This window comes from Stutzerimonas tianxiuensis (genome assembly GCF_053470365.1).
Genome location: NZ_JBPVWS010000009.1, coordinates 169,705 through 218,990, shown reverse-complemented (window position 1 = coordinate 218,990; position 49,286 = coordinate 169,705). Strand labels below are relative to the sequence as shown.

Below are 49,286 nucleotides of genomic sequence, written 5' to 3'. Positions count from 1 at the left end.
TGAACCGCCGTATACGGAACCGTACGTACGGTGGTGTGAGAGGACGGCGGATGTGAATCCGCCTCCTACTCGATTCTAGCGATTTGTTTTCTAGCGAATCGCGGTGCAGCTCGTCGGCTGCGGTTTCGCTGTACCTAAAGTAACGCGGAGTTTTCCAATCAAAGATACATACAGTGATCGCTAATACTGCCGCTTCGCTTGTTTGTCTATCGCTTCGCTTTAACTCAGTGATGGTGCGGTATTGCGAGAAATGGTGAACAAAGTGCCATCACGCTGCCGTCAGTTAATCCAAGTTGCGTTGAGTTTTTATTGGCTTGAGTAGGGCACTTGCCGCGGCCTTGAAAATATGGAACTCAAAAATCTACCCCCGGTCACCATATATGTGCGCACCGAAAACTACACAGTTCGCGGCCCACCGCTCTTGCTGTGTTCCTACGGACCGTGGTCTTCCGGCCAAGCCATATAAAAGGTGAATCAAATGACTACACCCGACGACGAAATTACTGGTTACGGTGGCCAACCCAAGACCGGCCCCGATTCCACAACCGGCACCACCGGCTCTAGCTCCACCAGCTCGACAAGCTCGGGAATGGGGTCGAGTGGCAGTCATACATCCAGTGCATCCCAAAACACCGGCTCCGGCACGGCCAGTCATGTCACTGATGACGCGAAAGCGACAGCGCGTCAGGCAGCCGACCAGGTGAAGACGCAGGGTAAATCTCAGTTGGAAGGCTATCGGGAAACCGCAGCTGATGAAATTGAGAAAGTGGCCCAGAGCGCTAAAGCTGCTGCTCAAGAGCTTGAGGGTCAGGACCGTCTTGGACTGTCCAATTATGTCTCCGACATGGCGCAAAGCATGGTGCAGTTCTCTGACAGCCTGCGCGGCAAAAATGTCGATGAGCTCTTCCAGGATGTGAATCGCATGGCGCGAAACAATCCAGCGTTGTTCATTACCGGCAGTATCGCACTTGGCTTCGGGCTGACTCGTTTCGCTCGAGCTTCCAGCAAGCGTGCTTCCCAGGGTGATCACGGCTACCAGGGAAGTTCCAGTTCCGTTACCGGTTCCAGCAGCCATCACAGCTCCGACCAACACGAGCTGAATGATCGCCTGAGTACAGGCGAGTCAGGCTCTATTGGCAGCGTCAGCAATGCAGGTGTTTCGTCTGCAACCAGCACCTCCCGATCCACAACCGGCAGCTCTACGGGGCTGGGAACTGGTTGGGCAACCGGCGTAGGCACAGGCCTGGGCGCTGGTTCCAGCGGGACGGGCACCGGTACGGGTGCCAATACCAGTAGTGGGTTGGGCGTAGGGTCAAATGCTGGTTCCAACAGTACAGGCTCCACGACCAGCCGCGACGGCAAGGGTACCGACGGAGGACTTTTCCCATGAGCGAACCACGTAAGACAACGACCACAACCACGACCTCCAATGCGACTTTGGAGCCTGGCCATCGCCCAGAAAACGACACCTCAGTAGGTGGGCTGCTTCGGCAGCTGACTCATGAAGTGCCGTCCTTGATTACCAAGGAACTGGCGCTTGCAAAAGCAGAAATGAGCGAGTCGATCCGAGCAACCAAGGCGGGTGCTGGCAGCGTCGCTACCGGCGGGGCAGTGCTCCTCGGTGGATTCATCGTTTTATTGATGTCGGCTGTCTTCGCACTGAGCAACGTGGTCGAGCCTTGGCTCGCTGCGCTCATCGTCGGGGCTGTTGTGGTGGTTATCGGGATGATCATGGTTTCGTCCGGCAAGAAGAAGTTTCAGGCTTCCTCGTTTAAGCCGGAGCGCACCATTCATTCGGTCAACAAGGATAAAGAAGCTGTGAAGGGGCACACATCATGAGCACACGTAATCAGATTGATGCCGAAGCGCAGAAGGATCCAGACGAGCTTGAGCGCGAGATTGATCAAACGCGTACCGAGATCGGCAACATTGTCCACGCGCTTGAAAACAAACTGTCTCCCGGCGAGTTGATTGACACCGCCCTGGGCTATGTCAAAGGCGGCGGTGGCGAGTTCTTCGGTAACCTGAGCAATACGGTAAAGGCCAATCCGGTTCCTACCGTCCTGACCTCGATCGGACTGATCTGGATGATGGCAGGGCAGAATCGCCAGCCTCATTCCAATGTGACCACGACGGCCTACAGCACGGGTTCGGACGGTCCTTCCATGGGCGACAAGCTTCACGCCAATACTGCTGGTATGAAGCAACAAGGCGCCAACATGAAGGAGAAGGCCAGCCAGATGAGCCATAGCGTATCCGAGTCGCTGGGCAGTGCCCGGACGCGTGCAAGTGACTCAGGGCGCCAGGCATCGGCTCGAATTCGTGGCGGAGCGGACCGTGCACGCGGTGGATTCAACCAGCTGCTGCAGGAGCAACCCTTGGCCCTCGGTGCGATCGGTATCGCACTTGGTGCTCTGATTGCTGCTGCGGTGCCGCCGTCCCGTCGCGAAGATGAAATGCTCGGTGAGGCCAGCGACCGCATGACCGACCAGCTTCGGCATAAGGCGGAAGAGGGTTACCAGAAAGCCTCGGCCAAAGGCGAGGAAGTCGCGAATCGTGTGAAGCACGAGGTTAACAATAGCGACAGTAATCGCTCGACCGGTTCGACTAGTTCAACCAGCTCGACTGGTACAACTGGTAGTACCTCTACAGGTATCTAACGCAGCGCCACGCTGAATCGAAGTCGTTCGATGACAGCGCTAGTTTCGCCGGTGCGGGCTTGAGTCCGCACCGGCGAAATTCGATAATGCGCCGCTCGGCGCCGGTGTAGCTCAGTAGGTAGAGCAGCGCATTCGTAATGCGAAGGTCGGGGGTTCGACTCCTCTCACCGGCACCAATGAAATCAAGGCTCACAGCGATGTGGGCCTTTTTCATTTTCCGAAGGGCGATCGCGCAGCGCGCTACGTTGGGTGGCTGTTTCAGAGGCTGAAAAAGCGGCTGTTCACCGAGCGCCTATTGGGAAAAGGATAAGACTTCTTGTCCGGAAGCCGGATAATAGCGATCAAATGTATCGCTCTGGTAATCCCGCATGGAAATCAAGGTTAATTTTCTCGACAACCTCAGGCTCGAAGCCAAGTTTGATGATTTCACGGTGGTCGCCGATCAACCGATTCGTTACAAGGGCGATGGTTCGGCACCGGGTCCGTTCGATTATTTTCTCGCTTCATCGGCGCTATGCGCAGCGTACTTCGTGAAGTTGTATTGCCAGACCCGCAGTATTCCGACCGAGAACATTCGATTGTCGCAGAACAATATTGTCGATCCGGATAATCGCTATAACCAGATATTCAAAATTCAGGTCGAGTTGCCTGCGGATATTTCCGATAAGGACCGCCAAGGAATCCTGCGTTCAATCGAGCGCTGTACCGTGAAGAAAGTGGTGCAGACGGGGCCGGAATTCGTCATCGAAGAAGTCGAGAGCCTTGACGCCGACGCTCAGGCGCTGCTGCTACCCGGCACGGGATCAGAAACGAGCACCTATATTGCCGGCAAAGACCTGCCGCTTGAGCAAACTATCGCCAATATGTCCGGGCTATTGGCTGATCTGGGCATGAAGATCGAAATCGCTTCGTGGCGCAATATCGTTCCGAATGTGTGGTCGCTGCATATTCGTGATGCCCATTCTCCGATGTGTTTTACCAACGGGAAGGGCGCCACGAAAGAAAGTGCGTTAGCGTCGGCGCTTGGCGAATTTATCGAACGACTTAATTGCAACTTCTTTTACAACGACCAGTTCTGGGGTGAGGACATCTCCAATGCAGAATTTGTCCATTACCCCAACGAGCTTTGGTTCAAGCCTGGCCGTAAGGACGCATTGCCAAAAGAAATACTCGATGCGTACTGCCTGGACATCTATAACGCTGACGGCGATCTGCGCGGCTCGCACCTGTACGACACCAACTCTGGCAACGTGGAGCGAGGCATTTGCGCCTTGCCTTTCGTACGCCAATCGGACGGCGAAAAGGTTTATTTCCCATCCAATCTGATCGAGAACCTGTTTCTCAGCAATGGCATGAGTGCCGGCAACACGCTCGCTGAAGCCCAGGTGCAATGCCTGTCGGAAATCTTCGAGCGCGCTGTGAAACGGGAGATTCTTGAAGGGGAAATGGCGCTGCCGGACGTTCCTCAGGACGTGCTGGCTAAATTCTCTGGCATCGTGGCCGGTATTCAGGGACTTGAAGAGCAAGGCTTCCCGGTGCTGGTAAAGGATGCCTCGCTGGGTGGGCAGTTTCCGGTGATGTGCGTGACCTTGATGAACCCGCGAACCGGCGGTGTATTCGCCTCCTTCGGTGCTCACCCCAGTTTCGAAGTCGCACTGGAGCGCAGCCTTACAGAGTTGTTGCAGGGGCGCAGTTTTGAAGGCTTGAACGACTTGCCTCAACCGACCTTTGAAAGCAACGCAGTGACCGAGCCGAACAACTTCGTCGAACATTTCATCGATTCGAGCGGTGTGGTGTCGTGGCGTTTCTTCAGTTCCAAGGCGGACTTCGATTTCGTTGAATGGGACTTCACGGCCGAGGGCGACGACGCCAACGCCAAGGAGGCCGCGACCCTGTTCGGCATCCTCGAGGAGATGGGGAAAGAAGTGTACATGGCGATCTACGAGGACCTCGGCGCAAAGGCCTGCCGCATCCTCGTCCCTGGGTATTCCGAGATCTACCCGGTGGAAGATCTGATCTGGGATAACACCAACAAAGCGCTGCTGTTCCGGGCGGATATTCTGAATCTCCACAGCCTGGACGATGCCGGCCTGGAAGCACTTGTTGAGCGGCTGGAAGAAAGCGAGCTGGATGACTACACCGACATCACGACGCTGATCGGGATCGAGTTCGATGACAACACGGCCTGGGGGCAACTCACGATTCTCGAGCTGAAACTGTTGATCTGTCTTGCTCTGCAGCGCTTCGAAGACGCCAAAGAGCTGGTGGAAGCCTTCCTTCAATTTAACGACAACACCGTCGAGCGTGGCTTGTTTTACCAGGCGGTGAACGCTGTATTGGAAGTGGAGCTGGATGAGGATCTGCAGCTGGATGATTTCGAAATGAACTTCCGCAGGATGTTTGGCGATATTCGGATGGACGCGGTGATCGGCTCGCTTGACGGCAGCGTGCGCTTTTTTGGCTTGACGCCTACCAGCATCAAGCTTGAAGGGCTCGATCGTCACCTGCGGCTGATCGACAGCTACAAGAAGCTCCATACGGCTCGAGGCGGGTCGCTGACCACGGCCCGCTAGTTGCGCTGTTGATCAAGCTGATGGACACAACAAAGCCCGCACTGCTGCGGGCTTTGTTGTTCAGATAACGCAGCTGATCGATCAGCTTGCAGCTACCGCTTCGGGCTTGCGCTGCTGGTTACCGCTCGTCTCACCCCGGGCGGGCGCTGCGTCATAGAGATTGACCATATGATCGAGGTTAGCCCGCACGCGGCCTTTCATGGCTTCAACGACCGCACGTAGTTCGGCCCGTTGGTTATCGCCGAAGACGTTGATCAGGTTGGTGCCGATCTGGCTGATCTGCGGGACTTCCGCAAAGCCACACGACTGCTTCGGCACCCAGGTTTCCAGAAAGCTCGACAGCTTGATCACGCGCTGCGGCAGCAATGCGATTTGCGGAACAGCATAGGCAAGCGCGGTGATCGCGCCGTGCAGGCTGGTGCCGCAATAGAGCTTGCTGGTGGCAATGCAGTGGATGATGTCATTGATGTTCCCGCTATCGACACGGTACGCGCGCTCGTCGCCGAGCAGGCTGTGCAGCTTGTCGAGAGGATCGTCATCCGAGTGGCCTGGCGCTTTGCCGATGGTCAGCAGTGCGATTTTGAGCCCGGTATTGACGTTGAGTTCGGTCAGTTGCTGAGCGATCGCCTCGATGCGCCGCTTGGCGTGATGATCGGAAATATGGAAGACGATATGGCCGGGCTCGGCCGAGTCGACCTGCTGCGGGTAAATGTCGGATATGAGGATGGCGCTGTCCGGTACCAGGTTGTGCTCGACTCCGAGCTTGTCCAGCTCGGCCGATGTTTCCCGGTCACGCACGGACACATAGGTGCAGTCCTTGAGGTTGCGCTTGATGGCGTCATGGATCAGCGGCTTCTTCCGGCTGATCTCGTTGCCACCCACGCTGTTGTACATCACCTTGTAGCCGGGCAGGTCGCGCTCACCCAGGACCAGTGGAATGTCAGAAGGAATCGAGGTGAACAGACGGCTCAGGCGAATGAACGCCTTGTGGCCCATCAGATAGGGGCTGGCCTTGATCGGGTAGTAGATCGCCTGCGGCGCGAGGTAGCCGATGATGCTTTCCCATTGCGCTGTGAGGCACTCGCCGCCCGCCACGATGAGCATCGTTTTCGGCTGCTGTCGGGTGGCCTCCAGCGCTTTTTTCAGCGGAACGGTGGGCAATGCCCCGTAGCTCGAGAGATTGGATTTCTTGGTCGCGGCAACTATCACCGAAAAGCGACCATCCGCTTCCAGGTAGCGCTTGAGGACGATTGCGAAGAGCAGATCGCCATAGTTGTGCCGGTCATAGGCTCCGTAAGCGATTACGTTTATCCGGTCAGTCATGGCGTCGGACTCCTTTCGATATTCTTGAACTGCACGTAGAGCAGAGTGTTTTTGATCGCCAGCGCCACGGCGGTTGCGAAGCAGGCGCCGTTGACGCCGTAGCGCGGGATGAGGATCAGATTGAGCGCTACGTTGATCACGCAGGCCGCAATGTTGTTGTGAAGGTATCGGCGGTGATTGCCCGTCATGGTCATGAAGATGCCCAGAGGGCCGGCGGCCAGGACAAAGAAGTAGCCGACAGCAAGGACCAACAATGGATAGATACCTTGCTCGCGGTATTCGGGGCCGAACACGGCAAGGATGTATTCGCGTAGCAGGCCGATGGCGAGCAGGATCATCAGTGCCAGCGCCAGCATGAAACGCGAATATTTGCGAACAATGGCGAATGCACCGGCGCGGTCGTCTCGTGCCCAGCGCTTGGAGATGTCCGGGGCGATGGTGCCGTTGATGATGAACAGCAGTGTGGTCGAGAGCGCTGCAATCTTGGCGGCGATGTAATAGATGCTGACTTCGCTGGCCGAGCGCAGCACGCCGAGCAACAACGTGTCGGACAGCTCGATGATGCTGTTCATGACGGCGATCAGCATCAGCGGTATGCAGAGAATGAGCATGGTTCGCCAGCCCAGCGGAGCCTCGGATCCTGACGGGGGCAGGCTGGTGCGGGCGCGCCAGATCGACCCGAGAATGGCCAGCGTGAAACTGAACGCGAAGCAGCCCACGACCGTCGTCAGGTCATTGCCGGTGATCGCCACCAGTAGAAGCGTCAGTGCAGGCTGAAACGCCGTCTGCCAGAACAGGCCTTCGCTGGTTTTGTGCTTGGCCTTCAAGGTTTCGCTGGCGATGCTCAGCAGTGACAGGCCAAGCGCAGTGACTGCGAACAGAACTGCCGCATGAACGAAATAGGCTTGTGTGGTCTCGGAGAAATACACCACTGCCAGGCCTATCAGGAACGCCGGAATGTTCATCAGCGCTGCGAGTATCAGTGCACGGTCGAAATAGCTGCGCTGCTGGCCTTCGTGTAAGGATGAAATGTTCTTCAGGCAAGCGATGTCGAGGCCAAGTCGTGCGAGCAGCGACAGAAAGATGCCCAGGGCCACGCAAAAGAACACGGTACCGGCAAGCTCCGGCACGAGAAACCGCGCCAACAGAATATTCAGGCCGAGCGTAGCGCCGGCGCCGCTGCCTTTGGTCACTATGAGTCGAGCGTATTTGACGAGGTCGGCTTTCATTCCAGGCTGGGCTGCGTCCGTGGCATAGGCCGATTTCATTCAGTGCTCCTGCAGCCGCTGATCGCGACAAAAGCCATGGCTGGCGTCCGGGTTGCTGCTCCTGCCAAGCCAAACGCGCGGATTAAGCGATTTGTACCTGGCAGCTGTGCGTGCGCTTTCAGTCAGCGTTGGACCAAATTGGCGACTCCATCAAGAGCGTTGCGAACGGAGAAAGTTCCTCCGCCACGCCTCAGTCGTGCTTAAGCCGGTGGGGCGCGTCCGGTGCGAGCGGGCACTACATTGCGTCGCCCGTCACGTGGGCCGAACTCTTGCAGGCGGGGGTCGTCCCACGATTAACGGCTTCGGCTTTAATCACAGTGAACGGGGGAATGGCGATGCTGGATTTGCGTGGTATAGGCAGCTTCGAGCTGCTGAAACGCACCTTCAAGGAGTTCAGCAACGACGACATGACTACCTATGCGTCGGCCTTGGCGTACCGTGCCATCTTCTCGTTGTTTCCGTTTCTGCTGTTTCTGATCGCCCTGCTGGGTCTGCTAGATCTGCAAGAGTTTTTCACCTGGCTCCGTCAGCAGGCGTCGCTGGTGTTACCGCCCGACGCCCTTAGCCTCGTCAACCCTGTCATTGACGAGATGCAGGAGGAAAAAGGTGGCTTCCTCTCCTTCGGTATTCTCGTGGCGTTGTGGTCGGCCTCAATCGGGGTGCGCTCGTTGATGAACGCAATGAACAAGGCCTATGACGTCGAGGAAGGGCGGCCAACCTGGAAGCTGATCCTCCTCTCGGTCGTGTACACCATCGGCCTGGCGCTGATTCTGCTGGCTACCGCGGCATTGATGATTGTCGGCCCACAAGTCATCGAGTGGTTGGCCGATCAGGTTGGCCTGAAGGACATCGTGGTCACCCTCTGGACATGGCTGCGCTGGCCCGTTGTGGTGGTGCTGATGATGCTGGTGCTGGCGGTGATCTATTACGTCACGCCCGATGTCGAACAGGAGTTCCGCTTCATCACTCCAGGTTCGGTACTAGCTGTGATTGTCTGGATTGCCGCCTCCATAGCCTTTGGCTTGTATGTACAGAACTTCGGTAACTACGACGCGACCTACGGCAGTATCGGGGCGGTCATCGTGCTGTTGCTGTACTTCTACATATCGGCAGCGGTGCTGCTCTTCGGTGCCGAGATGAATGCCGTAATCGAACATGCCTCCGCAGAGGGTAAATCTGAGGGCGACAAGCGTGTCGACGGCTAGCGGCGGATAACGCCGGTGCGCCGGCGAACAACTGTCAGGGGCGGTGGTCCATTGATTTCATTGCAGAATCTTTCGAGCGGTGGTCTCGCTGTACACCGTCAAGGAGCGGCAGATTACGGCTGACGGGCCCTGCTCCGAAGGTTCTGCATCGAGACCTAATGGAGATGCTCCACCTTGCACATTGCCGACATGACCATGTTCTACGCCCCCGCCAGTGGCGGTGTGCGTACTTATCTCGAGGCCAAGCACCGCCGGCTGCAGCAGTATGCGGGCGTCCGCCACAGCATCCTCGTGCCGGGTGAGCGCTATAGCCACAATGCCGGCATCTATCAGATACCTGCGCCCGCACTGCCTTTTGGCAGGGGCTATCGGTTTCCTGTACGGCGAGCTCCCTGGCGGAATCAATTGCGCTCCCTTCGTCCCGACGTGATCGAAGTCGGGGACCCTTATATGACTGCCTGGGCGGCTCTGGACGCCGGGCGACGCCTGGACGTGCCGGTGATCGGCTTCTACCACTCGGATCTTCCGTTATTAGTGAGTAACCGCATCGGCGGGTGGCTGGGCACCAACATGAATGGCTATGTGTCGCGGCTGTACAGCAGCTTCGACCGGGTGCTGGCGCCAAGCCAGGTAATGGCGCAAAAGCTGACGTCGCTCGGGGTCGAGAACGTCTATGTGCAACCATTGGGCGTGGATCTGGACACCTTTCGGCCAAGCCTGCGCGATCCGCAAGTGCGCCGCGAACTGGGCGTTGCTGACGATACTCGGTTGATGATCTTTGCTGGGCGCGGGTCGCGCGAAAAGAACCTCGACGTTCTGCTGGAGACCGCACGCCGGCTGGGTGACCCCTATCACCTGCTGCTGGTCGGTTCCGGCATGCCCCATCGTGTGCCATCTAACGTGTCGGTGATCGATCGTTTTTGCCCGGCGGCGGACGTGGCGCGCTACATGGCCAGCAGTGACGTGCTGCTGCACGCCGGAAATCAGGAGACTTTCGGTCTGGTGGCGCTCGAAGCCATGGCCAGTGGGATACCGGTGATTGCGGCACGCGCCGGCGCACTACCAGAACTGGTGCCCTTCCATACCGGTCGGTTATGTCGCCCTTTGGACGCTCCAGCGATGGCGCAGACCGTCCGGGAGTTATTCGAGGACGACCCACGTCTGCTGGGGATGCAGGCCCGTCAGCATGTCGAGGCGCATCACGCATGGGATGCGGTGGTAGCCGGATTGCTGGCGCATTATCACGCCGTGTTGGGCACCGCTGAACTGCCGGTTGCCGTGCATGGCTGAGCGCAGCCTGATGCTGGTGCTGCATGACGTGGCGCCCGAGACCTGGCCCGATTACCGGCCCTTCGTCGAAGCGGTCGACGCGCTGGGTCAGATACCGATCTGCTGGCTTGTCGTGCCGGATTTTCACCGTCGCAACCGGCTCGACGATCATGTTGATTTTCGACGCCTGCTGGACGGGCGGCTGGCCCGTGGCGATGAGCTCATCCTGCATGGTTTCTACCACGCAGATGAAGCCCCCTCGCCACGCACGCCACGAGACTGGTTTATGCGCCGCGTCTTAACCCATGAAGGCGAGTTCTACCCGCTCAGTCGCGAGGAGTCCGCCAGGCGTTTGCAGCGCGGTATTGAGCTGTTTCAGCGCCACCAGTGGCCCCTTCATGGTTTCGTGGCACCTGCCTGGTTGTTGGGGCCGGGTGCTCGGCAAGCCTTGGCGGCAACCGGGCTGACCTATACCAGCGACCCAGGTCACTTCTACTTGTTGCCCGACTATCGAACCGTTGACGCGCCGGGGGTGGTCTGGAGCGCTCGAAGCGCTTGGCGCCGCGGCATGTCGCGGCTGATCAGCGAGCAGATGCTCAAGCGGCACCAGCAATCGCCGGTGTTGCGGCTCGGGTTGCATCCGGTGGACATGCGGCATGGGTTCTCGCGGCAATACTGGCTGGACCTGCTGACTCGGCTTTTGGCGGACGGACGCAAGCCGGTGACAAAGATTGACTGGCTTGATCGACACATACTGGCCTCGAGCGCCGCGGCATGAATCGCCGCTGGTGGTTGCTCGCTGGCGCTTTAGTGGTGGCGGCACTGGTGCCAATTCTGCTCGGCGGCAGCGGTTTGCTTGAGCGGTTGCGCAGCTTTCCGCCGGGGTTGCTGTTGCTGATGCTGGGCATGATCGTTGTTGGCTGGTACTTGAACGCGCTACGGCTGCGGCTGCTTGTCGGCCGTCGACGCCTGGGCCAGCACCGAGCGGTGGGCATCGTGATCGCCACGGAATTTGCCATCTGTGCCACGCCCGGCGGCGCGGGTGGCCCGTTGACCATGATGGCGCTGCTGCTGCGCCATGGCGTTCCGCCCGCCAAGGGCACCGCCACCTATGCCGTTGAGCAGCTCACCGACCTGCTGTTTTTTGCCTGTGCGCTGGTGGGTGTGCTCATCTATGCGGTCACCCATTCGCTGAATACCTATATCGCCAGTCTATTGGGCGTCAGTGCGGCGTTGCTGATCGGCCTGATGGTGCTGCTGGCGTTGCTCGGGCGCTTTCACCGGCAGGTGTTCCTGCTCAATGGCTGGTTGATCAGCCGGCTCGGTGTGAAGGGCGCTCGACAGCGCAGCTGGGCCAAAAAGGCGCTGAGTTTTCGCAATGCCGTGCTTGAGTGTTTCAGATTGCCCCTGTCGATCCTGCTAAGCGTATTCGTCCTGACGACTTTGCATTGGTTGCTGCGCTATAGCGTGCTTTATCTCACCTTGCTGGGCCTGGGCAAATCCCTGGCCTGGGCCTGGACGTTTATCGTGCAGATGTTGGCCTTGACGGCTGGGCAGTTGAGCCTGCTACCGGGCGGTGCGGGCAGCGCCGAACTCGCTTCCGCAGCCTTGCTTGCGCCGTTCGTGGGGAAGTCGACGGCCGCGGCGGCGATCCTGATCTGGCGATTTGTGACCTACTACTTCTATCTGATCGCTGGCGCGCCGCTGTTTCTGTATTTATGGCCGACTTTTCGCTGGACCAAAAGCCGGAATTTGTCATGACCTTCCTGAGCCAGTGCGTTAGGGAGGGCTGCCGTCCAGAGCCTGCGCAGCTGAACCTCAGTTGCAGCCAGCGAGAGCTTCGGTTATCAGTTCTGGAGTGTCTTGCGCACCCATGGATTGCGCAGCGGTCAGGGCCGTAACGCCGTTTATGTCTGCGCGTCTCGGGTCTGCGCCGTGCGCCAGCAGCAGCTCGACAATCTCGGCACGATTGAACATGGCGGCCATCATCAGTGCGGTCTTGCCGTCGGGTGTCGCGCTTTCGACGTCGGCGCCGTGGTCTAGCAGCAGGCGGGTCATCTCCAGGTTGCCCTTGAAGGCGGCGCCGGCCAGCGGGCTCTGGCCCTTGTCATTGCGTAGCTGGGGATCGCCACCGTTTTCCAGCAGCACGCGGGAGGCGTCCAGATGGCCGTGGTAGCTGGTGAGCATCAACAGGCTGTCGCCGTTGTGGTTGCGAATGTTGGCCGGCAAGCCGCGACCGAGCAGATCAGCCAGACGCTGAGCGTCGCCGGTACGGGCGCTTTCGAAAACCTGTTCGGCGAACGCCAGTGCGGCCTCGTCCAGTTCGGGCTTGGGGCTCGGTTGTTCCGTCATCTTGATCTCCTCGGCTTTATGGTTTTGGCGCAGCGGCGCGGGACGCGTCATTTCGCAAGCGATTGGCCGGTGCGGGAGGGCTGCGTTTCTATCCGACCGACAGGCTGCGCAAATGTGCGGAACGGGCCGAAAGCTGCACGGCCACAATGGCTATGGCAGTATCTGCGGCCCATCCGCCGGTAGCGCTGCAATGAAACCTGAAGACCTGGAACGCCTGGTGACCCAGACGATGCCGTACGGCAAATACAAGGGACGGCTGATTGCGGATCTGCCGGGCAATTACCTGAACTGGTTCGCCCGGGTCGGTTTTCCGCCCGGGGATCTCGGCCAGCTGTTAGCGCTGATGCAGGAGATCGACCACAACGGCCTGTCCGGCTTGCTCGAGCCGCTGCGCCGGCGCTGAGTCAGTCTTCGCTTTCTGCTTGCAGGGCCGCAAGTGCTGGGGCTGCATAGATGCCCACCTCCACCGCCAGCGCCATGACTCGCTCGATATCGCAGGTGTAGACGAGCACCGCTTGCAGTTCGTCGTCCAGTGGCTCGCTGAAATCCACCAGCACATAGCCGCCTTTTTCCGGGTAGAGACTGCTGAGTTGGGTCTGGATACGGTTGAGTGCCTTGAGCGGCTCGGTTTTCGCCAGCTGCTTTGACTTGAGCACGAAATTCACATCTGGCCCAAATGACCCGACGATCTGTTCGAACAAAGCCTGATAATCGTCGGCCTGGAACAATACGGTGTCCGGCAGGCTGCCGACGATCATCCATTCGCCCAGCGGAATGGGGAAATCATCGTCGTAGATGATGTCCGGGTTCGCCTGCAGAAAGGCCTGGGGATCGGCATAGGCCTGAGCCGCTTCGTCGGCGAGCCGGTTGATCTCGTCTTCGCTCATGCAGCCTGAGCTGGTCAGACGTATCAGTTCGGCGAGTGGCTCTTTCATCGGGGCGCAGTCCTGGAATGAGGGCGTGCAAGGATACCCGAAAGCCTGGAGCCAGCGGGCCACGGTGGACATTGCCGCTGTGTGGCAACCCTCGCTGCACATCGTCAACCTTTGTCTGCTTTTACGCGCTGAGCTGCAGATTCTGTTCGGTTTTCGTGCACAATAGCCGCCATATAAACAGACGCGGCATGAACGATCGCATCGGCGCTGGCCGGCTTCGCTCCTGTTCCGGCGCCCGACTATGATCAGCCAATATTCGAGAGGAACGACTGTGCATAACGTCGTCATCAGCGGTACCGGCCTTTACACCCCTGCCCAGAGCATTTCCAACGACGAGCTGGTTGAGTCTTTCAACACCTACTCGCGCCGTTTCAACGATGAGAACGCCGCGGCAATCGAAGCGGGTGAAGTACAGCCGATGCCGGAATCCAGCTCTGCCTTCATCGAGAAGGCGTCGGGCATCAAGAGCCGCTTCGTCACTGACAAGGCCGGCATCCTCGATGCGGATCGCATGGTTCCGCGCATTCCCGAGCGCAGCAACGACGAGTGGTCCATCCTCTGCGAGATGTCGGTCAAGGCCGCCCAGCAGGCGCTTGAGCGCGCAGGCAAAACCGCAGCCGACATTGATGGTGTGATCGTTGCCTGTTCCAACCTGCAGCGCGCCTATCCGGCCGTGGCCATCGAAGTGCAGGCTGCACTCGGTATCAAGGGGTTCGGCTTCGACATGAACGTGGCCTGTTCTTCGGCAACCTTCGGTATCCAGAATGCCGCCAACTCGGTTCAGCTGGGGCAGGCGCGCGCGGTGCTGATGGTCAACCCGGAGATCTGCACCGGGCACATGAACTTCCGTGACCGGGACAGCCATTTCATCTTCGGCGACGCCTGCACGGCCGTTATCGTCGAGCGCGCCGATCAAGCCACTTCGCAATATCAGTGGGACGTTGTCAGCACCAAGCTGGCGACCGAATACTCCAACAACATCCGCAACAACTTCGGCTTCCTCAACCGCACTGCCGAGGAATACATGACCAACCCGGACAAGCTGTTCGTTCAGGAAGGGCGCAAGGTATTCAAGGAAGTCTGCCCGATGGTGGCTGAGCTGATCGGTGAGCACCTGAAGGAAAATGAAATCGAGGTCGGCGAGGTCAAGCGCTTCTGGCTGCACCAGGCCAACCTCAACATGAACCACCTGATTGTGCGCAAGCTGCTTGGCCGCGACGCCAGCCCGGAAGAGGCGCCCGTCATCCTTGATACCTACGCCAATACCAGTTCGGCGGGTTCGGTAATTGCCTTTCACAAGCATCAGGATGACCTGCCGGCTGGCACCCTTGGCGTGCTCAGCTCGTTTGGTGCGGGCTACTCCATCGGTAGCGTGATCCTGCGCAAGCGCTGATTCACGCTAACCCCTGAAGCAAAAGGCGGACTTCGGTCCGCCTTTTTTGTACCTGCCACTTGATGGAGGGATGAGCAACCGTAGTCTCGATAAGCGGCGATAAGAACGGCGTTTTTAAGTTCCCGTTGTCATAAAACCTTTATGGAACAGCCACCTGGATGACACACGTGCTGGCCAAGATGCCGGCAACACAAAGAGCCACTAGCTGTGTGTTTTCCAACGCTAAACCAAAAGGGGAATTTTCGATGATCCGTAAGCACTTCGCCGGTTTCGCCGCCAGCGCCCTCGCTCTGGCCGTTTCCGCCCAGGCTTTCGCCGGTACCGTTACCACCGATGGCGCCGATATCATGATCAAGACCAAGGGTGGTCTGGAAGTAGGAACGACGGACAAGGAGTTCTCTTTCAAGATCAACGGTCGTCTGCAAGCCGATGCCGACAGCTTCGATGGTTTCTACACCCAAAACGGTGAGCGTGCTGACGAGACCTATTTCCGCCGGGCACGTATCGAGATATCGGGTGTGGCCTTTACCGACTGGGGATATACGTTCAACCGCAACTTCGGCGACAGCTCGAGCAACTGGAATGAACTGGCGATCCACTACAACGGTTGGAAGCCCGTCCAACTATCGATAGGCCGCATCAAGCCGACTTTCGGTCTGGAAGAAGCGGTCAGTTCCAAATGGATCACTGCGATCGAGCGGTCGGCCATGTATGACCTGGCGCCCTGGCTGAATAGCCATGAAGATGGCGAAGGCATCCGACTGCGCGCAACAGCAGGCATGTTCCATGGTGAAGTCGGCGGATACCGCCAGAGCGGAAACGAGGATGAAGATGGCCAGAACAACACCTCTTTCATCGCTCGCGGTGTGGTCGCGCCGATCGTTCAAGATGACCAGGTGCTGCACTTCGGTCTGAATTTCGCTACACGTGAGGTCGAAGCGGGCTTTGAAGAAGAAATCGAATCGCGCCTGTCGATCCGCGGCACCACCGAAGACGGTCCGAATGGTAACCGCGCGTTGTTTGGTGGCGCCGCGCTGGATGGCACTGACCAGGCCTGGGGCCTCGAAGCGGCGTACATGATCGGCCCGTTCTCCGTCCAGGGCGAGTACCTCACCCGCAACGCGGATGGCGACGCTGCCCTGAACGGCAATGACAACGATCTGGAAGCTACCGGCTACAACGTCCAGCTCGCCTACACACTTACCGGTGAGTCACGCAGCTACAAGCTTGATGGCGGCAAGTTCGACAAGATCAAGCCCGAGAACAAGCAACTCGGCGCGTGGGAGGTCTTCTACCGTTACGACAACATCACGGTTGACGAAACGGCCATGTTGCCGGTTGGTGAAGGTGGCGCCGTGCCTGTGGCCGGCTTGACGGTCGACAGTGCCGAGGCCGCCGCGAAGACTCACACCATCGGCGTCAACTGGTATGCCAACGAGGCGGTAAAGATCTCCGCCAACTACCTGAAGACCAGTGTGGATGACGTGGTCAACGCCAATGGCGACGACGACGGCGACGCCATTTCCCTGCGCGCCCAATACGTCTTCTAAGCAACACCGCTACGCTCGCGATGCTCCTTATAAAGCCCCATGTTCTTGGGGCTTTTTTTCGTCCCGGTTACAGGCCAGACTGGCGCGCATGCCTATTCAGACCCTGTCCCGCCTCGCTGATATCGATCCCGCTCGTTGGGATGCATTGCTTGTCGATAACCCTCAGCCGTTTCTAAGGCACGCTTTCCTGTCCGCTTTGGAAGACAGCGGCAGCGTCGGGGGTCGCACCGGTTGGCGTCCGCATCATCAAGTCCTCAGCGATGCGCAGGGTGACGTGATCGCCGCGCTACCGCTGTACGGCAAGACCAACTCCAACGGCGAGTACGTGTTTGATTGGGCCTGGGCCGACGCCTGTCATCGCGCCGGCATCGACTACTACCCCAAGCTGCTCTGCGCGGTGCCGTTCTCGCCAGTGACCGGCGCACGGCTCCTCGGTGATCGCGCGGCGGCGGGGCGGTTGCTTGATCAGCTCATGGCGGAGCTTGACGCGCAGGGACATTCCAGCCTGCACGTGAACTTCACCGAGCCGGACGCCGATGCGGTTTTCCAGAACCGTGATGGCTGGCTTGAGCGCATCGGTTGCCAGTTTCACTGGCACAACCGCGGCTACCGCGACTTTCAGGATTTCCTGGACGGCCTCACTTCGCGCAAGCGCAAGCAGCTGCGCAAGGAGCGCGAGCAGGTGGCGGGGCAGGGGATCGAGTTCGAGTGGCGCGAAGGTCACCAGGTCAGCGAACAGGAGTGGGATTTCGTCTATGCCTGTTACGCCAATACCTATCATGTGCGCGGCCAGGCACCGTATCTGACTCGCAGCTTCTTCAGCCTGCTGGCAGAGCGGATGCCCGAGGCGATCCGCGTGGTGCTTGCCTGCCAGAGCGGCCGGCCGGTGGCCATGGCGTTTAGCCTGATCAGCGCTGGCGAGCTGTATGGTCGCTATTGGGGCAGCCTTGCGGACTTCGACCGCCTGCATTTCGAAACCTGTTTTTACCAGGGGATCGATCAGGCGATTGCCGCCGGTCTGTCACGCTTCGATGCCGGAGCACAGGGCGAGCACAAGCTGATACGCGGCTTCGAGCCGGTGATCACGCGTTCCTGGCACTACCTGGAGCATCCGGGGCTGCGTGCTGCGGTCAGCGAGTTCCTTCAGCAGGAGCGGCTGGGCGTGATGCGCTATGCCGAGACAGCGCGCGATGCGCTGCCGTATCGGCAGGAATAATCTATCTGGTCTTCGACGCGGCGCTGACCCCTTCCAGGGTCGAGAAGGATGTGTCCTTGGCGGTCAAAAGGAAATCGCGCATGAACGGCGAGTCCAGCATGTCTGCGCGGATGCCCGCATAAAGGGTGGCAAATAAGCCTTTTTCACCCAGGCGTTTGGCCGTGACATAGCCGCGCGCGGTGTATTCATGCAATGCCCAGTTCGGCACGCAGCATACGCCGCGACCGGAGGCCACCAGCTGCATCATCATCACGGTGAGTTCGGACGTCCGCACCTGCGCCGGTTCGACATCGGCCGGCTCCAGAAAGCGGGTGAAGATGTCCAGACGATCCCGTTCCACCGGATAGGTGATCAGGGTTTCGCTGGCCAGGTCTTCGGCGCGCACGAACGGGCGGGGCGCGAGCCCGTGCTGATTGGCGACGGCGAGCAGCGCTTCGTAGGTGAACAGCGGCACATAGGTGATGCCCGGCAGGTCTACTGGATCGGACGTCACCACCAGATCCAGATCACCTCGTGCCAACGCCGGAAGCGGCGCGAAGGAAAACCCCGAGGCCAGGTCCAGCTCGACCTCCGGCCAGGCATCGCGGAACTGGTCGATGGTTGGCATCAGCCACTGGAAGCAGCTGTGGCATTCGATTGCCATGTGCAGGCGTCCTGCGGTGCCGCCAGCAAGCCGGGCCAGGTCCCGCTCGGCACTGCGCAGCTGCGGCAGCAAGCTGTCGGCCAGCTGCAACAGACGCAACCCGGCGCTGGTGAAACGCACCGGCCGCGTCTTACGGACAAACAGCTGCAAACCCAACCGTTCCTCCAGTTCCTTGAACTGATGGGACAGGGCCGACTGGGTCAGATGCAGCCGCTCGGCGGCCTCTACCAAACTGTCGGTTTCGCGCAGTGCATGAAGGGTCTTCAGGTGGCGGATTTCCAGCATGCTGGGGTCTTCCTGCTGTTTCGTTGGCGAGCCGGGGTTTTAACTAGGTGCTGAGGACGGGTGACTTGAGCCGTTCTCATCGTGGCGGCGAAGTGTGTCCCAGCGCGCCGACCCTTGTCGAGCCGGCACGTCAATAGTTGGCGTTTGAAGGGTGCGCACGAATGAGTGTGCAAAGCGGCGTCGCTATCAAACCCATCTCAAGTTCCTTTCGTTGATATTCAGGATGCCGCGACGTACCGAATGCCGAGGGCCGGTCTGTACGCCTGAAAAGAGCCGCACTAGCAAGGAACATGAAAATATCTACTGATGATCACGAGATGCGTGAGTTTGTTTCATCGCTGTCCGGACATCACAATCCGCTCATCGAAAACGAACGAACTGGAGATCGTCATGGCTGTTGCGCATTCCCTGGGCTTCCCACGTATTGGTGCCGACCGAGAATTGAAGAAGGCGCTTGAAGCGTATTGGAAGGGTGATCTCAGCGAGGCCGAGCTGCGCCAGGTCGGCAGGGAATTGCGCGCCGCCCATTGGCAGCTGCAGGCCAATGCCGGCATCGAACTGCTACCGGCTGGCGATTTTGCCTGGTACGACCAGGTTCTGACGCACTCACTGATGTTTGGCGTTGTGCCTGAGCGCTTTCGTCCTGCCGATGGCCAGCCTACCTTGGATACCTTGTTCGCCATGGCGCGGGGCGTTACCCACGCATGCTGCGGTGGTGGCCAGGCGCAGGAGATGACCAAATGGTTCGATACCAACTATCACTATCTGGTCCCTGAATTCAGCGTCGATCAGACCTTCCAGTTGTCCTGGGAACAGCTGTTCGAAGAAGTCGAAGAGGCCAAAGCGCTGGGGCATGCGGTCAAGCCGGTGCTGATTGGGCCGCTGACGTATCTCTGGCTGGGCAAGGCCAAGGGTGAGGCGTTCGACAAGCTGGCGCTGCTCGAACGCCTGCTTCCAGTCTATGGAGAAGTGCTGGAGCGACTCGCAGCTCTGGGTGTCGAGTGGGTGCAGATCGACGAACCGATCCTGGTGCTTGACTTGCCTCAGGACTGGAAGAACGCCTTCGAACGAGCCTACAACCAGTTGCAGCGCGCGCCGTTGAAGAAGCTGGTCGCGACCTATTTTGGTGGGCTGGAGGACAACCTCGGCTTGGCCGCAGCGTTGCCGGTTGATGGCCTGCATATCGATCTGGTGCGGGCACCGGACCAGTACCCGGTCATTCTGGATCGACTGCCCGCCTACAAAATCCTGTCTCTCGGCCTGGTCAATGGACGAAACGTATGGCGTTGCGATCTGAATAAAGCCTTGAACGTGCTCCGCCACGCTGCAGAACGGCTGGGTGAGCGGCTCTGGGTCGCGCCGTCCTGCTCGCTGCTGCACGCGCCGGTGGACCTTGCGCGCGAAGACCAACTGGACGCCGAACTGAAGAGCTGGCTGGCATTCGCCGTGCAGAAATGTGCCGAGGTCGCGGTGCTGGCGCGTGCGGTCAATCAGCCTGATGACGCCCTGGTACAGTCAGCGCTGCAGCAAAGCCGCGAGGTGCAGGCGAGCCGCGCACTGTCCAGCCGGATCCATAAACCCGAGGTACAAGCGCGGTTGGCCGCGATCAAGCCCAGACACAGCCAGCGGCAGTCAGGCTTTGAAAGCCGTATCGAAAAGCAGCGCGCCCGGCTGAATCTGCCGGCATTCCCCACGACCACCATTGGCTCGTTCCCGCAAACTCCGGCGATCCGCTTGGCGCGTCAGGCCTTCAAGCAGGGCAAGCTGGCGCTGACCGACTACACCGAGGCGATGCATGCCGAGATTCGCCACGCGGTCGCCGTCCAGGAGCAATTGGGACTGGACGTGCTGGTGCATGGCGAGGCCGAGCGCAACGACATGGTCGAGTACTTCGCCGAGCAACTGGATGGCTATGCCTTCACCCGTTTCGGCTGGGTGCAGAGCTACGGCTCGCGCTGTGTGAAACCAGCCGTGATCTACGGCGACCTGAGCCGCCCGACAGCGATGACGGTGGAATGGATTCGCTACGCTCAGCAGCAGACCAGCAAGGTCATGAAAGGCATGCTGACAGGCCCGGTGACCATGCTGATGTGGTCCTTCACTCGCGAGGATCTCACCCGCGAGCAGCAGGCCCGGCAACTGGCGCTGGCGATCCGTGACGAGGTCTGTGACCTGGAAGCGGCGGGCATCAAGATCGTCCAGATTGACGAAGCGGCTTTTCGCGAAGGCTTGCCGTTGCGCCGTTCCCAATGGGGGCACTACCTGGACTGGGCAGTCGATGCGTTCCGCCTGTGCGCCAGTGGAGTACGTGACGAAACCCAGATTCACACTCACATGTGCTACAGCGAGTTCAACGATGTGATCGAGGCGATCGCCGCCATGGACGCCGACGTCATCACCATCGAGACCTCGCGCTCGCAAATGGAGTTGCTGGAAGCATTTCGCGCCTTCGACTACCCCAACGACATCGGTCCCGGCGTGTACGACATCCACTCGCCACGGGTGCCAGACACAGCAGAGATGGTGCAACTGCTGCAGAAGGCCAGCGAGCGAATCCCGGCAGAGCGGCTCTGGGTCAACCCCGACTGCGGCCTGAAAACCCGCGGATGGGCGGAAACCGAAGCGGCGCTGGTCAACATGGTCGCGGCGGCTCGCCAGTTGCGGACCGCGAACCGGGCCAAGGTGGCCTGACCGGCTGGTTTGAGGGTAGATCCGGTCGGCCTAACGGCCGGTAGGTGCTGCAGTAGCTTCGGCCCGCACGCTGTGCGGGCCGTTGGCTTTTGGCTAATGTAGTGGCCTTTTCTCGACGAATCCTTTCGCCATGGCGCCCGCTATCGATCTGCTGAAAAAGGCCAAGGCCGAGCACCGCATCCACAGTTACGAACATGACCCGAAATCGGCATCCTACGGCCTCGAGGCCGCGGAGAAGCTCGGTCTCGAGGCGGCGAGAGTGTTCAAGACGCTGCTCGCGTGCAGCGAAAAGAACGAGCTTCTTGTCGCTGTCGTGCCGGTTGCCGGCTCGCTTGATCTCAAGGCGCTGGCGCAGGCCGCCAAGGTCAAGAAGGTCGACATGGCCGATCCTATGGCAGCGCAACGTGCGACCGGCTATCTGGTGGGTGGTATCAGCCCGCTGGGCCAGAAGAAGCGGCTACGCACCTTCATCGACGTTTCAGCGCAAGCACAATCGAGCATCTATGTCAGCGCCGGACGGCGAGGGTTAGAGGTGGAGTTGGCGGCTGATGTGTTGGCCGAGCACACCGCAGGCAGCTTCGCACCGGTCGGAAGGGGCTGAGAGGCCGGGCCGCAACGATCAGAGAGGCGGAAGAATCTCACCGAGATCAGTGGAGTTGATGCCCGGAACGTGGATCTCGTTGTTGACCAGTTGCTGGCCTTCCATCTGCGGCTGGGTTACCCAGGTCAGAATGTCGTAGTAGCGGCGGATGTTGGCTACGAAATGCACCGGCTCGCCACCGCGCGCGTATCCATAGCGCGTCTTGGTGTACCACTGTTTCTGCGCCAGCCTAGGCAGCATCTGTTTCACGTCGAGCCACTTGTTAGGGTCCAGACCTTCGCTTTCGGCCAGTTTGCGCGCATCTTCCAGATGACCGCCGCCGACGTTGTAAGCCGCCAGCGCGAACCAGGTGCGGTCCGGCTCCTTGATGCTGTCAGGCAGATTGGCATGAACCCGGGCGATGTATTTGCCACCGCCCTGGATGCTTTGAACCGGGTCGAGCCGATTGTTTACACCCATGGCCTTGGCCGTGTTGAGCGTTAGCATCATCAAGCCGCGTACGCCGGTTTTCGAGGTGGCTTCGGGCTGCCAGTGAGACTCCTGATAACCGATGGCGGCGAGCAGACGCCAGTCAACGCCATGCTCCTTGGCGGTTTCGCGGAATACTTTTTCATAGCGGGGCAGACGTTGTTGCAGGTGCTTGGCAAAGGCATAGGCGCCAACGTAGCCGAGCACGTCGACGTGACCGTAATAGCGTTCACGCAGGCGCTGCAGGGTTCCGTTCTCCTGCGCCTGGGTGAGAAACTGGTTGGCTGCTTCAAGCACGCTGTTGTCTTCGCCCTTGCCAATGATCCAAGCCAGGCTGCTTTGCTCGCCAAGATCGAAAGCCGCTCGGGCATTGGTGAAGTACACCTGATTCAGTGCCAGTTCATTGGACTCGACCAGCGTCAGGTCCACCTGGCCCTCATCGACCATGCGCAGCAGGTCGACCACTTCCACAGCATCCGATTCTTCGTAGCGCAGATCGGGGAGTTCGCTCTGCAAAGCCTTGAGCTTTTCCGCCTGACTGCTGCCCTTGAGCACCAGAATACGTTTGCCAACCAGGTCTTCGGGTTGGGTCGGACGACGCTGCCCTCGGCGATAGACCACCTGAGTGGTGACGTCCAGGTAGGGTTGGGTGAAGCGCGCCAGGTCCTTGCGCCCTTCGCTAGCCACCAGACCGGCGGCGGCCAGTGTCGGGCCGCCAGGGCGGTTCAGGCGAGTGAAGATGTCTTCGATGCTGTCGGCGGTTTCGATCTGCAGTTTGACGCCGAGATGGCTGGCAAAGCGCTTGACCAGCTCATACTCGAAACCGGCTTCGCCGTTGCGATCCTGGAAATAGGTGGACGGGCTGTTGCGGGTGATCACGCGCAGTACACCTTCCTCCTTTATTCGCTCAAGCGCGCTGGGCGGTTCAGCGCAGCTGCTGAGCATCAGGAAGAGTCCGGCCGCCAGCAACCAGGAGGCGCAGCGTTTGCGGAATGCAGTGTGGGCAAACATCGTCGCAGTATACGCAAAGGCGAACCGCCACCATATCTCGACAGGATCGACGGACTTTGCTAGGCGAAGCGACACTTCTCGAAGCTAGCGGCTTGGCTGCTGGTCGCACGCATACGCAAACTGTGTCGGAACATTGCTGCAGCGTTCAAACGCGATGAAGTCGAGACGACAAGCGGTGCGCTTGCGGATGTTCGTTTCGCTAGAGCGGCCTTGTCCTGACGGGTTTTGCGCAGGAGAATCCAACCGTCTTTTCAAGAGCCTGCTGCATGAGCACCGCTGCTATCAAACCCTGGTTCGTCTATCTGGTACGCGCCGCCAACGGCTCGCTCTATTGCGGGATAAGTGACGACGCACAGCGCCGCTTCGCGGCTCATCAGGGTGGGCGAGGAGCGCGGTTCTTTCACTCCAGCCCCGCGGTGGCGCTGGTCTATGTCGAAAGGCTTGGCAGCAAGGGCGATGCACTTCGGCGTGAGCGCGCCATCAAACAAATGAAGAAACCCGCCAAAGAGGCACTGGTCTCTGCTCAGTCCGGTAGCGATCCGGTGAATGTCCAGGCAATCAGCTGAACGGGTAGGCTGCCTCCGTTGGCGCGAGTAAGCTGCCGGTCTACCTAACGACTGGCGGAGCCTGCAATGCACGAAGTGATCCTGCACCACTATCCAACCTCGCCTTTTGCCGAAAAAGCGCGACTGATGCTGGGTTTCAAGCAGCTTTCCTGGCGCTCGGTGCAAATTCCTCCGGTGATGCCAAAACCGGATCTGACCGCGCTGACAGGTGGCTATCGGCGGACGCCGGTGCTGCAGATTGGCGCTGACATCTATTGCGACACCGCATTGATTGCACGTCGTCTGGAAGCCGAGAAAGCTACACCTGCGCTGTTTCCGGAAGGACAGGAGTTCGTCGCGGCTACGCTGGCCCAGTGGGCTGACTCGGTGCTATTTCTGCATGCCGTGAGCCTGGTGTTCCAGCCCGAGTCGATGGCGATGCGTTTCGCTCAAGTGCCCAAGGCGTTCATCGAGGTGTTCAGCAAGGACCGCGCTGCGTTGTTCAGCAGCGGCTCGGCGGCTCGGGTTCCACTGGAGCAGGCGAAGAACCATTGGCCGGTCCTGATGGCGCGCCTGCAACAGCAACTGGCGCGTGGTAACGGAGAGTTTCTGCTTGGCAGCGCACCCTGCGTGGCTGATTTCTCCGTCGCCCATTGCCTCTGGTTCCTCAAGGGCACACCGGTGACGGCGCCGCTGATTGACGCCTATCCGGACGTAGCAGCCTGGCTGGGTAAAGTGCTGGCCGTGGGGCATGGCTCGCTGTCCGAGCTGTCAGCCGAGGACGCCGTCGCTATCGCCCGCGAGGCAACGCCGGCCGATCTTCCGGATGAGCCATTCTCTGAACCCAACGGGTTCGAAGCAGGCCAGGCCGTGACCATCTCCGCAGTGGACTACGGCACCGATCCGGTCGAGGGTGAGCTGGTCTTCGCTGGCGTGGAAGAGTTGATTCTGCGACGTGAGGATGAGCGTGCTGGCGTCGTGCATGTGCACTTCCCGCGTATGGGTTATCGCATCGACGCGCGTTGATGTATCGGGCCCGCGCACATGCGTTGCGCGGGCCTCCATCGACGCTAGTCAGAGGGCGATGAACAGCAGTGTCACGCCCAGCAGCAGGCGATAGATCACGAAAGGCAGCATGCCCAGCGCGTCGAGCGCCTTGAGGAACAGCTTGATGCAAAGGAAAGCGGCTATGAACGACAGCGCTGCACCGATGAAAATGTCATTCCACGGCGCAGCTTCACCTGACTGAGCCAGTTCGACCGCTTTCAGGCCGCCTGCGGCGAGAATCAGCGGTATCGACAGCAGAAAGGAGAAGCGTGCAGCAGTCTGCCGGGTGAAGCCGAGCAACAGGGCCGCAGTCATGGTGATACCCGAGCGCGATGTACCGGGAATCAGCGCCAGCGCCTGGGCAAAGCCGATGATCAGTGCGCTCTTCCAGGTCAGCTGGTCCATTTCGGCGACACGTCGGCCCTTGACGTCGGCGTACCACAGCAGCAGGCCAAAGATGATGGTCGTTGCCGCAATGAACAGCATCGAACGGGTGTACTGCTCGATATAGTCTTCCAGCAGCAAGCCGATGATTCCGGCTGGCAGGGTGCCAATGATAATCGCCCAACCCAGACGGCTTTCGGCACTGACCTGCCGACGGAATACATGCGCCAGCCAGCCGCGGGTGGTCGCGATCACTTCGTGACGGAAGCAGATCAATACTGCGAGCAATGTGCCGACGTGCACCGCAACGTCGAATGCCTGGCCTTGGTCGGGCCATCCAAGCACTTGCGAAGGAAGGATCAGGTGGGCGGAAGAGGAAATCGGGAGAAATTCGGTAATGCCCTGCACCAGGGACAGAATAATCAGGTGAAGCCAATCCATTGTGATTCCTTAGCCGTTACGGATAGAGCGGGGGGTTGCGGCAGCGATAAGCAGCCATCTGACTGGCAGATGGCCGTTTCATTCCAGCGGGAAGGCAGATTTTCGTAGCGAGAGTGCCTTGCGCGGGCTTGGCCCAGAGCTTCAGCAGTCTCCGACCTGAACAGGCGTCGCTGCCCGGCGCCTTATCCCTTGCGGCGCTTGAGTTGATCGGTCAGCTGCGTCGGCAGGTTGCGGATGATCAACATGTCGCGGGCTTCGTCGTACTCGACTTTCGAGCCCAGCAGGTGTGATTCGAAGCTGATCGACAGCCCCTCGGCACGCCCGGTGAACCGCTGAAACTGGTTCAGGGTGCGCTTGTCAGCGGGAATCTCCGGCGAAAGGCCATAGTCCTTGTTGCGGATGTGGTCGTAGAAGGCGCGCGGCCGCTCCTCGTCGATGACTCCGGACAATTCTTCCAGTGACATAGGTTCGCCGATCTTGGCCTGACTGCTGGCGTAACCCACCAGTGCGCTGGTTTTCTCACGTGCCTTTTCGTCGGGCAGGTCTTCGCTCTCGACGTAATCGCTGAAGGCCTTGAGCAGCGTGCGCGTTTCGCCCGGGCCGTCGACGCCTTCCTGGCAACCGATGAAGTCGCGGAAGTACTCGGACACCTTCTTGCCGTTCTTGCCCTTGATGAAGGAGATGTACTGCCTGGACTGCTTGTTGTTCTTCCACTCGGAGATGTTGATGCGTGTCGCCAGATGCAGTTGCCCCAGGTCGAGGTGTCTGGCTTCGGCCACATCCAGTGCGTCGGTCACGGTCACGCCATTGCTGTGATGCAGCAGGGCGATGGCCAGGTAATCGGTCATACCTTGCTGGTAGTGAGCGAACAGCACGTGGCCGCCGGTTGACAGGTTGGACTCCTCCATCAGCTTCTGCAGATGCTCGACCGCCTGGCGGCTGAACGCGGTGAAGTCCTGATTGCCTTCCATGTACTGCGCGAGCCAGCCGCTTAAGGGGTAGGCGCCGGATTCCTCATGGAAGAAGCCCCAGGCCTTGCCCTGCTTGGCGTTGTAGCTCTCGTTGAGATCGGCCAGCAGGTTCTCGATGGCCTGGGAATCACCCAGCTCGGAGTCGCGGGCATGGAGAACGGCTGGCGTGCCGTCCGGCTTTTTTTCGATCAGGTGAACGATGCAGTGGCGAATCGGCATGGGGTACTCGCGTCGGGAAAGGCAGACAGGCGGCAGTTTACCCGAGCAAACCCGCCACTCGTCGTTCACTGAGTAAAAAGGGGAGGTGGATGACGGGGTGGTTGCGAGTAAGATGAATCCCCCTCGATTTTTGCAAAGTGTGTCAGCGATGAATGCGATTTGGCGCAACAGTACCTGGATCCTGCTGGGCGGCTCCTTGATCCTTGCTCTTTCCCTGGGTATCCGGCATGGGTTCGGCCTTTTTCTGCCACCGATGAGCGCCGAATTCGGCTGGGGGCGTGAAACCTTTGCGTTTGCCATTGCCCTGCAGAATCTGATCTGGGGCTTGGCGCAGCCGGTCACCGGCGCGCTGGCGGACCGTTTTGGTGTGGCCCGTGCCGTGCTGCTCGGTGGTGTGCTCTACGCGGTCGGCCTGTTGCTGATGGCGGGCGCGGATTCGCCGGTTTCGCTGTCTCTCAGTGCTGGCCTGCTGATCGGGCTGGGGCTTTCCGGAACCTCCTTTTCCGTGATCCTTGGTGCAGTCGGGCGCGCGGTGCCGGTCGAAAAACGCAGCATGGCGATGGGTATTGCCAGCGCAGCGGGTTCGTTCGGGCAGTTTGCCATGCTGCCTGGCACGCTTGGTCTGATTGGCTGGTTGGGCTGGTCGTCGGCCTTGCTGGCGCTGGGTTTGCTGGTGGCGCTGATCATGCCGCTGGCGCTGATGCTGCGCAGCGGACCAGCAGTGCCGGTGACCGGCCCGCAGCAAACGCTGATGGAGGCGCTGCGTGAAGCGGTCAGCCATTCCGGCTTCCGGCTGCTGGCGCTGGGTTTCTTTGTCTGCGGGTTTCAGGTGGTGTTCATCGGTATTCACTTGCCGGCCTATCTGGTCGACAAGCAGTTGCCTGCGATGGCCGGCACGACCGTTCTGGCACTGGTTGGCCTGTTCAACATTATCGGCACCTACACGGCGGGCTGGTTGGGCGGTTGTTATTCGAAGCCGAAATTGCTGACGGCGCTTTATCTGGCTCGGGCCGTGGTAATCAGCGCGTTTTTCTTTGCACCGCTGACGCTGTGGACCGCCTATGCCTTCGGCATCGCCATGGGGCTGTTGTGGCTCTCTACCGTGCCCTTGACCAACGGCACGGTCGCTACGCTGTTTGGCGTGCGCAATTTGTCGATGTTGGGCGGCATCGTGTTTCTGTTCCACCAGATCGGTTCGTTCTTCGGTGGCTGGCTGGGCGGCTGGGTCTATGACACGACTGGCAGTTACGACCTGGTCTGGGAGATTTCTATCGCGCTGAGCCTGATGGCTGCTGCGCTCAACTGGCCAATTCGTGAGCAACCCGTCGAGCGAGTGCGCTTGGCTGCAGGTATGGCCTGATGCGCCGCGGCTGGTTATGGGCAGGCGGCGCCATGTTGGCTTCGCTGCTTTTGGTCGCGGCCTGGTGGGGCTGGCAGCAGGGTGGCCTGGCACTGTTGCAGCTGGGAGTAGGGATCTGTTGATCAATCGTTCGGGTAGTTTTTGCTTCTGTTAGGGAATCAATTGCGCAACGGATGGCTCCAACAGGCGAGACGAAGGAAGGTTGTCGTTGAATCGTAACCTAAGGCCTGTAAAAAGCTGCGGCATGCAGTTATCTGGAGCTACCGAACCATGTCCACTCTTACCGAACTCGCCCAACAGATTGCCCAGCTCTATCCGCTGCAGGACAAACGCGTCGGCAAGCGCTATCGCGTCGTCGGCGAACTCGCCGGGATGACCGAGCTGGAAGAAATCAACGGGGAGCCGAGGTATATCCAGACGCTGGCCCTTAAAGATCGCCAGCGCTGGGATATTGCCGTCTGAAGTAAGTTGCTTAGCTGATCATTCGGAAAGCGATCAGCCCAACTGGCGACTCACCAGTGATCACTCCGCCACTTCGTGCGCTGTTCATTATCGAGGTAGGTCCAGGCCACGAAGCGGCTGCGCTTTTGCCCCTGGGACATTTCGCATACGCGTACTTGTTGGGCGCCAAGCTTCTTGAGCCGAGCCTGTAGAGGCTGCACGTTGCTCGCTTTCGAAACCAGCGTGCTGAACCAGCAGACTTGTTGGCTCACGCCACGACTTTCTTCCGCCAGCAGCGCAACAAATGCTGCCTCCCCACCTTCACACCAAAGTTCCGCTGCCTGACCGCCGAAGTTAAGCGCGGGCAGTTTGCGCTTGGGGTCGAGCTTGCCAAGGTTGCGCCACTTTCGCTGGCTGCCACTGCTGGCTTCTGCTTGCGAGGCATGGAAGGGTGGATTGCAGAGTGTGACGTCGAAGCGATCGTCGGCCTGCAGCAGAATCTCAAATACGTGGCGAGGGTGCTGCTGCGCGCGCAGTTCAATGCTCTTGCCGAGCTTGTTTGCGGTGACGATGGTACGGGCCGACGCCAGCGCCGTTGCGTCGATATCGGACCCGGTAAAACGCCAGCCGTATTCGCGCAGACCGATCAACGGGTAAATGCAGTTGGCGCCGGTGCCGATGTCCAGTGCGTGAATGCTTGCGCCGCGCGGAATCTCACCAGCGTTTTCGTCCGCCAGCAAGTCGGCCAGACCGTGCAGATAGTCGGCCCGGCCTGGAATCGGCGGGCACAGGTAACCCGGCGGTATATCCCAGTGCACGATTCCGTAGAACTGTTTGAGCAGTGCGCGATTGAAGACGCGGACTGCCTCCGGATCGGCAAAATCGATGCTTTCCTTGCCGTAGGGATTGAGAATGACGAACCTCGCCAACTCGGGGCTGCCCGCTATCAGTGCTGGAAAGTTATAGCGCCCGGTATGGCGGTTACGAGGGTGCAGCACGGCCTTATCAACCGCTGGCTTGGCCTTGCGCGGTGGCGGTGTGGCGGGTCTGGATGTCATGGTCGGCTGCCGCTGGCGGTAAAAGTCCGTATTGTCCCACAGCTTTCACGCCCGACGTGGCACCAGCAGCATCCATATCAGTCCCCATAGCAGTGCGCCGGCGCCGAGCCAGAAAGCGCTGTGCAGGGAACCGCCCATGCTTAGCCAGACGCCAGTAAGCCAGGGGCCGGCCAGTTGGGTCAGGCTGTAGAGTGCAATCAGCGCTGCTGACAGTCGCGGTCCCTGGTGCGGATGAAGGGCGCGTGCCAGGCGCTGGGTCAGCAACACGGTGCCAAGAAAAGTGCCGCCGACCAGGACGGCACACATCAGGATCCCCGGTGCGCCGGGCAGCAACAGCGCAGCCAGCACACCGACCAGTTGCGTGACATAGCTGAAGCGCAGTGCCAGCGTATCGCCGAGCAGAGCGCCGAGGCGGTTCCAGAGCCAGGGTGAGGGCAGGGTAGCCAGTGCGACCACCAACCAGCTGCTCTCCACCAGCATGTCTCCCGGTTCGACCTGCAACCGCGCAACCATCGGCAAGAAGGTCATCGGCAGGATATAACCCATGCCGGCGCCTGCATACGAGAGAAACAGCGGTGTACTGGCGCGGTCCAGCAGGCGCGCGCTCCGGGGCTTTGTGGCAGTGCTTTGGGGTTCTTCGGGAGGCAGGTCGAGGCTCGCCAGTTTGCGCCAGCCCCACCACGAAAGCGGGATAGACAGGATTGCCGCAGGCCACCAACGGTCAGCACCCTCGAGCACACCGTTGCTTAAGCTGACCATCAGACTGGATACGATCAGTCCAACACATGCGCCAAGATAGACCAGGCCACTGGAGGAGACGCGGCGATGACGCGCCAGCCATTCCAGCAGCAGCGAGGGAGCCTGCACAAAAACCAGCCCGTTGCTGATGCCATTGAGCAGGCGCAGCGCTGAAAGCACCTCTACCGATTCGGCCTGGGTCTGCGCCAATGTGGTTCCGACATGCAGCACTAGTGCCCAAGGCAAGCTCCGGCGAATCTGACTAACCTGGTGCCAGCGCAGAGCGAGCAGCGCGCCAATCAGGTAGCCCAGGTAATTCCAGCTGGCGACGCTCGCGCCCTGTTGCACGGTGAGCACGCCATCCTCTACCAGCCACGGCAGAAGCGGCGTGTAGACGAATCGCCCGAGGCCATGGACAACCAGTAGCAGGGCGGCACCAGCGAGCAGTGCCGGGAACAGGGCGGGGCGTTGAGACATTGACGACGAACCATGCGGGCGAAGAGACCGAACAGCTTAACGGCGCGCCTAGCAAAGGACCACGCTACTGATGGTTGAGAGGAACGTTGCGAGTACGCGGATAAAGGCTACCCATCCCGCACCCCATTCTGGGACGGCCGAGCGGCGCCAGAGTGGATGTTTACCGCTCGCGGTTACGGATAGTCGAGAACGGATCTGATCTGCGCGAGGTTGCGCTCGATCCATTGCCGGTCGATCGCGCCCCAGTCGTGGATTCGGTACTGACCGGCGTTATGTCGCTCGCCGTCGTCCTGCGTAAAGCGGCAGTCGATGTCCAGGTCGGCGAGGGCTGCCAACGTATCCTGCGCCGTTCTGCGCGGCATTCCGGTTGCTTCTACCAGGGCGGGCACGCTGGTGGCGGCACCGCTGTCAATCAGCCAGGCGACATACAAACGGCGATAAAAACTGCTTTTGGTTTTGCTGACTGTCATCACAGCTCCATAACAGTGGGGGCCGGGCCCGTTGAACGCCGCCCGAGCGGCTTCGACGGGCCCGCCTGAGTGGTTCAACGCAGGGCGAGCATGCCTATATAGGTCACGGCGCCGGCTGTATAACCGAGGAAAGCCAGCAGGCTGACGCGCTTGACGTACCAGGTGAAGCTGATCTTTTCCATGCCCATGGCCGCAACGCCTGCGGCCGAACCAATGATCAGCGTGCTGCCACCCGTCCCGGCGCAATAGGCGAGCATCTCCCAGAAGTTGCCGTCGACGACGAACTGCGACAGCCAAGCGGCTTCAGCGGCTGGCGCAGCATCAAGGGTTTCCGGACTTACCAGCGGGTACATTTTCATCGAGCCGGCGACCAGTGGCACGTTGTCCACCACCGCCGACAGCAGGCCAATGCTGTAGTTGATCGGATAGATGTGCCCGAGGGAATCGCGCAGCGCCGTCGCGACCTGGGTCAAATGACCGGCCGTAGCAAGCGCCGCAACGGCCAGCAAGATGCCAAGGAAGAACAGCACGCTCGGGGTATCGACCTTGCGCAGGACGCCCACGACCGAAAGCGGGTGCTTGTGATCGTCTTCCTTGTGACGGTGCAGAAACTCGGTAGTGACCCAGAGCACGCCGAGCCCGAACAGGATGCCCATATAAGGGGGCAGGTGGGTAACGGTCTTGAAGACCGGCACGAACACCAGCGCGCCGATACCGAGCGCTAATACCAGGTTGCGTTCGAACACCGTGGTCGTTGGCGGGTTGCTTTCGGCCAGATGCGCTCTGGCGCCTGGACGGGGCACTTCGCCGCGCATGCTGAAGCTGAGGATCAACAGCGGAACAAGCAGGCAGACGAGGCTCGGGATAAACAATCCGACGATCACGCCCGAGGCGGTGATCTGGTTACCAATCCAGAGCATGGTGGTGGTGACGTCGCCAATCGGCGACCAGGCGCCGCCCGCGTTGGCGGCGATCACCACGACGCCGACGAACAGCCAGCGTTCGGGACGGCCGCGGATCAGTTTGCGCAGCAGCGATACCATGACGATGGTAGTGGTCAGGTTGTCCAGCGCGGCGGACAGGAAGAAGGTCAGGAAGCCGATGATCCACAACAGGTGCACGCGCTTGCGCGTCTGGATCCGGTCAGTGATGACCTTGAAACCTTCGTGGGAATCGATGAGTTCGACGATGGTCATGGCGCCGAGCAGGAAGAACAGAATCTCTGAGATTTCGCCCAGATGATGTCTCAGCGATTCGACTACAAAGGCTGAAGGTTCGCCTGGGGTATGCGCGGCAGATGGCAACAGTGGCACGATGGTTTCCGCACCGAGTATCAATGCAGTCCAGCACAGCACGGCTGTGAGGATTGCGGCGGCGGCCTTGTCAATTTTCAGCGGATGCTCGAAGGCTATGCATAGATAGCCCAGAACAAATAGAACAGCCATGAGTACATACATCGGAGGGGCTCCATTTTTTATAAACCGTGCCGGGCCATTCGGGTTGTTGTTCTGGCTCGGGGCTGACAGGCTTAAAAAAATGGGCGACTGGCGGTGCGAGAGAATTAAGTAACCGTGGTACGGAAGGTTTTACCTGCGTCGTGAACGGCTGCGCGTAGGGCAAACCGCCTCGGGTTTGCTTCGCTGCTGACTTACTTCATGTCGTGGAGCTTTCCGCGTGGGTTCAGGCCTGTCAGTTGCAATTCGTTACTGTCGGATGCGGCATAGTGTACCAGCGGCGCTGAAAGCGACTTGTCATCAATCAAGCGCAGTTATCTAAGCAAAAAGGCCAGCACATCAAGTGCTGGCCTTTCGCTTGTTTACAGGCTGGCGATGCGCTCGCGCTGCTCGACCAATCTGGCTTTGGCTTGCTCAGCCTCCGCCAGTTTGGCGCGCTCCTTGTCGATGACTTCGGCGGGCGCCTTGTCGACGAAGCCGGCGTTGCCGAGCTTACCGCCCACGCGCTTCACTTCGCCGTCCAGTCGACCTATCTCCTTGTCGAGTCGGGCAAGTTCGGCGTCCTTGTCGATCAGGCCTGCCATGGGCACCAGCACCTGCATGTCGCCGACCAGCGCCGTGGCCGACAGCGGCGGTTCTTCGCCTTGATTGAGGACGCGAACACTTTCCAGCTTGGCCAGTTTTTTCAGTAGCGGCTCGTTATCGGCGAGGCGACGCTGGTCGGATTCGCTGGCGTCACCCAGCACGACGTCGATGCGCTTGGCCATGGAGATGTTCATCTCGCCACGAATCTGGCGGATGCCCAGCATGAAGGCCTTGACCCACTCGATGTCACCTTCGGCCGCTTCGTCGATGCGCTCCGGATTGAACTCCGGCCACGGCTGTAGCATCAGTGTCGGCCCGGATTTGCCCGCCAGCGGTGCGACGCGCTGCCAGATCTCTTCGGTGATGAACGGCATGAATGGATGCGCCAGGCGCAGCGCCGTTTCCAGCACGCGCACCAGGGTGCGACGAGTGCCGCGTTGGCGTTCGACGCTGGCCGTTTCGTCCCACAGCACCGGTTTGACCAGTTCCAGATACCAGGCGCAATACTCGTCCCAGATGAACTCATACAGGGCCTGAGCGGCTAGGTCGAAGCGGAAGGCCTCCAGCTGGCGGGTGACTTCGGCTTCGGTGCGCTGCAACGAGGAGATGATCCAGCGATCCACCGACGACAGCTCAACAGGTTCGTCATTGATCCCCGTGTCCCTGTCCTCGGTGTTCTCGAAGACGAAGTTGGCGGCGTTCCAGATCTTGTTGCAGAAGTTGCGATAACCCTCGACGCGACCCATGTCGAACTTCACGTCGCGACCGGTAGAGGCCAGCGAGCAGAAGGTGAAACGCAGGGCGTCGGTGCCGTAGCTGGCAATGCCTTCAGGAAACTCGGTGCGGGTCTGCTTGGCGATCTTCTCGGCTAGCTTGGGCTGCATCATGCCGCTGGTACGTTTCTGCAGCAGCTCGTCAAGGGTAATGCCGTCGACGATATCCAGCGGATCAAGGACGTTGCCCTTGGACTTGGACATCTTCTGGCCCTGGCCATCACGAACGAGCCCGTGCACGTACACGGTCTTGAACGGAATCTGCCCGGTCAGATGGGTCGACAGCATGATCATCCGGGCTACCCAGAAGAAGATGATGTCGAACCCGGTTACCAATACGTCGGTAGGGTGAAATGTCTTGAGGAAATCGGTCTGCTCGGGCCAGCCGAGAGTGGAGAAAGTCCACAGTCCGGAGCTGAACCAGGTATCCAGCACGTCCTCGTCCTGGCGCAGTTCAACGTTGTTGCACAGGTTGTACTTGCTGCGTACCTCTACTTCGTCGCGGCCGACGTAGACGTTGCCCGCTTCGTCATACCAGGCCGGAATACGGTGGCCCCACCAGAGCTGACGGCTGATGCACCAGTCCTGAATGTCGCGCATCCAGCTGAAGTACATGTTCTCGTACTGCTTGGGCACGAACTGGATGTCGCCGCTTTCAACGGCGGCGATTGCCTTCTCGGCCAGCGGCTTCGTGGAGACGTACCACTGATCGGTCAGCCACGGCTCGATGATGGTGCCGGAGCGGTCGCCGCGCGGTACTTTCAGTCCGTGATCGTCGATCTTCTCCAGCAGACTCATGGCGTCGAATTCGGCGACGATAGCTTTGCGCGCGTCGAAACGGTCCATGTGCGCATAGCCGTCTGGCAGGCTGCCGTCGATCTTGTCGTTCACCGAACCGTCGATGTTGAACACCTGGGCGCGGGCCAGGATGCAGGCGTTCTGGTCGAAGATGTTGATCAGCGGCAGATGGTGGCGCTTGCCGACCTCATAGTCGTTGAAGTCATGAGCCGGGGTGATTTTTACGCAGCCGGTGCCAAATTCGAGGTCGACGTAGTCGTCGGCGATGATCGGGATCAGGCGGTTCACCAGCGGCAACATGATGTGGCGGCCGATGAGGCTCTTGTAGCGCTCGTCCTCGGGGTGCACCGCGACTGCGGCGTCGCCCAGCATGGTTTCCGGCCGGGTGGTCGCTACGACCAGGTAATCCTCGCCATCGGCTGTCTTGCAACCATCTGCCAGCGGATAGCATAGGTGCCAGAGGTGACCTTTCTCATCATGGTTTTCGACTTCAAGATCGGAAATCGCGGTGTGCAGCTTGGTATCCCAGTTGACCAGGCGCTTGCCGCGGTAGATCAGGCCGTCCTCGTGCAGCCTTACGAAGGCTTCTTTGACAGCCTCGGAAAGCCCCTCGTCCATGGTGAAGCGCTCACGCGACCAGTCCACCGAGGAGCCCAGGCGGCGAATTTGCCGGGTGATGTGACCGCCGGACTCTTCTTTCCACTGCCACACCTTGTCGAGGAACTTCTCGCGCCCCAGGTCATGACGGCTGACGCCCTGAGCGCCAAGCTGACGCTCGACCACCATTTGGGTGGCAATGCCGGCGTGATCGGTGCCGGGCTGCCACAAGGTGTTGCGACCCTGCATCCGCCGGAAACGGATCAGTGCATCCATGATGGCGTTGTTGAAGCCATGGCCCATATGCAGGCTGCCGGTGACGTTCGGCGGCGGGATCATGATGGTGTAGGGCTCGCCTGAACCTTGGGGCGCGAAATAGTTGTTCGATTCCCAGGTTTGGTACCAGGAGGTTTCGATGGCGTGCGGCTGGTAGGTCTTGTCCATGCGGCGGGACCCTTAGAACGGCTGATCGGAAAAGCGGGCAAGTATAAAGGCAAAGTGGATGATCGGCAGGCTTGCGATGCCGCTTTTGTCCAGCTGGCACAGCTAAGCGCGCGTGGATGGCTGTTCCGGCGGAGCGTGTGCCTTGGTTGTCAGCGAGTCAGGAGCGATGAGACTTGATCAGCTGCTCGGCGCGTGCCTCCAGGCGAACCCGCAGTTCGGCTTCGATCTGTGGCACGAAATCATCGATGACTTCCTGCAGGATCAGTTGCGCGGCATTTCGCAGCTCGTGGTCGAGATGACGCTCGGCGAGCGTTCGGAAGGCCGTACGCACGGCAGGCTCGCGTGGCTCGACCTCCGGCTCGGCTGCTGGTGCGTGTTCGACGATGTCTGAAAGCAGCGGAATGCTGTCCGGATCCAGTGTCTCGCTCAGCAGTGGCGCGTCTTGGTCGCCTAGTAGCGCGCGAATGGATTCCAGATCATCTAGAAGGTGGGCTTTAGGGGGGCGCGATTGCGTCATGTACGGGGCATCCGGAATTGAGCGTCCAGGCGTGTTAAGGCGATCCTGATCGGGCATTGGCCCAGAAGCTATTGATGTCCATCGGTGGCAGGCTTGGCGACTCCTTCGCTTGCAGCCATCGTGCGTTACAGTTCGACTCTCTTTGGATCATAGCCACGCTGCCGATAGAGGCGAAAGTTGTCCCGGCAGACGGTCAGTAGCTCAGGCTGCTGATTGACGATCTCGATCACCCGGCTGAACTGGTCGGTATGCGGCGATAGCGTCGGTGAAAGGTTGATCAGCAAGCCCTGTACCGAGGCGGGTGGCTGCTCTGTACCAATCACCACAGGGGCAAGTGGATCGACCCCGTGCAGTTCATGCGGGATGAAACGTTCTGCACGAAAGGTCCACAGAAGCTCGTCGAGTTCATTGCACTGCTGGTCGTCCTGGCACCGAATGAACACCGACAGGCCGTGCTGCCAGCCTTTGCTTGCCAACTGGCAGGCCGCTCTCGCGCGGCCCGCCTGCTCGCTGTCAGGCAATACGTAGAACTCGATCCGAGTCATGCCGGGTTTACGCTCGTTACGCTCGTGTCGTTCATGCCTGCTCGGCTCGGTCCAGCAGGTACTGGGTCAGCAGAGGAACCGGACGTCCCGTTGCGCCTTTTTCCTTGCCGCCACTGATCCAGGCAGTACCGGCGACGTCCAGGTGCGCCCAGGGGTAGGCCTTGGTGAAGCGCGAAAGGAAGCAGGCCGCGGTGATGGTGCCGGCCTTGGGCCCGCCGATATTGGCGATGTCGGCGAAGGGGCTGTCGAGCTGCTCCTGGTACTCGTCGAATAATGGCAGTTGCCAGGCACGGTCGTCGGCTTTCTGGCCGGCGCCCAATACCTGCTGCAGCAGTTCATCGTTATTGCCAAGCAGGCCAGACGTGTTGCTGCCCAGCGCTACGATGCAAGCGCCGGTCAGGGTGGCGACGTCGATCACTGCGCGGGGCTTGAAACGCTCGGCGTAGGTCAGTGTGTCGCAGAGCACCAAACGACCTTCGGCGTCGGTGTTGAGAATCTCAACGGTCTGGCCGCTCATGGTCGTGACAATGTCGCCGGGGCGGGTAGCGTTGCCGCTCGGCATGTTCTCCGCGCAGGCGAGTAGACCGACAATATTGATCGGCAGCTCAAGCTCCAATGCAGCACGGAAGGTGCCGAGCACACTGGCCGCACCGCACATGTCATATTTCATCTCGTCCATGCCCTGGCCGGGCTTGAGGCTGATGCCTCCAGTATCGAAGGTGATGCCTTTGCCGACCAGTGCGTAGGGCTGCTCGCCTTTTTTCCCGCCGTTGTACTGCATGACGACGATACAGCCGGGTTGCTCGCTGCCCTGGGAAACGGCGAGAAACGAGCCAGCGCCAAGTTCACGCAGCTTTTTCTCGTCCAGAATTTCGACCTTCAAACCTTTGAAGGTCTTGCCAAGCTGCTTGGCCTGATCGGCAACGTAGCTCGGATGGCAGATATTTGGCGGCAGGTTGCCAAGGTCGCGGGCGAAGCTCATGCCGGCGGCAATCGCTGCGGCGTGACGAGCAGCCTGCTCGACGCGTTCCTGGTCAGCTTTGTCAGTTAATAGGGTGATCTTGCCGAGCTTGGGTTCGTCGTTCCTCTTGCTCTTGAACTGGTCAAATACGTACTGACCATCGGCCAATACCTCGACCAGCATGCGAGCACGTGCATAGGTATCACGGTCCTTGACCTGCACATCCTGCAGGGCAAAGGTCGCATCGCTTCCGGCAAGCCCTTTGAGTACGCCGAGGGCGGCTGCGGCGATCTTTCGCCACTGGCGCCCGTCGCGCTCGTCGTCCTTGCCGGTGCCAACCAGTAGAACGCGATCGGCCTTGAGGTCTGGCAGGCTGTGCAGCAACAGCGTCTGTCCCGCTTTGCCTTTCAGGTCGCCGCGCTTGAGCACTGCACTGATCGCGCCGCCGGTGGCCTGGTCGACGGTTTGGGCTGTTGCACCGAGCAGGCCCTCTTCGCCAACGGGCAGAACCAGGGTGGCTGTTTTTGCGGCAGCGGCTTTGGTGTTCTTTACAACGAATTCCATGGCGTCGAGTCCCCAAGACAAAGAGTCGGGTTTGCAGGATAATGCCGGGCTTGTTTTCCGGTGGTTCGTCTACCGGGGCGTTGGAAAATGCTGAGTGACTCCAACGCTCTGTTACGTGCGGGCCGGCTGCTTGGTGGCTAGTTTGAGCGTAGCCGCCGGAGCCTGACAACCCTGGAGTGTCCGGTTTGATCGTCTTTCGTTACCTGTCCCGTGAGCTTCTGGTCACCCTGAGCGCGGTAAGTGCCGTGCTGCTGGTCATCATCATGAGCGGGCGTTTCATCAAATACCTGGCGCAGGCCGCACAGGGGCTGCTCGATCCCGGTGTTCTGCTGATGATCATGGGGTTCCGCCTGCCGGGGTTCCTGCAGCTGATTCTGCCGCTGGGCCTGTTTCTCGGCATTCTGCTGGCCTATGGGCGGCTCTATCTCGACAGCGAAATGACCGTGCTCTCGGCTACTGGTATGAGTCAGCGCCGTCTGCTGACCTACAGTTTGGCGCCGGCTGCGCTGGTCGCCGGACTGGTCGGTTGGCTGAGTCTAGGGCTGGCGCCGCAGGGTGTGGCTGAGGTTGATCGCATCCTTAATGAGCAGGACTCGCTGACTGAGTTCGACACGCTGGTGCCGGGCCGCTTTCAGACTCTGCGCGATGGCACTCGCGTGACCTATACCCGTGAACTGACTGCTGATCGCACCGAGTTGGCCGGCGTGTTCATCTCCGAAACCAACCTGTCCAGCGCGACCGGCGAAAAGCGCGGACTCTCCGTTCTGGTTGCCGAAAGCGGGCGTCAAGAAATCCAGCCTGACGGAAGCCGCTATCTGATTCTGGAAAACGGTTATCGCTATGACGGCAACCCAGGGCAGGCCAATTATCGGGCGATCCAGTACGACACTTATGGCGTGCTGTTGCCCAGGCCGGAGGTCAGTGTCGAGCTGAGCGAGCGTGAATCAATGCCGACGCTCGATCTGCTTGGGAGTGACGACATTCGTCTGCAGTCCGAGCTGCAGTGGCGTCTGTCGTTGCCACTGTTGGTATTCATCGTCACGTTGCTGGCGGTCCCGCTGTCGAAAGTGAATCCGCGGCAGGGGCGCTTCTTGAAACTGCTACCCGCAATCCTTCTGTATATGGCCTACCTCGCGCTGCTCATCGCTGCCCGGGGCTCCCTGGACAAGGGTCGAATCCCCCCGGCGCTGGGGCTCTGGTGGGTGCACGGAATCTTCTTCGCAATAGGGATGCTGATGCTTTATTGGGAACCGCTGAGGCTTGCCATCAGCAAGCGCCGCAGCCTGTCGAGGGCCGCTCATGCGTAAGCTTGATCGCTACATCGGCAGCCACGTTCTGCTGGCGATTCTGACGGTACTCGGCATCATTGTCGGCCTCGCATTGCTGTTCGCCTTTATCGACGAACTGGGCGATGTGAAGGGTAGCTACGGCACGTTGCACGCCGCCGTTTACGTACTGCTCACCACGCCGTCACGGATCTACGAGATGTTGCCGATGGCGGCCTTGATCGGCTGCCTTATCGGGCTTGGCACGCTGGCGAGCAGTAGCGAGCTGACCATTATGCGGGCTGCCGGCGTGTCTCTCGGGCGCATCGTGCTGGCTGTGATGAAGCCGATGCTGTTACTGCTGCTGATCGGTGTGCTGATAGGTGAATATGTATCGCCCTGGAGCGAAAACATCGCACAGGCCACTCGCTCTTCGGCGCAGGGCGCTGGCGAAGCGCAGAGCAGCAAGCGCGGGCTCTGGCATCGTCAGGGTGACGAATTTGTGCATATCAATGCGGTGCAGCCCAGTGGTCTGCTGCTCGGAGTTACCCGCTACCGTTTTGACGAACAGCGTCAGTTGCTATCCGCAAGCTTTGCCCGCCGCGCTCGCTACGAGGATGAGCAGTGGTTGCTTAGCGATGTCGCTACGACGCATTTTCGAGGTGATCACACTGAGGTGACAAAAGTCGCCGAGGAACGTTGGGATGTTCAGCTGACACCTCAATTGGTCGGTACTGTCGTGATGGAGCCGGATGCGTTGTCGATCACCGGATTGTGGCGCTATATCCACTATCTGGGTGAGCAGGGGCTGAACAACGGTCGCTACTGGCTGGCATTCTGGAGCAAGGTATTGCAGCCAGCGGTGACAGTAGCGCTGGTGTTGCTGGCCATCTCGTTCATCTTTGGACCGTTGCGCTCCGTAACGCTCGGTCAACGCATCTTCACCGGTGTCATTGTTGGTTTCGTGTTCCGAATTTTGCAGGACCTGTTGGGTCCGGCAAGCCAGGTGTTCGGCTTCTCGCCGCTGCTGGCAGTGGCGGTGCCGGCGACCATCTGCGCGCTGGCGGGTGTCTGGCTATTGCGGCGGGCGGGGTGATTGCATTCCTGCAGGCTCAAAACCTGAGCCTGCAGGGCTTGATCGGTCGAGCGAGAATGACTCGCCGCCTGGCGCTATTTCTTATGGATGTTCTTTGGTAGCTGCACGACCTGACTCTCCGAGTAGATGTCATGCCAGGTTCTGCGCTTCTTGTCGATCAGCATCCACCAGTAGCCCAGCCCCAGGGCAAGCCAGGACATGATCGCAATCAGGAAGCGCAGCAGGGCCTGCCACAGGTCGATGGCGCTGCCATCGGCATTCTGAATGCGTACGCCCCAGACCTGCATTCCGAGTGTCTGACCGTTGTGTGTCCAGAACTTGGCAAAGAAGGCGAACAGGGTGAACAACAGTAGAGTCGAGAGGATCGGGTCTATATCGAGTCCGCCGGCTTCCGCCACTGCTTTAAGGCCTTCGTTGCCATAAAAAAAACGCAAGAGCACCTGCTGGTAGAACAGCGTAACCACCATCATCAGTGCGATCGACAGGAAGGCATCATAGAAGATGGCGGCGAGTCGACGAGCCAGGCCGGCGGCAGGAAACGGGCCCTGCGGGCTGAGTGGATGGTTGCGCATGCATATTGTCTCGCTAGGAAAGGCGGTGGCGCATTCTACGGAAACGCGTGCATAAAAAAGCCCCTGATGTTGCCATCAGGGGCTTTTCGGAGCGGGGCTTATTCCTGGATTTGAACCTGGTCAGCCTGCATGCCCTTTTGACCTTGTACAGCTACAAAGCTGACTTTCTGGCCTTCTTTCAGGCTCTTGAAGCCATTGCCTTCGATCGCGCGGAAGTGCACGAACAGATCCGGACCGCTCTCGGGAGTGATGAAACCAAAACCTTTTTCGTCGTTAAACCACTTGACGGTACCGTTCTGACGATTCGACATAGCTTTGTATCCTTGAAACTCAATAGTGGAAGCGCCTCTGCAAATGCAGAAAGCGGAAACTGGTTGCAAGGAGTAAAGAGTCGAACGGATGTAGCGGATCTTGAGATCTACTGCACCAGGCCACGATTCAACAGCGACCCATGCAAACACAGTGGGCACACTCTACGATAACTCGCTGGGCGATGCCAAGCCCTTGGAGCCATAGATTATGCCCACCGCAAGCGGTGCTTACAGTGCTATTTAGTGCTGCAGAAATTCGACTTATCGCAGTTTGGTTCAGTCGGTGCTGTATGAGGCGCCGCCAGTACGAAACTTTTTTCCATGAAGCGTAAGGCTTGCTTCAGCAGGGCGCTGTAGGCCTGTCGCTGGTCGGTGAAACCGCTTCTCGCTGCGGATCCCCCCGCCAGAAGCGATAGCTGCTTCTGGTCACTGAAGTATGGTGCCTCGAGAGAGACTCGAACTCTCACGTTGTTACCAACGGCGGATTTTGAATCCGCTGCGTCTACCGATTCCGCCATCGAGGCTCAGTGGCGGCGCAGTATAGGGATGCATTGCGGAGCGGTCAATCGTCTGGCGTGGTCAGAATGAGGTGTTTCCGCTAAGCTTTGCGCCCCTGCTGCTCCGTGCTGATCTTTTCAATGCAAGTCTCCGCTTTTTCCTTCGATCTCCCTGATTCGCTGATCGCTCGACATCCATTGGCCGAGCGTCGTGCCAGTCGTTTGCTGACGCTCGACGGTTCGACCGGTACGCTTGGTCACCACAGTTTCGTTGAGTTGCTCGATTACGTGCGCGCCGGCGACCTGATGGTTTTCAATAACACGCGGGTGATTCCGGCGCGTCTGTTCGGCCAAAAAGCGTCTGGCGGCAAAGTCGAAGTGCTGATCGAGCGCGTGCTCGATGGTCGCCGGGTGCTGGCGCATATCCGGTCCAGCAAATCGCCAAAGCCAGGGAGTGGCATTCACATCGATGGCGGCGGCGAGGCGCTGATGCTGGCGCGCCATGACGCGCTGTTCGAATTGGAGTTCGATCAAGACGTGTTGCCGTTGCTGGAGCGCGTCGGTCATATGCCATTACCGCCTTATATCAACCGACAAGACGAAGCCGCAGACCGTGAACGCTATCAGACGGTCTATGCCCAGCGGGCGGGCGCAGTTGCTGCACCGACGGCCGGATTGCATTTTGATGCTGAGTTGCTGGCTGCCCTTCGTGATAAAGGCGTTGAGAGTGCGTTTGTCACGCTGCACGTAGGCGCAGGCACCTTTCAGCCGGTGCGTGTCGAACGCATCGAAGAGCACCATATGCACCGTGAATGGCTCGAAGTTGATCAGGCCGTTGTCGATGCGGTGGCAGCCTGCCGTGCCCGAGGCGGCCGCGTGGTGGCTGTGGGTACTACCAGTGTGCGTTCGCTGGAGAGTGCGGCGCGCGACGGTGTGCTGAAACCTTTCAGTGGCGATACCGACATTTTTCTCTATCCGGGCAAGCCATTTCACGTGGTCGACGCGCTCGTCACCAACTTTCATCTGCCTGAATCAACTCTGCTGATGCTGGTGTCGGCCTTTGCGGGCTATCCCGAAACCATGGCTGCGTATGCCGAGGCCATCGCCAAGGGTTATCGCTTCTTCAGTTACGGCGACGCCATGTTCATCACACGCAATCCGGCCCCGCGCGGCCCCGAGGATCCCCAATGAGTCGTACCTGTCACATGTCCTTCGAGCTGCTGGCTACCGAGGGGCGAGCGCGCCGCGGCCGTCTGACCTTTCCGCGTGGCACGGTAGAAACCCCGGCGTTCATGCCGGTGGGCACCTACGGCACGGTGAAAGGCATGCTGCCGCGCGATATTGAAGGGATCGGCGCGCAGATCATACTTGGCAACACATTCCATCTGTGGCTGCGACCCGGTACCGAGGTGATCAAGGCGCACGGAGATCTTCACGATTTCATGCAATGGCAGGGGCCGATCCTGACGGACTCCGGTGGCTTTCAGGTGTTCAGCTTGGGGGCGATGCGCAAGATCAAGGAGGAGGGCGTTTATTTCGCCTCGCCAGTCGACGGCGCCAAGGTTTTCATGGGCCCGGAAGAGTCTATGCAGGTTCAGCGTGATCTTGGTTCCGACATCGTAATGATCTTCGATGAGTGCACGCCCTATCCGGCGGACGAGGACGTCGCGCGGCGTTCTATGGAGTTGTCGCTGCGGTGGGCGAAGCGCTCCAAGGATGCTCATGGCGATAGTCCGGCGGCGCTGTTCGGCATCGTGCAGGGCGGCATGCACGAGTCCCTGCGCATGCGCTCACTGGAAGGCTTGTGCGAGATCGGCTTTGACGGTCTGGCGATCGGCGGGCTTTCCGTCGGGGAGCCGAAAGAAGAGATGATTCGCGTGCTTGATTTTCTGCCACCGCAGATGCCGGCCGACAAGCCTCGCTACTTGATGGGCGTTGGCAAGCCGGAGGACCTCGTCGAAGGTGTGCGTCGTGGGGTGGATATGTTCGATTGCGTGATGCCGACCCGAAATGCGCGAAATGGGCACTTGTTTACCGATGTCGGGGTGGTCAAGATCCGCAACGCTTCGCACCGCTACGATGATTCGCCGCTGGATCCAGGCTGTGATTGTTACACCTGCAAACACTTCTCTCGAGCCTACCTGCATCATTTGGATAAATGTGGCGAAATGTTGGGGAGCATGCTGAATACGATCCACAACTTGCGGCACTATCAGCGCCTGATGGCTGGTTTACGCGAAGCTATTCAACAGGGTACATTGGCGGCCTTTGTCGACGCCTTCTATGCCAAGCGCGGCCTGCCAACGCCGCCGCTTGCGTGACGAATTCATAACTTAACTGATCTCTGCAACAGGAGTGCTACATGAGCTTTCTGATTCCCGCCGCCTACGCTCAAGAGGCTGCCGCTGGTCCCGCTGGTAGTGGCTTCGAGTGGCTGTTCCTGGTCGGTTTTCTGGTCATCTTCTACTTGATGATCTGGCGCCCACAGGCCAAGCGTGCGAAAGAGCACAAGAACCTGATCGGCGGCCTGCAGAAGGGTGACGAAGTGGTGACTTCCGGTGGTATCGCTGGCAAGGTCACCAAAGTTTCTGATGACTTCGTTGTGATCGAAGTCTCCGACTCGGTGGAGCTGAAGTTCCAGAAGGTGGCGATCGCCGCAACGCTGCCCAAGGGCACGCTGAAGGCCATCTGAGCCGACTTCTACTCAACACCAACGACGGGGCGCGCAAGGCGCCCCGCGTCATTAGACGGGCTGCGTCATGCTCAATAGATTCCCCCTCTGGAAATATCTGCTGATAGTGGTAGTGCTCGGCATTGCCATCATTTATTCGGCGCCCAATCTCTATCCGGATGATCCGGCTGTTCAGATCACCGGCGCTGCCACCTCGCTCAATGTCACCGAAGCGGATCTCGATCAGGCGAGCAAAGCGCTTGCCGAGGCCGGTATCGAAGTCAAGGCTGCAAGCCTTGACGAGCAGGGGCGGGGCGGCCTGTTGCGATTGACTGATCAGGACGATCAGCTGCCTGCCAAGGATGTGGTGCGTCGTGCGCTGGGCGATGCCTATGTGGTTGCGCTCAATCTTGCGCCCACGACGCCAGAGTGGCTGCGTGACTTGGCTGCGAGCCCGATGAAGTTGGGCTTGGATTTGTCCGGTGGTGTGCATTTCCTGCTCGAAGTCGACATGGAAAAAGCCATCGAAACGCGCCTCAACGTTTACGAGGGTGAGGTCAAGAGCCTGTTGCGCAAGGAGCGTGTGCGCTACCGCAGCCTTCCTTTAGCTGAAAATGCTGTGCAGCTGGGTTTCGCCGACGAGGCCACGCTTTCGACTGCTCAGTCGCTGATCCGCAAGAACTTCAACGATTTTGAGCTGACGTCCACCGAGCGCAACGGCCAGCAGGTGCTGCGTCTGGCCATTACCGAGGCCAAGCTAGCGGAGATCCGCGAGTATTCGATCAAGCAGAATCTGACCACCGTCCGTAACCGGGTCAATGAGTTGGGAGTCTCCGAACCGTTGGTTCAGCGTCAGGGTGCCAACCGCATCGTAGTTGAGCTTCCGGGGGTTCAGGACACGGCTGAAGCCAAGCGTATTTTGGGCAAGACTGCGAACCTCGAGTTCCGGCTGGCGGCCGAAGCTGACGCTGCCCGTGCGACAACCGAGACCTTCGAGTTCCGTGAGGAGGGGCGTCCGCCTGTCCAGCTCGAGCGCAACCTGATCATCACTGGTGACCAGGTCACCGACGCTCAGGCCAGCTATGACGAGAATGGCCGGCCTCAGGTGAACATCCGCCTGGATGGGCATGGCGGCGATCTGATGAACCGCGCCACTCGCAACAACGTTGGGCGCAGCATGGCGGTTGTGTTCATCGAACAACGGCCGACAACACGCTACGTCAAGCAGATGGTCGACGGAGTAGAGCAAGAAGTGCGCGTCGAGACCTTCCAGGAAGAGAAAAAAGTCATCAGCCTGGCAACCATCCAATCTCCTTTGGGCAGTCAGTTCCGTATCACTGGTCTTGACGGTCAGGGCGAGTCATCCGAGTTGGCATTGCTCCTTCGTGCCGGGGGGCTGGCTGCACCGATGTACTTTGCCGAAGAGCGCACCATCGGCCCAAGCTTGGGTGCTGAAAACATTCAGCTCGGTGTCGAGGCGGCGATGTGGGGCTTTTTGTTCGTCGCCGTGTTCATGGTGCTGATCTACAAGTTCTTCGGGATCCTGGCTACCGTCGCGCTGCTGTTCAACATGATCGTGCTGACGGCATTGATGTCGATGCTGGGCGCCACGCTGACGCTGCCGGGTATCGCCGGTATCGTGTTGACGATGGGCATGGCGGTTGATGCCAACGTTCTGATTTTTTCGCGTATCCGCGAAGAGATTGCTAACGGCATGTCAATTCAACGCGCTATCCATGAAGGCTTCGATCGCGCGTTTTCGGCGATTGTTGACGGCAACCTCACGACCCTGCTGGTAGGCGGCATTCTCTTCGCCATGGGAACCGGGCCGATCAAGGGTTTCGCCGTTACGCTCTCGCTCGGGATCATGACTTCTATGTTCACCGCCGTCATCGTGACCCGAGCCATGGTCAACCTGATCTACGGTGGCCGTGATCTCAAGAAATTGTGGATTTAAGGGGCTAGCACGATGAAACGCGTAATCAACTTTATGGGCGTTCGTCATGTGGCGTTTGCCCTGACCGTGGTGCTCACGCTGGTCTCGCTGGCTAGTCTGGCGGTGAAGGGGCTGAATTTCGGTCTGGACTTCACCGGCGGCACGCTAATCGAGCTCTCATACGAACAGCCGGTTGCTCTGGATCAAGTGCGCTCTCAGCTTGCTGGCTCCGGTTTCAATGAAGCTGTGGTTCAGAGCTTTGGTGCCACCACGGATGTTCTTGTGCGCATGCCGGGCGATGATCCACTACTTGGTGAGCGAATTGCCGACGCCCTGCGCGGTGGCGAGGCGGGCAGTGCGGTGACCGTCAAGCGTGTGGAGTTTGTTGGTCCTGCCGTGGGTGAGGAGTTGCGGGATCAGGGCGGTCTAGGCATGTTGCTAGCCCTGGGCGGCATTCTGGTTTATGTCGCGTTCCGCTTTCAGTGGAAGTTCGGCTTGGGCGCAGTGCTGTCGTTGTTCCACGACGTGATCCTGGTGCTAGGCGTCTTCTCGCTGTTCCAGATCTCCTTTGACTTGACGGTACTGGCGGCGGTGTTGGCGGTGATCGGTTATTCCTTGAACGACACCATCGTGATCTTCGACCGAATCCGTGAAAACTTCCGCATGCTGCGCAAGGCGGAGCTGCTCGAGAACATCAACATTTCGACCACCCAAACGCTACTGCGGACTCTGGCTACTTCGGTGTCTACGCTGCTTGCGGTGGGCGCGCTGATGTACTTCGGTGGCGAAAATCTGTGGGGCTTCTCCCTGGCGCTGCTGATCGGGGTTGGCGCGGGTACCTACTCATCGGTCTATGTGGCGGGAATGCTGCTGGTCTGGCTGAATCTGACGCGAGAAGATCTGATTCCTCCGGTCGTCGAAGAGGTGGACGAGCTTCCCTGATTCGAACTTCCGGCAGTCTGGCGAGTCCAAGGCGCCGCCGCGAGCCTGGCTCGTCAGATGAAGGAAGATGCAGTGAACAAGTCCATGTTGGTCGGTACCGTGCTGGGGGCTGTTGTGGTGAGCGCTGGTGGTGCTTTTGCGACCTATGCGCTGGTCGATCGAGGGCCTGAATTCGCCAGCGTGCTAGCCGTTAATCCCGTCAAGGAGACCTTCAAGACGCCTCGTGAGGTATGCAAGGACGTGACGGTCAGTCACCAGAGGCCTGTACAGGACAGCAATCGTATTGCCGGTACGGCCGTGGGTGCGGTGGTCGGTGGGCTGCTCGGAAACCAGATTGGCGGCGGCAACGGCAAAAAGATTGCCACGGTAGTCGGTGCGGTGGGCGGTGGTTATGCCGGGAATCAGGTGCAAGGCCGCATGCAGGCGAATGACACCTATAGCACAACGGAAACCCGTTGCAGTACGGTCACTGACACTCATCAGAAGATCATTGGCTATGAGGTGAAGTACGACCTCGACGGTACGGTCGGGCAAGTCCGGATGGATCGCGACCCAGGTCAGAAAATTCCGGTCCATGACGGGCGTTTGGTGCTGACACAGCAGTAAGTCGATATAAAAAAACGCCCAGATGGGCGTTTTTTTTGCGGCGTATGGTTACCGTTTCAGTGCTGGAGTCAGATGTGGCTGGATGGCGGTAAGGACTGCCTTGAAGCACTTGGTGTTGCCCGCAACGATTTGGCCCTTTTCAAGGTATTCATGGCTGCCAGTGAAGTCACTGACCAAGCCGCCGGCTTCTTGAATCAGCAGGGCGCCTGCGGCCATGTCCCATTCGGACAGGCCAAACTCCCAAAACGCGTCATAGCGACCGGCCGCGACATAGGCCAGATCCAGGCTAGCAGCCCCGGCGCGGCGAAGCCCTGCGGTTTGCCCAACCAGGCTTCGGAACATATTGAGGTAGCTATCGAGATTGTCCAGCTGGCTATCGCGGAACGGGAATCCCGTGCCGAGAAGTGCGCCTTCCAGGCTCTTGCGTGCACTGACGCGCAGGCGGCGTCCGTTGAGTGCCGCGCCGCGACCCCGGCTGGCAGTAAACTCTTCCTGGCGAACCGGATCGATCACCACGGCGTGTTCGAGGCGGCCACGATATTTGCAAGCGATGCTGAC

General features: G+C 59.6%; 45 protein-coding genes and 2 tRNA genes (1 of these 47 running past the window's edge). 27 read left to right on the top strand and 20 right to left on the bottom strand.

Annotated features, from left to right (window positions below; all coding sequences use genetic code 11):
• Nucleotides 1-478: 478 nt before the first annotated feature.
• The 5 genes from ACSSNI_RS13720 (at nt 479) to ACSSNI_RS13700 (ending at nt 5,233) form a co-directional block, all read left to right on the top strand.
• A complete protein-coding gene (locus ACSSNI_RS13720; RefSeq protein WP_200638894.1) occupies nt 479-1,390 on the top strand; it encodes a hypothetical protein in 912 nt (303 codons plus the stop codon).
• Nucleotides 1,387-1,839 carry a phage holin family protein gene (locus ACSSNI_RS13715; protein WP_102835865.1) on the top strand — a complete coding sequence of 151 codons (453 nt, stop codon included), beginning with the start codon at nt 1,387-1,389 and terminating at the stop codon, nt 1,837-1,839. Before ACSSNI_RS13720 ends, ACSSNI_RS13715 begins: the two co-directional genes overlap by 4 nt.
• On the top strand, nt 1,836-2,660 hold the full coding sequence (locus ACSSNI_RS13710; RefSeq protein ID WP_200638896.1) for a DUF3618 domain-containing protein: 825 nt from the start codon (nt 1,836-1,838) through the stop codon (nt 2,658-2,660). Before ACSSNI_RS13715 ends, ACSSNI_RS13710 begins: the two co-directional genes overlap by 4 nt.
• A gap of 100 nt (nt 2,661-2,760) precedes the next feature.
• Nucleotides 2,761-2,836: transfer RNA gene (locus ACSSNI_RS13705), tRNA-Thr, on the top strand.
• A gap of 192 nt (nt 2,837-3,028) precedes the next feature.
• Nucleotides 3,029-5,233 carry an OsmC domain/YcaO domain-containing protein gene (locus tag ACSSNI_RS13700; RefSeq protein WP_102835867.1) on the top strand — a complete coding sequence of 735 codons (2,205 nt, stop codon included), beginning with the start codon at nt 3,029-3,031 and terminating at the stop codon, nt 5,231-5,233.
• An 81-nt stretch (nt 5,234-5,314) separates the two neighbouring features.
• On the opposite strand, the gene ACSSNI_RS13695 is transcribed toward ACSSNI_RS13700, so the two are convergent.
• Complete coding sequence (locus tag ACSSNI_RS13695; protein ID WP_200638928.1) at nt 5,315-6,556, bottom strand: polysaccharide pyruvyl transferase family protein; 1,242 nt, start codon at nt 6,554-6,556, stop codon at nt 5,315-5,317.
• Nucleotides 6,553-7,824, bottom strand: coding sequence for an oligosaccharide flippase family protein (locus ACSSNI_RS13690; protein ID WP_200638929.1), 1,272 nt, complete (start codon nt 7,822-7,824; stop codon nt 6,553-6,555). The genes ACSSNI_RS13695 and ACSSNI_RS13690 overlap by 4 nt, the downstream gene beginning before the upstream one ends.
• A gap of 329 nt (nt 7,825-8,153) precedes the next feature.
• Between ACSSNI_RS13690 and ACSSNI_RS13685 the strand changes: the two genes are divergently transcribed.
• The 4 genes from ACSSNI_RS13685 (at nt 8,154) to ACSSNI_RS13670 (ending at nt 12,059) form a co-directional block, all read left to right on the top strand.
• The gene (locus ACSSNI_RS13685) at nt 8,154-9,029 is read left to right on the top strand and encodes a YihY/virulence factor BrkB family protein (RefSeq protein WP_200638930.1); all 876 of its coding nucleotides are present in this window, start codon (nt 8,154-8,156) and stop codon (nt 9,027-9,029) included.
• Nucleotides 9,030-9,203: 174 nt separating this feature from the next.
• Nucleotides 9,204-10,319 (top strand): glycosyltransferase family 4 protein, encoded by a 1,116-nt coding sequence (locus ACSSNI_RS13680; protein ID WP_200638932.1) that lies wholly within the window; start codon nt 9,204-9,206, stop codon nt 10,317-10,319.
• On the top strand, nt 10,312-11,076 hold the full coding sequence (locus tag ACSSNI_RS13675; protein ID WP_200638934.1) for a DUF2334 domain-containing protein: 765 nt from the start codon (nt 10,312-10,314) through the stop codon (nt 11,074-11,076). The genes ACSSNI_RS13680 and ACSSNI_RS13675 overlap by 8 nt, the downstream gene beginning before the upstream one ends.
• On the top strand, nt 11,073-12,059 hold the full coding sequence (locus ACSSNI_RS13670; protein WP_200638935.1) for a lysylphosphatidylglycerol synthase transmembrane domain-containing protein: 987 nt from the start codon (nt 11,073-11,075) through the stop codon (nt 12,057-12,059). Before ACSSNI_RS13675 ends, ACSSNI_RS13670 begins: the two co-directional genes overlap by 4 nt.
• A gap of 57 nt (nt 12,060-12,116) precedes the next feature.
• Here the strand turns inward: ACSSNI_RS13670 and ACSSNI_RS13665 are convergent, their stop codons facing one another.
• A complete protein-coding gene (locus ACSSNI_RS13665; protein ID WP_200638937.1) occupies nt 12,117-12,650 on the bottom strand; it encodes an ankyrin repeat domain-containing protein in 534 nt (177 codons plus the stop codon).
• 190 nt (nt 12,651-12,840) lie between these two features.
• Between ACSSNI_RS13665 and ACSSNI_RS13660 the strand changes: the two genes are divergently transcribed.
• Nucleotides 12,841-13,053 (top strand): DUF3820 family protein, encoded by a 213-nt coding sequence (locus ACSSNI_RS13660; RefSeq protein ID WP_102835996.1) that lies wholly within the window; start codon nt 12,841-12,843, stop codon nt 13,051-13,053.
• Nucleotide 13,054: 1 nt separating this feature from the next.
• Here ACSSNI_RS13660 and ACSSNI_RS13655 read toward each other — a convergent pair whose 3' ends face one another.
• Nucleotides 13,055-13,585, bottom strand: coding sequence for a hypothetical protein (locus ACSSNI_RS13655; protein ID WP_200638938.1), 531 nt, complete (start codon nt 13,583-13,585; stop codon nt 13,055-13,057).
• A 271-nt stretch (nt 13,586-13,856) separates the two neighbouring features.
• On the opposite strand from ACSSNI_RS13655, the gene ACSSNI_RS13650 reads away from it, so the two are divergent.
• The 3 genes from ACSSNI_RS13650 (at nt 13,857) to ACSSNI_RS13640 (ending at nt 17,744) form a co-directional block, all read left to right on the top strand.
• Nucleotides 13,857-14,978: a beta-ketoacyl-ACP synthase III gene (locus ACSSNI_RS13650; protein WP_102835875.1), complete on the top strand. Its 1,122-nt coding sequence runs from the start codon at nt 13,857-13,859 to the stop codon at nt 14,976-14,978.
• A gap of 245 nt (nt 14,979-15,223) precedes the next feature.
• Nucleotides 15,224-16,528, top strand: a complete 1,305-nt coding sequence (locus tag ACSSNI_RS13645; protein ID WP_200638939.1) for an OprO/OprP family phosphate-selective porin — start codon at nt 15,224-15,226, stop codon at nt 16,526-16,528.
• An 88-nt stretch (nt 16,529-16,616) separates the two neighbouring features.
• The gene (locus tag ACSSNI_RS13640; RefSeq protein WP_200638944.1) at nt 16,617-17,744 is read left to right on the top strand and encodes a GNAT family N-acetyltransferase; all 1,128 of its coding nucleotides are present in this window, start codon (nt 16,617-16,619) and stop codon (nt 17,742-17,744) included.
• 1 nt (nt 17,745) lies between these two features.
• Here ACSSNI_RS13640 and metR read toward each other — a convergent pair whose 3' ends face one another.
• Nucleotides 17,746-18,672 (bottom strand): transcriptional regulator MetR, encoded by a 927-nt coding sequence (gene metR / locus ACSSNI_RS13635; RefSeq protein WP_200638946.1) that lies wholly within the window; start codon nt 18,670-18,672, stop codon nt 17,746-17,748.
• A gap of 390 nt (nt 18,673-19,062) precedes the next feature.
• Here metR and metE point away from each other — a divergent pair, with 390 nt between their 5' ends.
• Nucleotides 19,063-21,363, top strand: coding sequence for a 5-methyltetrahydropteroyltriglutamate--homocysteine S-methyltransferase (gene metE, locus ACSSNI_RS13630; RefSeq protein ID WP_200638948.1), 2,301 nt, complete (start codon nt 19,063-19,065; stop codon nt 21,361-21,363).
• A gap of 130 nt (nt 21,364-21,493) precedes the next feature.
• A complete protein-coding gene (gene ybaK / locus ACSSNI_RS13625; RefSeq protein WP_448259479.1) occupies nt 21,494-21,964 on the top strand; it encodes a Cys-tRNA(Pro) deacylase in 471 nt (156 codons plus the stop codon).
• A gap of 18 nt (nt 21,965-21,982) precedes the next feature.
• Here the strand turns inward: ybaK and mltF are convergent, their stop codons facing one another.
• A complete protein-coding gene (gene mltF / locus ACSSNI_RS13620) occupies nt 21,983-23,443 on the bottom strand; it encodes a membrane-bound lytic murein transglycosylase MltF (RefSeq protein WP_200638959.1) in 1,461 nt (486 codons plus the stop codon).
• Nucleotides 23,444-23,709: 266 nt separating this feature from the next.
• Here mltF and ACSSNI_RS13615 point away from each other — a divergent pair, with 266 nt between their 5' ends.
• Nucleotides 23,710-24,009, top strand: coding sequence for a GIY-YIG nuclease family protein (locus ACSSNI_RS13615; RefSeq protein WP_148926517.1), 300 nt, complete (start codon nt 23,710-23,712; stop codon nt 24,007-24,009).
• A 66-nt stretch (nt 24,010-24,075) separates the two neighbouring features.
• The gene (locus tag ACSSNI_RS13610; RefSeq protein WP_148926516.1) at nt 24,076-25,014 is read left to right on the top strand and encodes a glutathione S-transferase family protein; all 939 of its coding nucleotides are present in this window, start codon (nt 24,076-24,078) and stop codon (nt 25,012-25,014) included.
• A gap of 48 nt (nt 25,015-25,062) precedes the next feature.
• On the opposite strand, the gene ACSSNI_RS13605 is transcribed toward ACSSNI_RS13610, so the two are convergent.
• Both ACSSNI_RS13605 and yejK read right to left on the bottom strand, forming a co-directional pair.
• On the bottom strand, nt 25,063-25,860 hold the full coding sequence (locus ACSSNI_RS13605) for an undecaprenyl-diphosphate phosphatase (protein ID WP_102835884.1): 798 nt from the start codon (nt 25,858-25,860) through the stop codon (nt 25,063-25,065).
• Between the two features lie 182 nt (nt 25,861-26,042).
• Entirely contained in the window at nt 26,043-27,050 is a 1,008-nt protein-coding gene (gene yejK / locus ACSSNI_RS13600) for a nucleoid-associated protein YejK (protein WP_200638961.1), read from the bottom strand.
• Nucleotides 27,051-27,198: 148 nt separating this feature from the next.
• On the opposite strand from yejK, the gene ACSSNI_RS13595 reads away from it, so the two are divergent.
• Together ACSSNI_RS13595 and ACSSNI_RS13590 are read left to right on the top strand one after the other, a co-directional pair.
• A complete protein-coding gene (locus tag ACSSNI_RS13595; RefSeq protein WP_234484543.1) occupies nt 27,199-28,410 on the top strand; it encodes an MFS transporter in 1,212 nt (403 codons plus the stop codon).
• A gap of 270 nt (nt 28,411-28,680) precedes the next feature.
• Nucleotides 28,681-28,872, top strand: coding sequence for a hypothetical protein (locus ACSSNI_RS13590; RefSeq protein ID WP_045425197.1), 192 nt, complete (start codon nt 28,681-28,683; stop codon nt 28,870-28,872).
• 50 nt (nt 28,873-28,922) lie between these two features.
• Here the strand turns inward: ACSSNI_RS13590 and rlmF are convergent, their stop codons facing one another.
• From rlmF to ACSSNI_RS13550, 8 genes are all read right to left on the bottom strand, one after another.
• Nucleotides 28,923-29,909, bottom strand: a complete 987-nt coding sequence (rlmF, locus tag ACSSNI_RS13585; protein WP_200638963.1) for a 23S rRNA (adenine(1618)-N(6))-methyltransferase RlmF — start codon at nt 29,907-29,909, stop codon at nt 28,923-28,925.
• A gap of 45 nt (nt 29,910-29,954) precedes the next feature.
• Nucleotides 29,955-31,124 carry a YbfB/YjiJ family MFS transporter gene (locus ACSSNI_RS13580; protein WP_200638965.1) on the bottom strand — a complete coding sequence of 390 codons (1,170 nt, stop codon included), beginning with the start codon at nt 31,122-31,124 and terminating at the stop codon, nt 29,955-29,957.
• A 173-nt stretch (nt 31,125-31,297) separates the two neighbouring features.
• Nucleotides 31,298-31,594: a winged helix-turn-helix domain-containing protein gene (locus ACSSNI_RS13575; RefSeq protein ID WP_200638967.1), complete on the bottom strand. Its 297-nt coding sequence runs from the start codon at nt 31,592-31,594 to the stop codon at nt 31,298-31,300.
• Nucleotides 31,595-31,668: 74 nt separating this feature from the next.
• Nucleotides 31,669-33,051, bottom strand: coding sequence for a sodium:proton antiporter NhaD (nhaD, locus tag ACSSNI_RS13570; RefSeq protein WP_200638976.1), 1,383 nt, complete (start codon nt 33,049-33,051; stop codon nt 31,669-31,671).
• A gap of 359 nt (nt 33,052-33,410) precedes the next feature.
• A complete protein-coding gene (locus ACSSNI_RS13565; protein ID WP_200638984.1) occupies nt 33,411-36,245 on the bottom strand; it encodes a valine--tRNA ligase in 2,835 nt (944 codons plus the stop codon).
• 157 nt (nt 36,246-36,402) lie between these two features.
• Nucleotides 36,403-36,762: a DNA polymerase III subunit chi gene (locus ACSSNI_RS13560; RefSeq protein ID WP_200638986.1), complete on the bottom strand. Its 360-nt coding sequence runs from the start codon at nt 36,760-36,762 to the stop codon at nt 36,403-36,405.
• Between the two features lie 125 nt (nt 36,763-36,887).
• A complete protein-coding gene (locus ACSSNI_RS13555) occupies nt 36,888-37,307 on the bottom strand; it encodes a DNA polymerase III subunit chi (RefSeq protein ID WP_159967463.1) in 420 nt (139 codons plus the stop codon).
• 31 nt (nt 37,308-37,338) lie between these two features.
• Nucleotides 37,339-38,832, bottom strand: coding sequence for a leucyl aminopeptidase (locus tag ACSSNI_RS13550; protein ID WP_200638987.1), 1,494 nt, complete (start codon nt 38,830-38,832; stop codon nt 37,339-37,341).
• Nucleotides 38,833-39,017: 185 nt separating this feature from the next.
• Here ACSSNI_RS13550 and lptF point away from each other — a divergent pair, with 185 nt between their 5' ends.
• Nucleotides 39,018-40,139: an LPS export ABC transporter permease LptF gene (gene lptF, locus ACSSNI_RS13545; protein WP_102835895.1), complete on the top strand. Its 1,122-nt coding sequence runs from the start codon at nt 39,018-39,020 to the stop codon at nt 40,137-40,139.
• A complete protein-coding gene (gene lptG, locus ACSSNI_RS13540) occupies nt 40,132-41,193 on the top strand; it encodes an LPS export ABC transporter permease LptG (protein ID WP_200638989.1) in 1,062 nt (353 codons plus the stop codon). The genes lptF and lptG overlap by 8 nt, the downstream gene beginning before the upstream one ends.
• A 74-nt stretch (nt 41,194-41,267) precedes the next feature.
• Here the strand turns inward: lptG and ACSSNI_RS13535 are convergent, their stop codons facing one another.
• From ACSSNI_RS13535 to ACSSNI_RS13525, 3 genes are all read right to left on the bottom strand, one after another.
• Nucleotides 41,268-41,765: an RDD family protein gene (locus tag ACSSNI_RS13535; protein WP_200638991.1), complete on the bottom strand. Its 498-nt coding sequence runs from the start codon at nt 41,763-41,765 to the stop codon at nt 41,268-41,270.
• A gap of 98 nt (nt 41,766-41,863) precedes the next feature.
• The gene (locus tag ACSSNI_RS13530; RefSeq protein ID WP_003284681.1) at nt 41,864-42,076 is read right to left on the bottom strand and encodes a cold-shock protein; all 213 of its coding nucleotides are present in this window, start codon (nt 42,074-42,076) and stop codon (nt 41,864-41,866) included.
• Nucleotides 42,077-42,513: 437 nt separating this feature from the next.
• Nucleotides 42,514-42,600, bottom strand: a tRNA-Leu gene (locus tag ACSSNI_RS13525).
• A 114-nt stretch (nt 42,601-42,714) separates the two neighbouring features.
• On the opposite strand from ACSSNI_RS13525, the gene queA reads away from it, so the two are divergent.
• From queA to ACSSNI_RS13495, 6 genes are all read left to right on the top strand, one after another.
• The gene (gene queA / locus ACSSNI_RS13520; RefSeq protein ID WP_200638993.1) at nt 42,715-43,764 is read left to right on the top strand and encodes a tRNA preQ1(34) S-adenosylmethionine ribosyltransferase-isomerase QueA; all 1,050 of its coding nucleotides are present in this window, start codon (nt 42,715-42,717) and stop codon (nt 43,762-43,764) included.
• 14 nt (nt 43,765-43,778) lie between these two features.
• On the top strand, nt 43,779-44,894 hold the full coding sequence (tgt, locus tag ACSSNI_RS13515; protein WP_200638995.1) for a tRNA guanosine(34) transglycosylase Tgt: 1,116 nt from the start codon (nt 43,779-43,781) through the stop codon (nt 44,892-44,894).
• 41 nt (nt 44,895-44,935) lie between these two features.
• Nucleotides 44,936-45,265 (top strand): preprotein translocase subunit YajC, encoded by a 330-nt coding sequence (yajC, locus tag ACSSNI_RS13510; protein ID WP_021209500.1) that lies wholly within the window; start codon nt 44,936-44,938, stop codon nt 45,263-45,265.
• 67 nt (nt 45,266-45,332) lie between these two features.
• The gene (gene secD, locus ACSSNI_RS13505; RefSeq protein ID WP_159967468.1) at nt 45,333-47,201 is read left to right on the top strand and encodes a protein translocase subunit SecD; all 1,869 of its coding nucleotides are present in this window, start codon (nt 45,333-45,335) and stop codon (nt 47,199-47,201) included.
• Between the two features lie 12 nt (nt 47,202-47,213).
• Nucleotides 47,214-48,122, top strand: coding sequence for a protein translocase subunit SecF (gene secF / locus ACSSNI_RS13500; RefSeq protein WP_102835900.1), 909 nt, complete (start codon nt 47,214-47,216; stop codon nt 48,120-48,122).
• A gap of 72 nt (nt 48,123-48,194) precedes the next feature.
• Nucleotides 48,195-48,728, top strand: coding sequence for a glycine zipper 2TM domain-containing protein (locus tag ACSSNI_RS13495; protein WP_200638997.1), 534 nt, complete (start codon nt 48,195-48,197; stop codon nt 48,726-48,728).
• 48 nt (nt 48,729-48,776) lie between these two features.
• Here the strand turns inward: ACSSNI_RS13495 and suhB are convergent, their stop codons facing one another.
• Nucleotides 48,777-49,286: the 3' portion of a type III secretion system regulator SuhB gene (gene suhB / locus ACSSNI_RS13490; protein ID WP_102835901.1), read on the bottom strand. Its footprint extends 306 nt past the window's final position; 510 of the gene's 816 nt are visible here — the last part of the coding sequence; the start codon falls outside the window, past its right edge — the gene reads right to left on this strand; it ends in the stop codon at nt 48,777-48,779.

Coding starts and splice junctions, on each gene's coding strand:
- ACSSNI_RS13720 (WP_200638894.1), top strand. CDS start 479: ATGACTACACCCGACGACGAAATTACTGGTTACGGTGGCCAACCCAAG.
- ACSSNI_RS13715 (WP_102835865.1), top strand. CDS start 1,387: ATGAGCGAACCACGTAAGACAACGACCACAACCACGACCTCCAATGCG.
- ACSSNI_RS13710 (WP_200638896.1), top strand. CDS start 1,836: ATGAGCACACGTAATCAGATTGATGCCGAAGCGCAGAAGGATCCAGAC.
- ACSSNI_RS13700 (WP_102835867.1), top strand. CDS start 3,029: ATGGAAATCAAGGTTAATTTTCTCGACAACCTCAGGCTCGAAGCCAAG.
- ACSSNI_RS13695 (WP_200638928.1), bottom strand. CDS start 6,556: ATGACTGACCGGATAAACGTAATCGCTTACGGAGCCTATGACCGGCAC.
- ACSSNI_RS13690 (WP_200638929.1), bottom strand. CDS start 7,824: ATGAAATCGGCCTATGCCACGGACGCAGCCCAGCCTGGAATGAAAGCC.
- ACSSNI_RS13685 (WP_200638930.1), top strand. CDS start 8,154: ATGGCGATGCTGGATTTGCGTGGTATAGGCAGCTTCGAGCTGCTGAAA.
- ACSSNI_RS13675 (WP_200638934.1), top strand. CDS start 10,312: ATGGCTGAGCGCAGCCTGATGCTGGTGCTGCATGACGTGGCGCCCGAG.
- ACSSNI_RS13670 (WP_200638935.1), top strand. CDS start 11,073: ATGAATCGCCGCTGGTGGTTGCTCGCTGGCGCTTTAGTGGTGGCGGCA.
- ACSSNI_RS13665 (WP_200638937.1), bottom strand. CDS start 12,650: ATGACGGAACAACCGAGCCCCAAGCCCGAACTGGACGAGGCCGCACTG.
- ACSSNI_RS13660 (WP_102835996.1), top strand. CDS start 12,841: ATGAAACCTGAAGACCTGGAACGCCTGGTGACCCAGACGATGCCGTAC.
- ACSSNI_RS13655 (WP_200638938.1), bottom strand. CDS start 13,585: ATGAAAGAGCCACTCGCCGAACTGATACGTCTGACCAGCTCAGGCTGC.
- ACSSNI_RS13645 (WP_200638939.1), top strand. CDS start 15,224: ATGATCCGTAAGCACTTCGCCGGTTTCGCCGCCAGCGCCCTCGCTCTG.
- ACSSNI_RS13640 (WP_200638944.1), top strand. CDS start 16,617: ATGCCTATTCAGACCCTGTCCCGCCTCGCTGATATCGATCCCGCTCGT.
- metR (WP_200638946.1), bottom strand. CDS start 18,672: ATGCTGGAAATCCGCCACCTGAAGACCCTTCATGCACTGCGCGAAACC.
- metE (WP_200638948.1), top strand. CDS start 19,063: ATGGCTGTTGCGCATTCCCTGGGCTTCCCACGTATTGGTGCCGACCGA.
- ybaK (WP_448259479.1), top strand. CDS start 21,494: ATGGCGCCCGCTATCGATCTGCTGAAAAAGGCCAAGGCCGAGCACCGC.
- mltF (WP_200638959.1), bottom strand. CDS start 23,443: ATGTTTGCCCACACTGCATTCCGCAAACGCTGCGCCTCCTGGTTGCTG.
- ACSSNI_RS13615 (WP_148926517.1), top strand. CDS start 23,710: ATGAGCACCGCTGCTATCAAACCCTGGTTCGTCTATCTGGTACGCGCC.
- ACSSNI_RS13610 (WP_148926516.1), top strand. CDS start 24,076: ATGCACGAAGTGATCCTGCACCACTATCCAACCTCGCCTTTTGCCGAA.
- ACSSNI_RS13605 (WP_102835884.1), bottom strand. CDS start 25,860: ATGGATTGGCTTCACCTGATTATTCTGTCCCTGGTGCAGGGCATTACC.
- yejK (WP_200638961.1), bottom strand. CDS start 27,050: ATGCCGATTCGCCACTGCATCGTTCACCTGATCGAAAAAAAGCCGGAC.
- ACSSNI_RS13595 (WP_234484543.1), top strand. CDS start 27,199: ATGAATGCGATTTGGCGCAACAGTACCTGGATCCTGCTGGGCGGCTCC.
- ACSSNI_RS13590 (WP_045425197.1), top strand. CDS start 28,681: ATGTCCACTCTTACCGAACTCGCCCAACAGATTGCCCAGCTCTATCCG.
- rlmF (WP_200638963.1), bottom strand. CDS start 29,909: ATGACATCCAGACCCGCCACACCGCCACCGCGCAAGGCCAAGCCAGCG.
- ACSSNI_RS13580 (WP_200638965.1), bottom strand. CDS start 31,124: ATGTCTCAACGCCCCGCCCTGTTCCCGGCACTGCTCGCTGGTGCCGCC.
- ACSSNI_RS13575 (WP_200638967.1), bottom strand. CDS start 31,594: ATGACAGTCAGCAAAACCAAAAGCAGTTTTTATCGCCGTTTGTATGTC.
- nhaD (WP_200638976.1), bottom strand. CDS start 33,051: ATGTATGTACTCATGGCTGTTCTATTTGTTCTGGGCTATCTATGCATA.
- ACSSNI_RS13565 (WP_200638984.1), bottom strand. CDS start 36,245: ATGGACAAGACCTACCAGCCGCACGCCATCGAAACCTCCTGGTACCAA.
- ACSSNI_RS13560 (WP_200638986.1), bottom strand. CDS start 36,762: ATGACGCAATCGCGCCCCCCTAAAGCCCACCTTCTAGATGATCTGGAA.
- ACSSNI_RS13555 (WP_159967463.1), bottom strand. CDS start 37,307: ATGACTCGGATCGAGTTCTACGTATTGCCTGACAGCGAGCAGGCGGGC.
- ACSSNI_RS13550 (WP_200638987.1), bottom strand. CDS start 38,832: ATGGAATTCGTTGTAAAGAACACCAAAGCCGCTGCCGCAAAAACAGCC.
- lptG (WP_200638989.1), top strand. CDS start 40,132: ATGCGTAAGCTTGATCGCTACATCGGCAGCCACGTTCTGCTGGCGATT.
- ACSSNI_RS13535 (WP_200638991.1), bottom strand. CDS start 41,765: ATGCGCAACCATCCACTCAGCCCGCAGGGCCCGTTTCCTGCCGCCGGC.
- ACSSNI_RS13530 (WP_003284681.1), bottom strand. CDS start 42,076: ATGTCGAATCGTCAGAACGGTACCGTCAAGTGGTTTAACGACGAAAAA.
- queA (WP_200638993.1), top strand. CDS start 42,715: ATGCAAGTCTCCGCTTTTTCCTTCGATCTCCCTGATTCGCTGATCGCT.
- tgt (WP_200638995.1), top strand. CDS start 43,779: ATGTCCTTCGAGCTGCTGGCTACCGAGGGGCGAGCGCGCCGCGGCCGT.
- yajC (WP_021209500.1), top strand. CDS start 44,936: ATGAGCTTTCTGATTCCCGCCGCCTACGCTCAAGAGGCTGCCGCTGGT.
- secD (WP_159967468.1), top strand. CDS start 45,333: ATGCTCAATAGATTCCCCCTCTGGAAATATCTGCTGATAGTGGTAGTG.
- secF (WP_102835900.1), top strand. CDS start 47,214: ATGAAACGCGTAATCAACTTTATGGGCGTTCGTCATGTGGCGTTTGCC.